Origin of the sequence: Cnuella takakiae, assembly GCF_001953305.1 — a bacterium.
Lineage (GTDB): Bacteria > Bacteroidota > Bacteroidia > Chitinophagales > Chitinophagaceae > Flavisolibacter > Flavisolibacter takakiae.
Genome location: NZ_MTFE01000010.1, coordinates 4,787,521 through 4,838,767 on the forward strand (window position 1 = coordinate 4,787,521; position 51,247 = coordinate 4,838,767).

Below are 51,247 nucleotides of genomic sequence, written 5' to 3' on the forward strand. Positions count from 1 at the left end.
CTTTAGGGGGACAGGGGGTATACTCTCTTCAGGGGGACAGGGGGTATGAACGGTTGTTAGAGATACTTTTTGATCTCCTCCATCAATTCCTTCTGGGTGATGGGCACGCCCATGATTTTGTTATAAGCCTGTGCATCGATCAAAAACTCGGAGCGGATGATCTTCACCAGCTGTCCGTTGTTGATCTCCGGAATCAGTACCGTTTTGTAATTGCGCAGCATGGCGCCCAGGTTGCGAGGAAAAGGACGCAGGTAGCGCAGTTGGGCATGTGCCACGCTGTGCCCTTCTGCCAGCAGTTCTTCAACGGTAGCCTTGATCACACCATAGGTAGAACCCCAGCCCAGCACCAGCACATCGCCCTGCTCGGGACCGTTGTCCAGCTGCTGCTCCGGAATGTATTGGGCGATCATGTCCACCTTTTGCTGGCGCAGCTTTACCATTACCTGGTGATTCTCGGGATCGTAGCTTACGTTGCCGGTAATATTGTCTTTTTCCAAACCACCTAAACGGTGCTCCAGTCCCGGTGTGCCGGGAATGGCCCAGGGGCGCACCCCTTTTTCATCGCGCTTGTATGGCTGGAACTTGGGCTCATCGTGGCCCAGCTCGGTTTTGAATTCCACGTGGATGGGTTGCAGGCTGTCCGAAGACGGGTATTGCCAGGGCTCGGCGCCGTTGGCGATATAGCCGTCGCTCAGGAAGATCACGGGGGTCATGTGCTCCACGGAAATACGGGTAGCTTCATAAACCGCTTCAAAACAATCGGAAGGGGTGGATGCCGAAACAACGGGCATGGGACACTCGCCGTTTCGGCCATAGTAGGCCTGTAAAAGGTCGCTCTGTTCGGTTTTGGTAGGCAGACCGGTGGAAGGACCGCCACGCTGTACGTTTACAATCACCAGGGGAATTTCCAGCATTACTGCCAGGCCCATGGCCTCAGTTTTCAATGCCATACCCGGACCCGATGTGGTGGTAACCCCCAGGTGACCGCCATAAGCGGCGCCGATGGCCGATGTGATACCGGCAATCTCGTCTTCGGCCTGGAAGGTTTTGATGCCAAAGTTTTTGTGCTTGCTCAGCTCGTGCAAGATGTCGGAAGCCGGCGTGATGGGATAAGTACCCAGGAACATGGGCAGGCCACTCTTTACAGAAGCTGCAATCAGGCCGTAGGCCAGTGCCTGGTTGCCCATGATGCTGCGGTAGGAGCCTGCAGGAATGCGGGCCTTGTCAACCTTGTATTGCGTGGTAAACGTTTCGGTGGTATCGCCGTAGTTGTAACCCGCACGGAGCGCCTTGATGTTGGAATCAAAGATCTCGGGTTTGCGGCCAAATTTATCTTCTAGGAACTGCTCGGTACTGGCCATATCGCGGCTGTACATCCAGTACAGGAAACCCAGCACAAACATGTTCTTGGCGCGGTCCTTCTCTTTGGTGCCCAGGCCCTGCACGTCTTTCAACGCCTCGCGGGTCATCTTGGTCACATCCATCTTAATTACCTCGTAGCCTTCCAGCGAACCATTTTCAATAGGGTTCACGCCATCGGGGTAATTGGCCAGGCGCAGGTTCTTGACGTCGAAACCATCGGTGTTGACGATCAGTTTACCACCTTTTTTCAGGCTCTTGAGGTTGGTTTTGAGCGCAGCGGCGTTCATGGCCACCAGCACATCCCACTGGTCGCCGGGTGTATGAATACTTTCAGAAGAAAAGCGTAATTGAAAACCACTCACGCCGGGAATGGTACCCTGCGGAGCGCGGATCTCGGCCGGAAAGTCGGGGAAGGTGGAAAGGTCGGCGCCCAGCAATGCGGTGTTCTGGGTAAACTGGGTACCCGTAAGCTGCATACCGTCACCGGAGTCGCCGGCGAACTTGATCACCACATCCTGAACTACTTCCTGTGTACGTGTCATAAGGAAAATTGTGGGTGCAAAGGTAAGTATTGTAAGGTCAAAGCAGGTGGACAAAGCGTTTCGGAAGCGTTAAACAAAAAAGGGCAGTTGATTGAGGAAAACACCCATAAGCTGCGGGAAATCGGGGTTAAAACACCACTTGTAATGCAGGCCTTATATATATAATTTACACTCAATAAGTACAAAAAGTTATCATCGCCGGCAGCGTACACCATTCCTTCTCTCTGAAAGCTGTTTCTATTGAGCTTCTGATTTATCCACGCCAAAAACAACTATCATGAGCGGCTTCCCAATCGTTGACCTGGTCATAGGCATGATCTTCCTGTATTTCCTGTTAAGCATCATTTGCAGTTCGATGGTCGAAATCATTCAGACCTTTCTGCAGGTACGCGGAAAGATATTGGGCCAGTGGCTTACCCGGATTTTCGACCAGCCGGTGCCCGGCTATGGCAATAAAGTTTTAGGGGAAGTGCTCATGGACCATTGCGCCACCATCGGCCTTTCCCCAAAAGGAGCATCGCCCAATTATATGGATGCCAGGAACTTTTCGGCAGCCCTGGTAGAAAAGCTTACCTACAATCCGGCTAACCCGCACCAAATAGCTGTTGATATGGTTTCGCTAAAGGCCACACTGACACAATCAACCCTCCTTTCGCCAGAAATAAAACGAACCCTGCTTGGCTTTGCCGCGGAAACTGAGGCCAATTACAACCTGATGGCCACCAAAACAACCAACGAAATGGAGTTGTTCCGAAGCAAGCTTGAGTTGTGGTACGACTCCACCATGGACCGGCTTGCCGGAACCCTTAAAAGAAAATACAGCCAGCCTTTCACCGGCATCGTTGTGGCACTGGTAGTTATTTGCATGAATGCCGATTCCATCAGCATTGCAAAATACCTGTACAACAACCCTACGGCAAGAGAAGAACTGGTAGCGCAGGCCAACCAGGTGGTTGCACATCCACAACGCATCAAGGATCCAATACAAACGGCAGCCATCACAGGACCGTCCATCAAAACACCAGATGAACTGCAGGCCACAACAGATTCCTTAATCCGGGAAATACGCACGGCGCGAACCATGCTTGCAGCAAACCTGCCACTGGGATGGGATCATGATCAGACGCAGGGAGGCATGTGGTTCACAAAAATCATCGGGCTGCTGGCAACCATGCTTGCAGCTTTCATGGGTGCGCCCTTTTGGTTTGATGTGCTGAATAAAATTGCCAACATACGCGGCACAGGCCCCAAACCGGGTTCTACTGCAACAGGTGATTTCAACAAACCATCCTGATGCCGTACAAGGTTGTAACCCTGGCACAGTGGAACAAATTTTTATAGGCAGCAATGACTTTGGTTCCCCGCAACGGACCTTAAGCAACATTGTGCGTATACGCTAGGTACTATCCACATTCAGGAGGGACGAATTCACTGTAAAACCTTTCCAATTGTACGCTAAACATTACCAAAATTCAACTTAAAACTATGGCAACGATCCAGGTACAGGCAACCATGCAATCAGGCTCGGGATTTGGCGTTTTTGTACGCATCGACAATCTGAACCTTTTCTTTGACCGCTCGGGTGTGCAGGAGGTGGAGTTGGAACCCAACTTCTACGTAGCTACCATTGGCGGTCACGAGCCCAGCAGCGCCACAGTTCAAATAGATTTTATACAGGAAACCATAACCATTGGCAGCCAAACCTATAATACCCCTACCTTCTTTGGCTTCATCCCTTTTACCGTAAGCTAATCACCATGAAAAGATTGATTCTGATATTCCTGCTTTCTTCAGTACTGTTTGTACCGGCAATGGCCCAGGACACCGCCGGCACAGGCAAGCTGCATATTGAAGCAAAAAGAAAACTGGACACCGCCCGCAATGAAAAGCTCACTTCCATAAAGACCAACCTGCTGGCCGAAGTACTTCAAGCCTCCATATCCAATGGCATACTTACATCTACGGGGAGTGATTTCACCCTGCGCTCTACCATTTATGGTTTGAAGAAAATGTTTGACAGCGATATTGCCATTGACACCAATTACGTAAGGCAAACCTTCAACCGCAACTTTGAAATAGGGCTTGGGTTTTCGCTCACCGATGCCGCTAAGATCAACGGCGTTAATTCAGCGCTCACCTATGCCTTGGTGAACAAAAGAGATATCAGTTTGCAGGATGAAGCCAACCTAGGCACCGCACTTGCGGAAAAGAAGCAAGCCATCAACCAAAAAGTTGGCGCCCTCGTTATCCAATTATCTGAAGTTGCCACCCGGGTACAAAATGCAGTGCGCAGCGGCAGGCTTTCCAATACCGACTCAATAGCAGTAATGCAAGCGCTGACAAATTTCGGAACAGACAAAGACCTGGAGGCATTACTGACAACCCTCAATAGTTTTGGCATTGCCGCACCCGAAGGGCTGCTACAGGCATTTACCGATGAAAGGGCTGCTATTGACAACATGGTACAGGACCTGGAAAGAAGCATCAGCAGCCGCTCGCTTTGGACCATTGGCGCTGTTACCAACTACCAGGATAATCGATGGGACAGTATTCTTGTAAAAACGGAATTCCTGAATGGTTTGGGCTGGGAACAAAATGCAGACAAACCCTGGGACCTTTATGCAGGCGCTTTCCTGAACTGGCGACAGGACACGCTGAACAAACAGGCATTGCAGCGCAGTGGTCTGACAGCAAAGTTGGGCCTTAACAAAGTACTGGCAGTAAAGACAGACGGCAGTTCTTTTATTGAAATTTTAGGTGCGGCCGAATACAACAATCTATTACGGGGCCGCTATCCCGGAGAAGAACGCAGCAACCTGATGGCAGCCTTCACGGTAACGGTTCGTATTTCTAATTCCCTCTTCCTGCCTTTCAATATCACCTATGACCCAAAAGGAGGAAACGTGCTCGGCTTTTTGAATGTGAAGTGGGATTTTTTGCGCACATCGCCTAAAGAGTAGCACTTGCCTACCCAATGAATAAACCAATCCAGGCCAGCCAGTTTACAGCGTGAGAAAAAGCGCATGAAATAGCAAAGCAACCAGAACAGGAAACGAAAAAATCAGGCAACTTCAACAGGCAAATTGGATTAGCAAAGGAGGCAAATACACCAAACCAAACGTATATGCCACTTAATATAAAAAAACCGGTTCTACGCCAGCTGCTGGTACTGCTTGCCTTTACCAGCCTGGTCGGGCTATTCTTTTTCCTCAACTTCTATCTATACATTCCCCGCCAGCAAAAAACATTCAACCAAAAGATCTTCCGGGTCCTTGAAGAAGTTGCCCGCGATTTTGCATCAACTCTGGAAGGCCAAATAGTAACAGCACTTAAAAACAACGCCAGCCAGGATACTATTGGCAGCATTAAACAATTAGGATCAGATACAAGTATCCATGCACTTACTGTAAATTCTTTTCGCAGGCTGGACACAACAGTAGACAAGAGCCAGGATTTTACTTACACTTACCAGTTCAAAAAAGACAGTGTCCGCATCCAGCTTTTCCATAAAACAGGTAGACAATCAGACTCCACATTCGCTATTCCACTGGGCAAGATCATCGGGCCCAATTATGCAAACCTGCACAAAGATCTTTTCGACCTCTTGCTGTTGGTAAAACGGGGTGAAGTAAAGGGCAAAGACCCTATCCGGCTCAAGGACAGTTTGCTTTACCGGATCGGCGACATTCCGAGCCGCTATGCATTTATCCATGACACCTTGTTCAAGGACAAAAACTACGGCCAGTTCAGCACCATCAACCCCATTACCATACAGGAGCAACAATACCTGGCTTTTTCCATTCCTTTTCAATTCAGGGACGAGGAACTAATACTCACCGGGCTGCTTTCGGAAGAAGAATACAAAGACGAAGCCGCAAGGTTTTCCCGATCGGCCCTGATCATTATCGCTGCACTATTGTCATTTGTAATCCTGAGTCTGCCTTTGCTCAAAATCAGGATCTCGGGACGGAGCGAAAGGATAAGCGTAAACGAGGTCCGAATCCTGATCATCGTTTTCCTGGTAGCGCCCTTCCTGGTAGTACTGGGCCTGGGCACCACGCTGATTTACCAGTATGCCGACAACGACTCGGACCGGACCCTCCAACTGGTTGAAAACATGGTGGAGGAAAACATGGAGCAAGAAGTGGGCCTTGCCCTGCAACAACTGAACTGGTATGGCCGGCTTACCGCAGACAAACAAAATATTCTTGACTCAAACGATAAAACAGGAACAATTGCTGGTACGGAAGCAAATAGAATAAGCATGCTGCACCAGCAATTAAGAAGGACCCGACAAGTTGATTCCGACTTACGCAACCTGATCTACTACCCTACACATTATTTTAACCTCGATGATATTTTCTGGGTAAACAATTCCGGTTACCAAATAGGCAAATGGTTTTTGCTGGATGAAAAGGTTTCCTACCTCGATGTCAGCTCCCGGAATTATTACCAGAAAATCAAAGAAGGCGAAGCCGGAAGCTTTCCACGAACAGGAGCGCCATTTTACATAGAACCAACTATATCCTGGGCTACCGGCGATTATTCGGTCAATGTGGTTACTGCAAGCAGGCAAAACCTGGCTGGCAGCACTTCAGCTAAAAACAGGAATGCCAAGGAAGATGCTGCGCGTAACCAGGCCATCCTGATCGGGCTGGCTGCAAGGCTGTACGCTGTTTACCAACCCGTAATTGCAAAAGGCTACCATTTTGCCATTGTTAAACGCGATGGAGCAATCCTGTTTCATTCCGAAACAGAGCGATGCTTACATGAAAATATCATTGACGAAACCAATGAGCACCCTGCCCTGGTCAATGCCATGGCACGCAATGATTCGATACTGATTCCAAACATCAAAATGTATGACCTGGATGTAAAAATGCGGGTAAAGCCATGGCGGCTGATGCCCGAGTTTTACCTGGTTACCTATTTCACCAAAAGGGAACAAAATCTATTTGTATTTCATATTGCAGCATTCACCCTATTGGCCGTATCAGCCCTGCTGCTGGCACTCCTCTTTTTTCACCTGTTCAAATCTTTACTAACCAACAGCAACCATAACACTTTTGTGCGGAGTTATCCTTCGCAATGGATGCGCCCCTCAAAAGCCCGCAACGAAATTTATTCCAATACACTGGTGTTTTTTGCAATCATCACCATCATCGCCGCACTGCTGCTACTGGTAGCAACAGCCTTCAACAGGCTGCGCACGGAAGCTTATCTTTTTCAGGCACTTTTCCTGTTGCCATTCCTGATCACCACTGGATATTTCTTTGTTGTACAGAATACAAAGCTGCCAGGAACAGAAAGGCCACTTTCGTTTTCAGCCTGGTTGCTTAAAGAACGCAAGTTGGTTTTGTTTTACTTCTTTTTCATCGCACTCACCAGCATCCTGATGGCCAGGCTGCTTCACGACTGCAGCAATTTTCACCTGGACAGTTTTCTTGCGCTGCTGCTTTCGCTTGCCGTTCCGCTATTGGGTTTCTTACACTACCGAAAGCCGCAGCTGTTTCATTTGAACAGACCCGATTACTTCAAAAACTACCTTTCGTTGCTAGGCGCCTGTATCCTGCTGGTAGCCATTGTGCCGGCGATAGGAATGATGTATTATGCTTTCCGCCAGGAATATGTAATGCGCATCAAAGCCGAACAACTGAAAGCAGCCAAGGACATCAGCGACAGGAGGCTGGCAATCAATAATGATTTAAAGCGCAACAAGGTGGACCTGTCGCTTACCCCTGCGGGGAGCGCCTTTATTCGAAACCTGAAGTTCCATCCCAGCTACGGCATCTACCTGCCCCACCAGCAGATAAATCGACAAGACCAAATGCAGTATGGCAATGGGGACTGCGCCCATCGCCCCGACCAGCCACCGGTATACCTAGGCGCCACCCGCTTCTTACTACTGCCCAATGACCACAATGATATTTTCCAAAACAACGCGCAACATCAGTGGCTGGACAGCAGTAAGATTATTTTACAGTCCGCCAATATTACCGACCGGCGCAACACGGATTCGCTGCTGCTTACTGCTACCCATGGTACGGCACCTGCACTGGGCGATGTGGTGCGCAACCCGGCAACCTATATCTGGCTGTTGCTGACGCTGATCTTTATTGTACTGCACCTGCTGGTCATGCGATCAACCGTTAAGAAAGTTTTCCTGCTCGATTACCTGGACGATGCCCTGCCCAAACAACAGGGTGCAACCTGGAGTGACAGCTACTACAAACTGGTGTTGGGCGATAAAGAAGAATGGCAAAGCTTTGGAATAAGTGGCCGGCCCAACAGGAGTAAGGATATTCAGGTGGCAGAAAGATTCATTGCGCAAAAGCAGAAAGGCAAAGGCCCATACTACCTCCAATTGCAGCAGTTGCTCAAACCGGCCCATGAGCTGATGTGGCAGCAGATACCACCCGAAGAACAACTGGTATTGTACGACTTTGCATTAGATGGGTTTACCAATTACCGCAATACGGACCTTATTTATAACCTGATGCAAAAAGGACTCATCATCCGCACCAGCGATGGCCACCTGGAAGTAATGACCCACAGCTTCCGCAACTACATGGTCAACAAAAATGCAACTGCAGAAGTAAAAGCACTTGAAGACAAGTTCAAAGTAAATACCAGTTGGAAAAGCCTCAAGAACCTGTTGCTTGGCCTATTACTGGCGGTTACCATCTTCCTGTTTGCCACCCAGCGCGACCTGACCGATAAAATGCTGGCCATTATTTCGGGCTTGGTAACCCTGGTACCGCTGGTGGTCAAGTTGTTCGATCGCCCGGCGGCGTCCAATAACAGCTCCGGCACTTGAAATGAAAGGCATTTATCATGGGCCGGTTCGCAGGGCGCACTGTATATTAGCTGCCAAACCACCACCAATGCAAACCATCCTCGGCGCCGGCGGCGCCATAGGTACCGAACTGGCAAAAGCCCTGGCCGCATTTACCACCGACATTCGACTGGTAAGCCGCAACCCTAAAAAAGTAAATGCCTCCGACAACCTCCTATCCGCCAACCTGCTCGACGCGGCTGCTGTAAGTAAGGCCGTGGCGGGTTCCGACATTGTTTATTTAGTTGCCGGCCTGGAATACAAGGCCAGGGTGTGGGAAGCACAATGGCCGGTAGTGATGCGCAACACCATTGATGCCTGCAAACAACACGGCGCCAAACTGGTATTCTTCGACATTATTTACATGTACGACCCTGCCTACCTGGGACATCTTACCGAGGAAACACCCATACGCCCTGTAAGCCGTAAAGGTGCCGTACGGGCAGCCATCGCACAAACCCTACTGGATGAAATAAAAGCCGGCAAGCTGCAGGCGATGATTGTAAGGGCCGCCGATTTTTTGGGCATGAAAAACAGCGTGCTTACCGACCTCGTAGGCCGCAATTTTGCCAAAGGGAAAAAAGCCAACTGGATCGGCAACCCCGACAAGCGGCATTCGTTTACCTATACCGTTGATGCCGGCCGGGCTACCGCGCTGCTGGGTAATACGCCGGACGCTTATGGACAGGTATGGCACCTGCCCACCGATAACACACCGCTTACCGGCAAACAGTGGATGGAAGCCTTTGCACAAACCTTCCAAACCCAACCGCGTTATAACCTTACTACCCGGGGCATGATGACCATACTGGGCCTGTTTATTCCCGTGCTGCGGGAAGTAAAGGAAATGGCTTACCAGTTTGAAGAAGATTATGGTTTCGACAGCAGCAAGTTCACCAACAGGTTCCACATCAAAGCCACACCTTATACCGAGTCGGTACAACAGGTAGCGGCTGCTATCAAAGCAGGCAAGTAGCCAATCCTTTGCCTTAGCTGTGCCTTGGCAGCCTTTTTGCACAGCTAAGGCAAACAACCGGTTATGGCTAGCCGAATAGAGCAAATCAGTCACCCGCTGGACCTGGACGAAAAATTAAACCTGCACCACAAAGGGTGGATCATCCAGCCTGTTGGCAAGGTATTGTTGGTAGGCCTGATGGTGATGGGCCTGCTGGGTCTTTTTGGTGAAGGCCTGCTCAGCCAGCAGCAGGTAAGGCAGGGCACTACCCAGCTTAGCTATGAAAAATTCTTCCGCCAATATGGCGAGATGGAACTCAAAGTGCAGCAGGCAGGCGTAAGCGGCCGCTCCGCCATCTCTTTTCCTTTGGATTATATCAACCACCTGCAGGTAACACAGGTACTGCCGCAACCCGAATCAACCTTTATCCGCGACGGGCAGCTATGGTATGTATTCCAGGCCGATCAAAACCTACAGGTCACTTTTTACATACGGCCCCAAACACGGGGCAACCTGCATGGATCGGTGTATGTAAACGAGGACAATATCCCTATTCATCACTTTTTCTATCCCTGATATGAACCCTGTTATCAGAGCCATAGTCATCTACCTGTTCCTGCTCATCGTCTTCCGCTTTATGGGCAAGCGCAGCCTTGCCTCTACCACCACTTTCGACTTTGTGGTGCTGCTCATTATTTCGGAGGTCATCCAAAATGCCCTGGTGGGTGAAGATTATAGCCTTACCAACGGGCTGCTGCTGATTGCCACCCTGATGGGAATGGATGTCATCCTGTCGTTGGTTAAATCCAAATTCAAAAAATTTGACCAGGTAGCTGAAGGTGTTCCCCTCATTATTGTAGAACAGGGCAAACCCCTTTATGAACGCATGCAAAAAACCGGTGTGGAGATAGACGATATAATGCAGGCTGCCCGTATGCTGCAAGGATTGGAACGGATGGACCAGATACGGTATGCAGTACTGGAAAAAGACGGCAGTATTTCCATCATTCCGCAGAACGGATAAAAAGCAGCAATGCAAAAACGGCTGGACACTAACCGGTGTTCAGCCGTTTTTATTTACAGCCGTTTACTTGTTTATATGGCCGTTTTCTTTTGCAGCAAGGCTTGTATTTTAAATAATAAACAACCATATTTAAATACCCGGTTACGCTCCTTTTCCAAATACTAACAAACACCGCGCACCCATTGAAAGCAGGACCGTCCCAGCTTATAAAAAAAGACAGCACAACAGCATCATTTATATGTAAAAACCGATAACCGGTTATCCTGCCCCAACCTAAACTTTAGTCAATTCAAATTGCAACCATATGGACCTGGCACAAATCATGGGTGCAGCCAATGCACCCCTCAAGGCAGCTCAAAAGTTTATGCCTTTTATTGTTGATACCTGCGATCGTTACCAGATCAACACGCCCATCCGGCAACTATGTTTCCTGGCACAGGTAGGGCATGAAAGCGGGGGATTATTTTATACGGAGGAACTGGCCAGCGGCAAGGCCTACGAAGGCCGCCCCGACCTGGGCAACACCGTGCCGGGCGACGGCGTACGGTTCAAGGGACGCGGCCTGATCCAAATTACCGGCCGCGCCAACTACGGAGCCCTGAGTACGGCACTCGGGGCAGACTTTATCGACAATCCTACCCTGCTGGGTGGCCGTAATGTAAACCTGTGCACCCCCGACCAGTTGAAATACGCGGCCCTCAGTGCCGGTTGGTATTGGAACAGCCGCAACCTGAATGCTGTTGCCGACAAAATTGACATCGGCCACTCCATTGATGATGGCGACAACCTGAGCCAGTTCAAGCTCATGACCCGCAGGATCAATGGCGGCCTCAATGGCATTGCCGACCGGCTGGATCGTTTTAAAAAGGGGGTACAATTCTTTGTTGGTATGCCTGCCTAGGAATAGGCTGCGCACAAAAAAGCGGAACCAGTGCTGTTGGTTCCGCTTTTTTATTGAAAGATTGCTTGCTACCAGCCATCGCCATCCAGCATATTGCCCAGGCCACCCAGCAGGCCGCCTTCTTCCTTGCGGGTAGTGGTGCCATACTGCAGGATGCGGCTGGCCAACCTGCTTACAGGCAGGGTTTGAATCCACACCCGGCCGGGGCCGCGCAGGGTGGCAAAAAACAGGCCTTCGCCACCAAAAAAAGTATTCTTGATACCGCCTACAAACTGGATATCATAATCCACCGAAGGCGTGAAAGCTACTAGGCAACCGGTATCCACTTTCAACAGCTCGCCGGGTTGCAGGTCGCGCTCCACGATGTGGCCACCGGCATGTACAAAAGCCAGGCCGTCGCCCTCCAGTTTTTGCATGATGAAACCTTCGCCACCAAACAGGCCGGTACCCAGCCTGCGCTGGAACTCGATGCCCACACTAACGCCTTTGGCTGCACAGAGAAAAGAGTCTTTCTGACAAATCATCTTACCACCCATCCGCATCAGGTCCATGGCAATGACCTTACCGGGGTAGGGCGAGGCAAAGGTCACTTTACGACGACCCTGGTTTACATTGGTAAAGGCGGTCATGAACAGGCTTTCACCGGTGAGCAGGCGTTTACCAGCACCCATCAGTTTTCCAAAAAGGCCTTTATTCTGGGTGGAGCCGTCGCCAAAAATGGTTTCCATCATGATGCCATCGTCCATCATCATAAAGGCGCCGCTTTCCGCAATCGCCGTTTCGTTGGGATCCAGCTCTATTTCCACGCACTGCATTTCCTTACCCAGTATTTTGTAGTCGATCTCGTGTGCTCTTTGTCCGTAAGGGGTCATAAACAAAAATTTGAACGGGGAAATTAAGTATGAAACAGGAAGTACAAAACAGGAAGTGTACAATGCGTGCAGAAAAGGATGAGCGGCAGCCACCCCCCATTCTAAAGAAACTGCTTACAACCGCCATTTAGCTCCAGGCTTAAAAAGCAATGCCCGGGGCAGCCTGTATCTTTGAGCCGTACATGACCGACATCCACGACATCCTGCATCAGTATTGGGGTTACGATGAGTTCCGGCCCTTGCAGCAACAGATCATCGAAGTGGTGCTGGAAGGCAGGGACACGCTGGCACTGCTGCCCACGGGTGGCGGCAAGAGCCTCTGCTACCAGGTGCCGGCAATGGCGCAGGAAGGTATCTGCATCGTGGTATCGCCACTCATTGCCCTGATGAAAGACCAGGTGGAAAACCTGAAACAGCGGGGCATACTGGCTGCGGCCATTTATACAGGCCAGTCGCGCAGGCAGATTGTGCAAACCCTGAAGAACGTAGCCTTTGGCCCCTACAAGCTGCTGTATGTGTCGCCCGAAAGGCTGGAAACAGACCTGTTCCAGGAGTTCCTGCCGGCAATGGATGTAAACCTGATTGCCGTGGATGAAGCACATTGTATCTCACAGTGGGGTTACGATTTCCGGCCAGCGTATACCCGCATTGCGCAGCTGCGCAAACAATTGCGGGGTGTGCCCGTGCTGGCCCTCACCGCCTCGGCAACCACCCAAGTACAGGAAGACATTTGCACCCAGCTGCAGTTCAAAACACCGCATATCCTGCGCCAGTCGTTTGAACGAAAAAATATCAGCTATAGCGCATTCAACGAGCCCGCCAAAATCAACAAGCTCCAACAAATACTGGCTAAGGTGCCCGGTACCGCCATTGTGTATTGCAAAAGCCGCAGGCGCACCGTGGAACTTGCCGAACTGCTTTCCCTGCAGGGCATGGATGCCAAAGCCTACCATGCGGGTTTGAGTAATGAGGAAAGGGCGGCCAGGCAGGAAGCATGGATCCAGAATAAAACAAGGGTGATGGTGTGCACCAATGCATTTGGCATGGGCATCGACAAACCCGATGTGCGGGTGGTGGTGCACTACGATGCACCCGACTGCCTGGAGAACTATTACCAGGAAGCAGGCCGCGCCGGCAGGGATGGCAAGAAATCCTATGCCGTGCTGCTATACGACAACAAAGACCTGGAAGAACTGGAAGCCTTACCACAGAAACGCTTCCCGGCATTCGACGAGATCAGGGAAGTGTTTCGTTCGCTGGTAAACTTTTTACAGATGCCCACCTATACCGGGCAGGACCAGGCCTTTGATTTCCGCTTCGATGTTTTTGTAAAAAACTTCAAGCTAGATAGCTATACGGCCTTGTATGCCTTGAAAGCACTGGAAAGCGATGGCTGGTTCGACTTCAACGAACGCAGCTTTGCACCGGCAACAGTGACCTTCCGGGCCACCAAGGATTTGCTGTACGAATTTTACCGGTCCTACCCACAGTATGAAGCCATTTGCACCACGCTGTTGCGTACCTATGGCGGCATCTTCGACTACCCTGCCAGTATTTCGGAGGCGCTGCTGGCCAAACTGATGCGGCTGAAAGAAGACGAAGTAAAACAGCTGCTGCGGGAAGTAATGGCCTTTCACATCATTGAATACAATGCTGCCAACGAAACACCCCAGGTCATCTGGCGCAAACACCGGGTGCCTGCAAAGGAACTGACCATGAACCACCGGGCTTATATCGAGCGGCGCGAAACCTTTGCTGCCCGGGTGCAAACCATGTTGCAGTATGTGCACACACCAAGCTGCCGCAGCCGGTTTATCAACCAGTACTTTGGCGATGCAGCTGCTGTTGATTGCGGCACCTGCGATACCTGTTTACAACGCAAAAAGAAAGCCCTCAACCCGGAGGAGTTTGCAGCCATCAGCAAAGCCTTGCAACAACAATTGCAATCGCCCAAAACGCTTGCAGAACTGTTGCAGGAACTAAACGCCACACACCGCGATAAAACCAAACAGGTGTTGCAGTTTTTGCAGGCGGAAGAAAAAGTGGTGGGAGATGAACTTGGGCGGCTGAAGTGGCGGTAAGCTGTTGGTGCAAAAGCGAACCTTAAACACCTCGGAGGTCTTGAAGACCTCCGAGGTGTTTAAGACCTCCAGCGCTTTGACACTTGAAGTCCTGTTAGTCTTTTACTATCTTAAAGACATATGACTGCTTTCAAAGACCCGCTCCTTCCCGGCGCGCTTTACCACATCTTCAACCGCGCCGTTGGCAGGGAGCAGTTATTTGTACAACCGGGGAATTACGACTTTTTCTTCAGCAAGTTGCAGCACCACATTGCACCCTGTGCGCAAATTCTGGCCTACAGCTTTCTACCCAACCACTTTCACCTGATGGTTCGGCTTAATAGTGAGCCTGAGTTATTGTTGCAGCTGCAGCAACACAAAAGAACGCTCAGCACTGCGAATCTTCCTACATGACTACTGCAGCAGTGGTCCAATTGCTTCAACGCCTATACAAAAGCGTTCAACAAGCAACAGCAACGCAGCGGCAAATTGTTCGAAGAGCCGTTTCGCAGACGGCAGATCACCCAACCGGATTACTACACGCGGCTAGTAGCTTATATCCATTGCAATGCGATCAAACACCGGCTTGCCGAAACAATCGACGGATGGCCACACAGTTCCTTCCATCAATACCTGCGACCTGAAGTTTGGCTGGGCAGGAACGAGGTAGCCAACTGGTTTGGCAGTCTGGAACACTTCTACCGCTTTCACCTGCAGTTGGGCCAGCATTATACAGCACAACAGGAAACCGCCAAACCTCGGAGGTCTTATAGACCTCCGAGGTTTGGACATCCTCAATAAGGCAATAAATACCTGCCTGCCTTCCTGCCCATCAGTCCCGGGTAGAAACGCAGGTAAACCTGCGCCCCAAGCGGATTTTGACCATACAGTGAAGCCAGGCGCTGGTCGGGGCTAAAAAAGGTAAGATGGCCGCCACCGGCTATGTTGATGTTGCCAACCGTAAACAACCGGTAGTTCAATCCCGCGGTGATAGCATGTACGCCAAAGAGCGCATCATGGCCATAGGCCTCTTCGTCCAGCACCAGTTCCTCGGTTGATTTCTGCACCCATTCGTAGCGGCTGTACACACCCAAGCGACGCACGGTATAGGCGCCTTCCACCAGTGCCGCATGTTCGCCTTTATGATTTTTGGTTTTATTCACGCCCCACAAGGCCGTAGCATTCCAATAGCTGTTGCCTTGGTTATACTTCGAGTAAATGACCGAAGCGGTAGTACGGCGCACATCTTCACCAGGGTGCAAAGGTTCCGGCTCTTTCAAAAACCCATGCGACACCTGCATGGCCCAGTTGGCAGAAGGGTTGTACGACAAGCGGCCACTCCAGGAGTCAAACCGGGGTTTGTCAAAGCCATAGCGGGCCTCATCGGGCTCACGGCCGGTAAAGGAAGATCCTTCCACCTTGAATTTACCATACCGCACACCCAGGGTAGCCACGCCAAAAGTGATGTGCGTAGCATCCGTCCAGTGATGGCTCAGGGTAGCATCGGGGTTGAGCAGTGCCGATGGGCGGTGCATAAAAGCAACCGGCCCGATTGCCGGCTCGCCCGGCAATCCCACATATGCATACACATCGGCCTTGGGAGAAAGGGCCAGGCTATATCCAACCGATAACTCTGATACCAGATCGTGCGGGTGTTGGCGATCCACAAGGGGCTTACCTTTCCATGATTCACCCGTTTGAAACAAAAGGGGGTAGCCTGCGCCTCCAGCAATTACGGGGTCAAGCGACAACATGCCGCTGAAGCGAAACAGGCCGTTCTTCCCAACCCGTCTTTGTCCCATCAGCATTACCCAATTGGGTGCGTCTACCTTGGCATCGCCACGGGTGCCGCGATCCAAAAGGTCTTGTTTGTTGTACCGGAGAAAGGCGTTATAGTGGAGCATATACATCCACTTCTTGCTATGGTACATCTGGCCATACATGGGCGATTCATCGGGCAGCCAACCGGTACCCGAACCATTCCGGTTCATGGGCAGGTTGAAGGAAAATGCGTGCGACATGGGTACCTCTGAGGGATGGTCATCGTGTTGGGCATGGCTGGCAGTGCTGTGGTCATGACCACCGGTATGGCTTTGTTGCCGGGGCTTAACAGTATCTGTTTTGGGGGTAGCATGATCGTGTTGGTGATGCTGGTGTTCCTGTGCCAGCAATGCCTGGGTTATCAACAGGCTCATTACAAATGCGGTCAGTTGTTTCATACCAAAGGTTTGGGTGTGTTGGGATAAGAAAGATTGGCCTGCCTGGGAAAAGTGCGCAGCAATCAGGCCAATCGTTTGGTTTACCTGGGTTGTGCGTTAAAGCCGGCCCTACCAACCAGTGACTGGATATCGGAAGTGTTCAGCTCTTCCGTTTCAATCGTCAGTGTCTTCTGCGGCTCCCCGGTGGCCACATGCCATTTTTGAATCCGGGACTCTTTGTCCAGCAAAGGCTTTACAGCAGCCACACAGCAGTTACAGTTGATGTTAGTAGTGAATTGAAGGGTTTTCATGTTGTTGGTTATAATGATAGATAAAGGAGGGAGGCTAAACCTCGGAGGTCTTAAAAACCTCCGAGGTTTAGCGCCATTTCAGCCTTAGGCTGTTGGCTACTACAGAAACCGAACTCAAAGCCATGGCGGCACCCGCAAGCATGGGATTGAGCAGGAACCCATTCACCGGGTATAATACACCTGCAGCCAACGGTATTCCAATGATGTTGTAGATAAAGGCCCAGAACAGGTTTTGCCTAATGGTGCTTACTGTTTTGCGCGAAAGCCTGATGGCCTTTGGAATATGCGCCAGGTCGGAAGAGATGAGCGTCATGCCCGCAACATCCATGGCGATATCGGTGCCCTGCCCCATGGCAATACTCACATCGGCCTGCGCCAGCGCATGACTGTCGTTGATGCCATCACCTACCATGGCTACTACCCTGCCGTTTTGCTGCAATGCTTGAACAAAGGCTGCTTTATCAGCTGGCTTCACTTCGGCCCGGAAATTCCGGATGCCTGTGCTGCGCGCTACGGCTGCGGCAGTCTCCTGGTTGTCGCCGGTGAGCATATACACTTCCACGCCCATGGCCTGCAATTGTGCTACAGCTGCAGTCGAAGAAGGCTTTACGGCATCGGCAAGGGCAATGGCAGCCAGGGCTTCCTTTTCATCAGCCAGCCAGATCACCGTTTGGGCGTCCTTTAGCCATTGGGCTGCCTGTGCTTCCATAGCGGTGCCGGCGATGATGCCTTTTTCTGCCAGCAGTTTTGGACTGCCTAAAAAGTAAGACCTGTCCTGGTAGGTTACCGAAACACCTGCGCCGGTGATGCTTTCAAAACTTTGCGGCGTTATAGGTGCGATTCCTTTTTCTTTACAATAACGCACTACTGCTTCTGCCAGCGGATGTTCGCTTTGCGCCTCGATGCCATGGAGCAGTGCGGAAAGCATTGCCTGGTCGGCACCGGCCTTCCAGATGATATCGCGGACGGCAGGCCGTCCTTCGGTGATGGTGCCTGTTTTATCCAGGATCAGGGCATTGATGTGGTGTGCCTTTTCCAGGCTTTCCGCATCTTTAATCAGGATTCCATTTTCGGCACCGCGGCCCACCCCTACCATGATGGCCGTAGGTGTTGCTAACCCCAAAGCACAGGGACAGGCAATGACCAAGACCGTTACCATGGCCAGTAAACCCTTTGTAACGCCATTGTCGCCCCCCAACGCCACCCATGCTACAAATGTGAGCAGGGCAATGGCTATCACCACCGGCACAAAGATGCCCGCAATCTTATCAACCAGTTTTTGTACCGGCGCCTTGCTGCCCTGGGCCTGTTGCACGGCCTGTATGATGTGGGCCAGCACCGTATCGCCGCCCACCTTCTCGGCACGAAACTGAAAACTGCCCTTCTGGTTGATGGTACCGGCAAAAACTGCAGCCCCTTTTGTTTTGGGCACGGCAATGGGTTCGCCTGAAATCATGCTCTCATCTACGTAAGAATTGCCTTCCGTTACAAGGCCGTCAACAGGCACCTTTTCGCCGGGTTTTACCACCAGGATGTTACCAACGGCAACCTGTCCGATGGGCAGTTCGGCTGTGGCACCATCGGCATGCACAATGGTTACCGTTTTGGGTTGGAGCCCCATCAGCTTTTTGATGGCCGAAGAGGTACTGGCCTTTGCCCTTTCCTCCAGCAACTTGCCCAGCAGGATAAAAGCAATTACTACCGCAGCGGCTTCAAAGTATACATGTGGGTGCAAGCCACGGCTATGCCAGAACTGCGGGTTGAGCGTATTGAACACGCTAAACACATAGGCGATGCCGGTGCTCAGCGCCACCAGTGTATCCATGTTGGCGCTTCGGTGTTTTGCCTGTTTCCAGGCGTTTACAAAAAACTGTTTTCCAAACACCAGCACCACAGGTGTGGCCAGGGCCCACATGATGTAGTTGGCAAAAGGCATGTTCATATAAAACATCCCGATCACGACCAGCGGCATGGAAAAAAGCAGGGACAGCAAGGTTTTTCGCCGCAGGGAACGATAGTGTTCCTGCTGGATGGCTGCTACAGAACTGGCAGCGGCTTCGGCATCAGCAATAATCAGGTCGTACCCGATTGCCTGAATGGATTGTTTGAAATGGGCAGGATCGGCCTGGCCGGGAATGTATTCTACCGAGGCTGTGGCATTGGCAAAGTTTACCGAAGCGCCCACCACGCCGGGCTCATTGTTGAGCGTGCTTTCCACGCTTACGGCACAGGAGGCACAGCTGAGACCTGTAACCGGAAAGGACTGTTTTATGGTGGTTACATCATAACCCAGGCTGCGGATGGCGGCAACAGCTTCGCTTACGGTTCCTGGTTCATTGGTCTCAATAAAAGCCTGGCTATTATTCAGCTCCACATGGTGTGCCTTGATGCCCGGCACTTTGTCCAGGCCTTTGTCCACAATCAGGGCACAATGCTCGCTATGTACGCCTTCCAATGGCAGCGCTACCCGATCTTTTGTTGTGTTCATCGTATGATCGTTTTGTTAGCACAAAGGTCCAAACCCCTGTGGCAGCCATGTTATAGCATTCTGTGTAAGTATTACATGATTTTGCTTTGGCCGACTTACGATGAACAGGTATAGGTGAAGCTAAAAGTTTGGAAGGTTACCGGAGGGATCGGTTAGGTTATCCAATGGTTTGCGGGGCTTGTGCTGCAGTGCCTTGAATTGGGAAGGTGTAAGACCGGTAGTCTTTTTAAACTGGGCTGACAGGTGTGCCGTGCTGCTATAGCCCATGTCGAAAGCAATCTGGCCCAGGGAGCGCTCATCGTACACCAGCAGTTCTTTAACACGTTCTATTTTTTGCAGGATGCTGAATTGTTCAATGGTAATGCCTTCCACCTCGGCGAAAAGGCGGCTCAGGTAAGGATAGTCGTAGTGCAGGGAAGAGGCAATGAGCTCGCTTAATTTATGACGGGAGGGCTCGCTGGTATGGTGCACCTGTTGGATGACGATGTTCTTGATGCTTTCTATCAGGCGGCTTTTGCGGTCATCGATTAATTCAAACCCAACCGCCTGCAAGGCTTCCGATACCGATTGGCGCTGGGCCTGGCTCAGCTGGTCACCGGCAAGGCGCACCGTACCCAGCTCCACAACCATTGGTTGCAGGTCCAGCTTTTCCAGCTCGGCCTGAACTACCATTTTGCAACGGTGGCAAACCATATTCTTGATGTGCAGGGTGAAGGGCATGAACCGGTGACTTATAAAATTTTAAAAGAAATAATATAGGACTGGTACCTGCAGGACTTTTTAAAATGAACAAGCAAAGGTTTATACCGGTGGATCAATACTTAAAAGCCGATTGGTTTTAAAAAAAAGAGCACAGCTCAACAGCATTGTTCCCGCCTGCAAAACCTAAATGTTACGCCCTGCCCACTAAGGCAAACCACATCCATATTCAGGTACAAACTAATCCTATTTATCATTTACCAAAACCTGCAAATCATCCGTTACAGGTCTTCCTCTCTTTCCAACATCAGGATGGCGCTTTGTGGTACAATGAAGAGCTTTTCGCCTTCGTACTGGATCTCTGTGGCGCCACTTACCAGATAGATAGCGATGTCGCCTTCACGTGCCTGCAGGGGCAGGTATTTCACCTGGTCTTCGGCGGCTTTCCAGGGTTCATCCTCCAGGGGCGAGGGTATAGCGTAACCCGGCCCGGTTTTTATTATGGTACCCTGCTGTACGCGTTCCTTCTCGCCTACGCCGGGTGGCAGAAACAATCCACTGTCGGTACGGTCGCTGGCACGGGAGGGGCGCACCAATACGCGGTCGCCAATGATGATGAGTTTCTTGAGCTTATTATCGGGAGTGATCAGCATAACAAATTTTTAACGGGAAAGGATAAGCGCTGCCATGGCGGCTGCGGCGCAAAATTAAGCTAAAGCCGCTGGAAAGAGATTTGTGGAGGTTCCCTGTGTTGAACCAAAACCATTATTTTTAAGCTACTTTAAACCAATCGTTATGGACGGAAAGAAACCCAAGATCCTTTTGTGCGAAGATGATACCAACCTTGGCTCTGTACTGAAGAATTACCTGGAACTAAACGATTACGATGTTACCCTGGAACGCGACGGCCGCCTGGGCCTGGCAGCTTTTCAAAGGGAAAAATTCGACCTCTGCCTGCTGGATGTGATGATGCCCAATATGGACGGCTTTACCCTGGCCGAAGAGATCCGTGATGTGGATCCCGATATTCCCCTGTTCTTCCTCAGCGCCAAAACCATGAAGGAAGACATCATCCAGGGTTACAAGCTGGGTGCCGACGACTATATCACCAAGCCCTTCGACTCCGAAGTGCTGTTGCATAAAATCAAAGCCATCCTTAAACGTAACGAAGAGCTGAACAAGGAAAGTGAGAACCGCGAGTTCGACCTGGCCTCCTATCATTTCAACCCTAAGTTGCGCCAGTTGTCGCACGATGGCAAGACCCAGACCCTTTCGCCCAAGGAAAACGAGCTGCTGAAAATGCTGGCCGAGCACCTCAACGACCTGCTGCCCCGCGAGCAGGCCCTGAAGAAAATCTGGGGTTCAGATACCTACTTCAATGGCCGCTCCATGGACGTGTACATCGCCAAGCTGCGCAAATACCTGAAAGACGATCCCAAGATCGAGATCGTGAATATTCATGGTAATGGGTTTAGGCTGGTGGTGCAGTAATACCCTGTCCGCACCCCCTGTCCCCCTGAAGGGGGAACTTAGGTCATACAACCCTATCAACAACAACGCCCCTCTTCTTTGAGGGGCATTGTTGTTTTATGAAATCATAACCTAAAAGAAGTACCAATAGATGCGGACACTCCGGCCTAAGTTCCCCCTTTAGGGGGACAGGGGGTGTTTTAGGTCAACCCAAACAGCGTCCCCGTCATTCCATGCATCGGGGGTGTTTTACCCAAGTGCGCATAGGCTTTCTCTGTAACTTCGCGGCCACGCGGCGTACGTTTGATAAAACCTTCCTGGATCAGGAATGGCTCATATACTTCTTCCAAAGTACCGGGCTCCTCACCTACCGAAGTGGCGATGGTAGTAATACCCACGGGACCGCCTTTGAACTTCTCAATGATGGCAGACAAAATGCGGTTATCCATTTCATCCAAACCATGTTCGTCAACATTCAGGGCTTTCAGCGAATGCTGCGTGATGCCCAGGTCAATTTGGCCGTCGTTGAGCACTTGTGCAAAGTCGCGCACCCGGCGCAAGAGGCCGTTGGCAATACGGGGTGTACCACGGCTGCGCCGGGCGATTTCGCCGGCAGCTTCGGTTGTGATGGGCACCTTGAGGATTTCGGCAGAGCGCAGCATGATGCGCTTCAAGGTTTCCGCATTGTAATACTCCAGGCGGCTCTTGATGGCAAAACGCGACAGGAGTGGCGCTGTCAGCAAACCGCTACGGGTAGTGGCGCCTACCAGCGTAAAAGGATTGAGGTTGATCTGGATGCTTCGGGCAGAAGGACCGCTGTCGATCATGATATCGATCCGGTAGTCTTCCATGGCCGAATAGAGGTACTCTTCTACCACCGTACTCAGACGGTGAATTTCATCAATGAACAATACATCACGCGGACCCAGGCTGGTAAGCAGGCCTGCCAGGTCGCCGGGCTTTTCAATTACGGGCCCGGAAGTTTCCTTGATGCTTACACCCAGTTCGTTGGCCACAATCCGCGACAGGGTGGTTTTACCCAGTCCGGGAGGGCCATGAAACAACACGTGGTCGAGCGCCTCGCCCCGCAGCTTGGCGGCACGGATAAAAATGACCAGGTTTTCGATGAGCTGGGCCTGCCCTGTAAACTCGTCGATGCCCGCAGGCCTGATATTATTTTCAAACTCCTTGTCGGCGGAAGTCATTGTGTCCTTCCCGGAGTTGAGGTTTGGATTTGCCATCGCTTGCAAGTTACAATTGTGCTTTTTACCGTTGCAAAAAGCTGGTTAATCGCTTCAAAACGAAGTGCGTGAAGGTAGGCTTTTTCCTAAAATTTTTAGCAGGAAAACTGTTAACAAAATGCATGAAAGGAAGAATAAACAAGCAACAATATTCCGATTCCTGAAAATTATATTTGCATATACAAACAAAACTCTTTTATCTTTGTTCCAGGTATGAAAACATCAGGCAGCAGGTTTGGCAAATGTTTGTACTTCACCAGCAATGCGCTGGCCCGGAAGGTGGAGAAACTGGCGCAGGAATGCTGGAAGCCTTTGGGGCTTTCACCCAGCCATGCCTACCTATTGATGGCCGTACTCGAAGAACCTGGCCTGCAACCCACCCAGCTTGCCGGCGAACTGCAGTTACAACCCAGCACCATAACACGTTTGATAGAAAAACTGGAAGAACAAAAGCTGGTACAGCGCACCACCGAAGGCAAGCTCACCAATGTGTATCCGACCCCTAAGGCAAAACAGCTGTTTCCCAAAATGCAGGCCTGCCAGCAGGATTTTTATACCCGCTACGTTGCTATTGTTGGCCAGGACATCAGCACCCAGTTGGTACAGGACATGAGCCAGGTGGCAGACAAACTCTAATTTTTTTACTCATTCATTTGTATATACAAACATTAAAACCACAAACCATGAAGTACGTAATCACCGGTGGCGCGGGCCACATCTCCAAACCGCTTGTTGAACGCCTGCTTGCCGAAGGCAAAGACGTAACCGTTATTGGCCGCAACGCCGAAAACCTGAAGCCCCTAACCTACAAAGGCGCCAAGGCTGCCATCGGCTCGGTAGATGATGCCGCATTTTTGAAAGAGGCATTTGCCGGCGCCGATGCCGTATACACCATGGTGCCGCCCAACTTTGCCGCACAGGACTGGAAAGGCTACATCGCACAGGTAGGCCACAACTATGCCGAGGCCATCAAAGCGGGCGGTGTACAATATGTGGTAAACCTAAGCTCAATTGGCGCCCACCGTCCCGATGGCTGCGGTCCTGTGAGCGGGCTGTACCGGGTGGAGCAGGAACTGAATACGCTTGAAGGTGTGCAGGTACGGCACCTGCGTCCCGGCTTTTTCTACCAGAACTTTTTTGCCAATATCGACATGATCAAACACCTAAACTTTATTGGCGGCAATTATGGCGACAACAGCACCGTTATGACCCTGGCTCATACCGATGATATCGCCGCAGCGGCAGCCGAAGAACTGCTGGCACTCAATTTTACCGGCAAGACCGTTTGCTACATCGTATCGGACGAGCGCTCCACAGGCGAGATCGCACAAACACTAGGCAAGGCCATCGGCAACCCCGAGCTCCCCTGGGTAAGCTTTTCCGACGAACAAAACCTGCAGGGCATGCAACAGGCCGGTCTGCCCAATGAAATTGCCAGCAACTATACCGAGATGGGTGCGTCCATCCGTACCGGCATCATGGCGGAAGACTATTTGCAAAACAAACCCGCAACACTGGCGCCCACTAAACTGGAAATCTTTGCCGGACAGTTTGCACAGGCATACGGAGGTTAAATAATTTTAAAGTTCACTGAAAGCAGCAGGCTCCCTCCTGCTGCTTTTTTGTGTACTTATAACAGAGGCAAAACCATTTGCAGCGACCCGGTTTCAAAAACAGGAACCTTTTGTTACCTTGATGCCATACCACCATCCGCTGCCATGTCTTTTCCTTTTTCGGTACACATAGGATCGCTTCAATTGCCGCTGCATGGCATTTTTGAATTGCTGGCCTATTCAGGAGGTTTCCGCTACTACCTATACCTGCGCAACAAGCAGGGCGATGTGTTTGACACCCAGACCCGGATGGTGTTGCTTGCTGCCGCCATCTTCGGTGCACTGGCAGGTTCAAGAATCATCGGCATACTGGAAAGACCCGGCGAATGGCAAGAGGTAAGTAATTTCTGGATTTACCTGTTTAGCAATAAAACCATTTTAGGCGGGCTGTTGGGCGGACTAGCCGGTGTAGAGTTGGTGAAATGGAGGCTGCACGAGCAGCGTTCGTCCGGCGACCTGCTGGTGTACCCTTTGCTACTGGGCATGATCATCGGCAGGATCGGTTGTTTTACCATGGGTGTGTACGAGCCTGCTTATGGTTTACTCACCAACACTATTTGGGGCATGAACCTGGGCGATGGCATCAACAGGCACCCGGTCACCCTTTATGAAATATTTTTCCTGCTTATGCTTTGGGGTGCATTGCAACAAACACAAAAGCGCTTGCCGCTTGCACCAGGTGCGCTGTTTAAACTCTTCATGATCGCATACCTGTTCTTTCGGTTCTTCATTGAATATTTCAAACCTCATTATCCCTATCCTTATGTCGGCCTGTCGGCTATACAGTTAACCGCGATTATGGGATTGGTTTATTACCTGCCCTATTTATATCACCCGCGCAAACTACTCCTTCCTGCTTATGCCCGAACGTAACTATACCTACTACGATTTTACTGTTTCGCTTTGCCCGCACTGCCTCAAGCGCATCGATGCCAAGATCGTGTTTGAAGATGGATGTGTATTTCAAATGAAGCGCTGCCCCGAACATGGGTTTATGAAAGTGTTGCTGGCAAACGATATTGCTTATTATAAAAACATCCGCAACTACAACAAGCCTTCCGAAATGCCTTTGCGGTTTAACACGCAAACACATTATGGCTGCCCTTACGATTGCGGCCTTTGCACCGATCATGAGCAGCATGGCTGCCTGAGCATTGTGGAAATTACCGACCGCTGCAACCTCTCTTGTCCTACCTGCTATGCCGAAAGCAGCCCGCACCATGGCCGCCACCGTACAGTGGCCGAAGTGGAGGCAATGCTCGATGCCATTGTTGCCAACGAAGGCGAGCCCGACGTGGTGCAGATCAGTGGCGGCGAGCCCACCGTGCATCCCGATTTCTGGGAGATCATGCACATAGCCCGGCGCAAACCCATCAAGCACCTGATGCTGAACACCAATGGTATCCGCATTGCCAAAGACTTCCGTTTTGCAGAAAAGCTGGCGGCACTGATGCCCGATTTTGAAGTATACCTGCAGTTCGATTCGTTTAAGCCAGATGCGCTCCGCGCCCTGCGCGGCGAAGATCTGACCGCCACCAGGATGAAGGCACTGGAACACCTCAACCAACTCAATGTATCCACTACCCTGGTGGTTACTTTACAGAAAGGTTTAAACGATGACGAGATCGGGCAAATCATCGAGTTTGCCCTGCAACAACGCTGTGTGCGCGGGGTTACTTTTCAACCCACACAGGCCGCTGGCAGAACAGACAATTTCAATGCAGCCACAGATAGGATAACGCTCACCGAAGTGCGGCAAAAGATACTGGAGCAGGCGCCCCTGTTTCAGCCTTCCGACATCATCCCGGTGCCGTGCAATCCCGATGCATTGGCCATGGGCTATGCACTGAAACTAAACAACCAGGTAGTACCGCTCACCCGTTATGTAGATCCGGCACACCTGCTCAACAACAGCCGCAACACCATTGTGTACGAACAGGATAAAGACCTGCACCAGCAGATGCTCGGCATCTTCAGTACGGGCATTTCGGTGGCCCGGGTGGAAGCCAACATCAACCAGCTATTGTGTTGCCTGCCGCAGGTGCATGCACCGGGGCTTACCTACAACAACCTGTTCCGCATCATCATCATGCGCTTTATGGATGCCTGGGATTTTGATGTACGGGCCGTGAAGAAAAGCTGCGTACACATCGTGCACAAAGACGGCAGGCTGATCCCGTTTGAAACCATGAACCTGTTTTACCGCGACGAAAAAGAACAGTACCTGCATGCCCTCAGGGGCAACACCACCGTTAAAAATGTATACCAATGAACCGTTGGAAAAACCCGCTCCGGATGAATGGTGCTATCCTTGCAGGTATTGCATTTCTTTTCCTGATACCGGGCAATGTAAATGGCACCGACTTACTATTTCTATTGGGCACCATGATGCTCTTGCTGGCACCTGTGAACCTGGTAGTGGGCATGGTGCGCAACCGCAACAAAAGACCCGATGGGATGGCATTTATAATCAGTGCAGGCCTTTTGCTTTTACTTGGATTTGGCACCTGCGGTATTGGCTTTTCTTCGGGCAATTTCAACTTTCATTAATTGGGAACTGCTTCAGTACAACAATGCTTTAAAAGCAAAGGCAAAAGTGAAAAACCAAAATCGGCTGTCCGGTTCAGGTACCCCATTTGACTTTTGACTTAATACCAACTATAGGTACTGGTTCATGTTCAGGATCATGTCGGGATCGATACAGTTTTCCAGCCATTTATCGCGTTCCGAAAAAGCACACACCCCGGGATAATCGCCTTTCCAGCCCTGCATATCTGCCATTACCTGGAAGTGGAGATGAGGCGGCCACCAGCCATTGTCCTGCGGAATGCCAAACTCGGCAAACACATCTCCAGCCGCAATACGCTGCCCTTCAAACATATTCTTGATCGAGCCCAGCGAAAGGTGCCCATACAGGGTGAAAAAACTTTGCCTATCCAGCTGGTGCGACAGGATGATCACCGCACCATAATCGCCCAGGGTGGGATGCAAACCGAAAGAATGCACGAACCCATCCAGCGGCGCCATCACCGCCGTGTGCGGCTTGCCCCAGATATCCGTGCCCAGGTGCAGTCGTCGGGGTTCCGTTCCGCTTGCGTTATCGAAAACCGTACTTCGGCTGTAAATAGTGCGGTGCTCGTTGTAACCGCCAATGCCATAGCGGGCGCCTGCTTCAGACAACCGCCTGTTTATATAGGCTGAAAACAGCGCGTTATCATTCAAAATTTCATCGGTGAGGGCCAGGTTGGCAGCCGTGAAATCAAGCGGCAGTAGCTGATCGCTACCAGGGTTGAAGGGTACGACAGGTGCAAACTGACCTTTGTGGCTTTTCAGGGCTGCTAATAGTGGAGCGACGTGTTCCATAGGGAGCTTTTGATACAGGATCAAAAATAAGTGCCCAGGTTTATCATACAGCAGTTAATACAAAGGCCGCTGCAGGTTTGCAACGGCCTTTGAAATATTTAGATCTCACTTTGTAAAATAACGCCTGTTGGTGTACAGTTTTATTATGCAGCCACAGAGCGCACTACAGAACCGGACATATTGAGCATCAGTTCGGGGTCGGGTGAATTGGCCATCCATGCATCCCGTTCGTCAAAAGCACAAACACCGGGATAATCGCCATGCCAGCCAGCCATATCCTGGATAATTTGGAAATGAAGGTGTGGCGGACAGCCGCCATTGTCGCGGGGCATTCCGAACTCGGCAAACACATCCCCTTGCTCAATGTATTGTCCTTCCCGCAAGTTCATGATGGAGCCATATGACAAATGCCCGTAGAGCGTATAAAATGACATTCCTTCCAGGCGGTGCACCAAGATAATGACCGCACCGTAGTGCCCCGGCTCGTGGTGAAAACCAAAAGAGTGCACAATACCATCAAGGGGTGCCATTACATGGGTATGCAAAGGCCCCCAAATATCAACACCGAGGTGCAGCCGGCGAACGGGTGATTCATGTTCATTTGCAGCGCCAAAAGTCCCGGTGCGTTCTTCCTGTACCAGTACATCGGTTTGGATATAACTATCCGAGTATCCCTGTTTCAAATTGGGCTGTACTGCCTGCAGGTGGCCGGTATTGTACAATTCGGTTCGATCGTAAATAGTACGGTGTTCGCCATAAGGGCTGATGCCATACCGGGCACCTGCCAATTCCAGTTGCTGGTTGATATAGGTGCCAAATGTGGTCGTATTACTGAGCGTCTCTGCCGATATGCCCCTATTATTGGCGGTTAGGTCCAACTGCACCAGCTGATCGCGGGAGGGATTGAAGGGCACCACAGGATGAAAGGCAGCATGATTGCTTAAAACCTGGTTTAATTGCATACTCATTATAACAATTTAGCATACCAATTGCCACGCACCAAAGAAGATGGACAATAAATAATAATTTAATATATAAATTGACAGGAGCTATGGTTTTAAAACACCTACTTACCTGTTGGGTAAAAACCAACAGTTTTCAAACAGCTTTCAACTCCATCCGCTACATGGATGATTTAACCGAACGGTAGCGAAAATTTATTATGAATAATAAACAGCAGCTACCTCCTTAAACATACTAGCAGGCTGCGCTATTCGTTTAGATGCAAATCCACATTTTGCTTTTACGTCTTTTCCTCACGCTTAGTATATTCTTTCCAGTTGCAGGCACCCTGATGGCCCAGCAACTTACCGGCATTTACCGCGGGCAGGTGGGCAAACAAAGGGCAGAAATTAAGTTTATCGTTCAGGGCGATAGCATCTGGGGCACCTCCTATTACCATGGGTTGGGCAGTGGCTACCGCAGGTACAGCATCAAAGGTTACCGCGATCCCTATACCAATGCTATTGTTTGGTGGGACGATCAACTATTGGAAACAAAAGGTGGACTGATGCCCGGCAATCCCGGTAAAATACCACAGGCTTCCGAGGCCGATTTCAACTGCCCGGGTGGCGGTGTGGCCCTGCTGGATGGCAAAAGCAGCCCGGTGGATGAACCTACGGATGCCACAAGCCTGCACCTGCGGCAGGTGAGCCGCACCCAGTTTCCGGACGAATGGGACTGGGTAATTGACAATTTCCGGGTAGGCGCCAATCACCCCTATATTATTGACAGTGTTTCCAAGATAGCTATGGGACCCAAGAGTAGTCCGATCCCGGCGGCTGCGCCGCCTGTTGCCATGGGCCGGCAGCCTAAAAAAGGAATGGTAACCATCCCTCCCCCTCCGTTCCCTAAAGAGGAAATTCCAGCTCCAACGGTTCCAACCAAGGCCGTGCCCATCACCATAGAAGAAAAATTTGTCGCCCGCACACCCAAATGGGTAATGGATATTCCTTTGCGCGGCGACTCCATTGAACTGCGTTTTTACGACAATGCCGAAATCGACGGCGATTCTATTTCCTTGTTTTTAAATAAAGAACTGATCTTCCGGCATGTGCGGCTCACAGCAAAAGCGCACGTGGTAAAACTGGCCGTAAGCAGCCTGCAGCCAAGCAATGAACTGGTGATGGTTGCCGAAAACCTGGGCCGCATACCGCCCAATACTTCTTTTATGGTTGCCCTGGTAGATGACCGGCGCTATGAAGCCAACCTGCAAAGCACGGAAGAAAGCAGTGCGTTGATTAAGCTGGTGAAACCTTAATAAATTTTTCCTAATACACCTGTACACGCTGAATGTTAGCCTTTTCACTTTTACAAGGCATTACAAAATTGCTGGAGGCTTGTCCTGCTGAACTCTTTTCAACATCCCCCTCTTTATCCGGAGTTTATTAGATCAGCAGGAGATGCCGAAACAAGTTCGGCATGACAGACCTAAAAGAACAAGGCCTTCAAACCTATTCGGTTATCATCTCATAGATATGGAAGATCTAAAACACCACCGTTGCAAACACCGGGAAATGATCTGAAGCAAACCGCCCCTGCCAGCTTTGCGACAGCGTAGCATGTTGCAGCACCTCAACCCCGTTGCGGATAAAAATATAATCGATCGGATCGTTGTCGCGCTCTTTAGGGCCAAAGCCGGTAAAAGTACCCGTTGGACCATAGTGCGGCTGGCGTGATAAAGGCTTTGTATCCTTTACCTGGATCAGGGCAGTGGCGTCGGTCAACACCTGTATGGGTTCATCGCTGGGTATGGCATTGAAATCACCGGTTAGCACCACGGGCATGGTACCCGCCATCTGGTGAATACGGTTCAGCAGCAGGCGGGCGCTTTCCCTTCGCGCCTCTTTTCCAATATGATCGAAGTGGGTATTGAAGGCAAAAAACTCTTTATTGTTTACCCGGTCGCGGAAGCGGGCCCAGGTAACAATCCGGGTGATGGCCGCATCCCAGCTTTTGGAGCCCGCCACTTCGGGCGTTTGCGACAGCCAGAAGGTACCCGACTGCAAGGGCTGTAACCGCACCGTGTCGTAAAAAATAGCCGAATACTCACCCGCCTGTTTACCATCATCGCGGCCAACGCCCAGGAATTTATGACGGGGCAGCCGCTGCTGCAAATCTACCATCTGATCGTGCAGCGCCTCCTGCACACCCAGCAGGTGGGTGCCATGGAAAAGAATTTGTGAAGCCACCTTATCCTTCCGGTAAGGCCAGGCATTGAGGCTATCGGCAGGGGTGTTCAGCCGGATGTTGAAGGTCATCACATGGAGGGGCTGCTGGGCACCGGCTGCAGAAAACAGTACAAGTAAAACAAACAAAAAAGCGGTACGCATTCCGTTAGGGGTTAGTCAACGAAAGGTACCGCGGAAATAGTTTCAAAGTGCAAAGCCAAAGGTGCAAGTTTACCAACCCAATCAGGATCAGGCAAACACGGGCACGGCTTCTTCGGGCTTGGGAATTTCGATATAGTTCAGCAGCCTTTCTTCCAGCCAGGCCGCATAGGTTTCAAAATATACAACCACATCTTCCCGCACATTCTTTTTCAACCAGCGGAAACCGCCGGGAAGGCGCTGCAGCACTTCTTTATTATTGAGGTACTCGAGGTGGTGGATATCGGGCGGGGTAAGGCCGATGGCTTCCAACCGCGAAATCAGCATATAGGCAGGCGCATTGGTAACGCCGCAGTATTCTTCGGCAATCTCGGTCCACTCGCCAATACCGGTATGGGCGTGCTTCAAAATTTCTTCCTTACTGAGGTGGGTAACGGTTTGCAACACATGGCCGCAGTTGCACGAACCATGGTGGCCCCAGGCATAATGTGCGCCTTCGCGCAGGTTCTGGGCCGCCTGGCGCAAGGCGCCGATCAGGGTTAAATTGGGATGAGCCATAACATCGAATTGTGGGTGTATAACAGCAAAAGGTGTGCTTTTGTTGTTTCAAATTACGGCCATTCTGTAGATTGACAACTGTTTAAGAATCACTTACTTGGTTTTGTGCAACACATATTCGTTACGCGTAAAAAACGTTGAACGTTCGGGGTAGCGCACCTCGTTTTTACTACGGATTTCAGCTGCACCAAACGCATACGAAACCCGGAGGGTCGCCTGTTTTTCGTTGTCCAAACCCGCTGTTTCTTTTTGCCATACCAACTTGCCGTCGGCACTCGATTGTTCCGGCCCGCTGTAGACAAGGGTATCCGTAAAATCGTGGCCTGCCTCGCCTGGAAACCGCACTGCCATCAGCGCAGCCCCGCTCTTTCCAAGCAGGGGCTTTACTTGCAACGTCATCGGAATGGATACCTGCTGTTCGGTTCTATAGTCGAGATAAGTAAGGGTACCCGTCCACTGCCCGGCATAGCGGTCAAACAAATTGGCTTCCTTTGTTTCCGCCCTGGATTGGGCTTGTACGCCCAGGCTGCCCAACAGCAGCAGCACACTCGCCGCAGCAGGCATGGCCAACTGCACCAGGCGCTCGCTGCGCCCAAGCAGCCAATGGTCCAGTGCATACCAGCCCGAACCCGCCGATGCAATCAGCACAAAGGCCCAGAAGATCAGCTGCTGGTAATACATACCCACAATAGGTGCGGGCTCTTTGTACCAGACAAAGGCCACGATGAAAAACTGGAAAGCCAGTTGTATAGCCGAAAAGCGGGTGAGCAATCCCAAGGCGATACACACACCACCGATAAATTCGCCCCAGGAAGCTACCGTGGCCCAGAAAGCCGGCGATGGATATAAAAAACCTATTTCCGCTACCTGCTGTACAAACCAGTCGGGCGCCATACCGCCCTCCATTTTGGGCCAACCAGCACCGAGGGCCATGGAAATACCCGCATAAAAGCGGAAGGCGGCGTACACAACATTGAGTTGGGTATTGTGCGGAAGCGCATTACCCAGAAAAAGGGATTGAACAAACTTTTTCATATTACATGTTTAAGGAGTGAAGAAGTGGATAGTTAGGGCAGCAGGGGCACTACGGCGCCGGCATCTTTTGCCGATACCACCAGCAGGGGCTTGTCGCGGAGTTGGACGCCGCTCATTACCACCGCCACCTGTTTGCTGGAGGCGTTGTACACGCGGGTACCCACAGTCAGCTGCATGCTTTTGCGCATACCGGGAGCAAGGATTAAAGAAGTAGCATCGTTGCCGTCCGCGCCGGGTTTGTAAGTAACAAGGGTAAACTTGCGGAAGAGCCAGCTGTTGTTGCGGAAGCTTAGCCGTACCAGATCGGAAGCGGGTGCGTCCGGAAGCTGGGCGGCACTTTCTTTTGCCGGCACCAGCTGCAGGAACAGCGCCATGAGTAGTAAGATGGATTTCATGTGGGGTTTATTTGCAATCGAAATTGGCCAATTCACCTCCCTCAGTCGCCTCAAAACAGGATTTGAGTCCTATTAAAAATGCGTTTTTAAGCCCGGGAGCTTTTTTGATACCTTTTAAAAACATCAATCCACCGAAGAAATCATTTCAATCATTGCGGACTTGCCCTCGGCATCGGTAACATACTGCAACGACAGGTAGCGGAATCCCAACAGGCCGCCGGCATTGAACTGCTGGCTTTTGCCACCGGGCAAAAACAGCTCACCATTGGCAACCAGGATGCGCTTTTTACCGGCAATACCTACGAAGCTGCGGCCAATCTTCAGGGTACTGAAACGTAGGGTGACGCCTTCGGCCGCCAGGAAATTGCAGGCCTGGATTACATCCTGAGCCGTTGTGTTTTTGTCGAGCTGCACTACGGTGCGGATCAGCGAGCGGTTGTTTTGGGTAAACTGGGAGCGGGTAATACTTTTTGGTAAATGATCTTCGGGAGGAGTAGCCCGGAGCAGGGTGGGCGAAAAAGCTAAAAACAGGAGGACCAGCAGTTGTTGCAAGGGATGACGCATATCGTAGGTTTTGAACAAAATTGCCACCCACGAAGGCGCTAGTCGCCTCAAAACAGGATTTGAGACTCATTTTTATGGTTGCCGGTAGCCGGTAGCCCATTTTGGTGAGCGTTTAAAAAAGGTTCAAATCATTATGATCAGGAAAGCTGCTGGATATAAGCCTTTGGACTCAGCCCCGTTGCTTTCAGAAAAGCGCGGTTGAACGTGGCTTTTGAATTGAACCCGCAATCGAAGGCGATTCCCAAAAGGGTTTGCTTTTTGTGTTCGCCGCTGGCGATCATGGCTTTTACCGCCGCTACCCGGTAGCCGTTTACAAAGTCGTTGAAGTTGGTTCCAAAACCGGAATTGATGATCCGCGACAGCTGTCCGGCGGGTATGGCCAACTTGCGGGCAAGTGCCGTCAGGCTCAGTTCGGGGTCGGTGTACATCTTTTCCTTTTCCATAGCGGCCCTGATCTGCACCTGCCAGCCATCCCACTGCGGGTCGGGCCGGGCATCCGGAGCAGCTGTTTCAATTTCCAGCACCTCGGCCTCCACCGTATCGAGGGTGGCGGCGGGCAGGTACAGTTGTACCCTGTTTTCAAGCAGCAGCGACCTGAAACCAACTTTCACCTCCACGGTATTGCCATAGCCGGTGATGGCGATGAAATAATAGATGAGCGCAAAAGTCAGGAAGTACCACCAGCTGTTGCTGTAATCGTCGGTGATAACGAAGGAAGCCCCGAACAACAGCACCCTCGCCAGCAGCATCAACAGGAATGCACCCAGGAAGCGCTCAATCCAGGGAAAACGAACCGAATCAGCATAACTCACCACCTGTACCATCAACTTGCGAAACAAGCGGTAGTAGCGCAGCGACAGCAACAGGTACACCGACATAGACAGAAAGCCCAGCGATTGGTACCAGCTCTCAAAATCAGGATCTTGTTGCGAGGCAAGGAAAAAGTACCGGTCCAACACCCACTTATCAGTTACCACCATCACACCACTATATATAAGGTAGAGCGCGGCAGGCAACAGGTGCAAAGCATTTTTCCAGCTAAACCGGAAGGACGGGTTGAGCAGGCTTTGTACATAAAAAAACACCACGGGCCCGATCAATAATAGTTGCTGAAAAGGGGTGTAAAAAAGAATATCCCGGTAGGGCTGGTTGTCGTACCAGCCGGCAAAGCCCACCATCCAGGGAGTGATGTACAAAATGCACAGGAAAAGAAAAGCAGCCAGCCACTTGTCCGATCCCCGGTCTTGTTGTACGCCCCGCCGCAGCAGCAACAGGGCATACACCAGCCCGTGCACAAAAAAGATGAGCAGCAGGGAACTGTACCGGTTGAACTGGAAAAGCATCGCATGAAGATAATGGGATGCGGCTTATCTCCGCATCAGGCGGCCACTGTACGGGTGGCCCTTGGAGCCGCTGCCTGTTTGCGGTACTTCCGGATGGTGATCCCGATACAGGTACTGCCAATTACCGTTGGCGCCAGCCACACCAGCACCGGCGGCAGGAAGTGAATATTGGTTACCAAAAATGCCGTCCAGGTGGCAATATACCCGCCGCCCATACCGGCAATGTGCACATACAGCCAGTGTTGCTTTGAAGATGGTCCATTAAGGAAGAGCCGCACATCTTTTATGGCAAAGCTGATAGCGAGGGCACCAAAAACAAAAGGAACCGGGTTGAAACCACCAAGCCCATGTACCAGGCTGGAAATGACTAGGGCTGCGCCAAAATGAATGGCCGTAATGGCGATGGCCCAATCAAGCGGGGCGGCCTTTTGTCCGGCACCCAGTTTTTTCAGGTACAAAATCCGGTAGCCACGCACTACCATATAATAACTGAAAAAGCCCACCATAAAGAGGAACCAGTTTTCCTTGAGTATGCCTAAGGAAATGGCCGTTATAAAAACGATGGTCATACCCCAGAAATAAATCTTTCCGGTTTTCCGGTGCGCAGGGCCGCCCTTTTGGGTGATTGCGGCAATAAAGCCACTGATCAGCGCGGTAAATCCACCCGCGATGTGGATGATGAGGAGCAATGTGATAAGGAGTGCCATAGTCGTTGTTTTGCCCAAAACAACAACAGCAGCCACCCCATTCCAAACCGGGGGGACGGACGGCAGCCTTTTGGGGCCAAACGCATAAATTGGGGCCAACAGCACTGATTATCAGGCCTGTTGGGGCGAATGGGAAAGGTGCGCCAGGCGTTCGCGGATGGGTTGGGTAAGGCTGCGGCTCACCGGAACGCTCTCTTCAGCGCCCTCGATATGCAGGCGCAGACCCTGGGCATTGCCGCTGACGGCGCTTACCAGTTCCAGGTTAACGAGGTACATCCGGTGGCAGCGAAACAGTTGGGGGTAAGGAGCTACCTGCTGTTCGATACTTTTCAGCGAAGCCCGGAGCAACTGGCTGCGCACCTGCCCGCCCAACCGGAAGTGGACCCGCACATAATTGTCGGCGGAAGCGATCCAAAGCAAACCAGCCAGCGGCAGTGTCAGCCGGTCTTTTTGACCATCACCCACCAGTTCAATTGCAGCAACCGGAACGTTTGCGGGAACAATGTCCGGCGCTGCAGTTGGCGCCTCCAGGGTTTGATTTACCGCCAGGGCCGCCGCCGCATACCTGCGGTACAACAACATTTGCTTGAAAAATACCACCGCCACCACCGGGAAAATGCCCACCTGCACCGTCATCAGCAATACCTGCCCAAAACCCCGGTACATATTTGTTTGCGGGTACAGCCAAAACATCAACCCGTAGTTGCCCGCACTGATACAAAGCAGCACCAAGAGCAGCAGCACGATTTCCTTCCAACTTTTCCAGTGTTCTTCGGCAAACAATGCCGGCAACATACGCGGCAGCCCGGCCTGTATCAAACCGCTCACCACAAAAGTGACCAGCCCAAAGCAGGCGGCATGGAGCCAAAGGGTAGCTGCAGGCAGCTCATCCATTCCAAAAGGCTGGAACAAGCCGAGGAACAAGGTGACGAACAACCCAATAATTGCGCATACGGATAACTTCCGTTGTGTGGAGTGGCCAAATGGATATGGCTGTAGGAGAAAGCTGCGCATTCCCAAATGTATCAATTGATGGGAACACGGATGGAACGGATGAAACGTATTTATGTTTCACGCAGAGGGCGCAGAGGAGCAGGGAGCGCAGAGCTTTCAAAATCCGTTCTTACCCGTTTCATCCGTCCAATCCGTGTTCCTATTCCCAAAATAAAAAATCCGCCACCTTAAACTGAGATGACGGATACATTATTAATCTTCTAAAAGACGGCAGGTGTTACACCACCAAGTTCACCATCTTTCCTTTCACAAAAATCACCTTTTTGGGCTGCTTGCCTTCCAGCCATTTCTGCACCACTTCGTTTTGCAGCACCAGCGCCTCTACTTCGGGCTGGGCAGCATCGAGTGCGATGTTCATGGTGGTACGGAGCTTGCCGTTTACAGAGATGGGATACTCCTTGGTGCTTTCCGCTACGTGCTGTGCTTCAAACTTGGGGAAGGGCGCATTCAGTACCGAACCTTCATTACCCAGTTGATGCCAGAGTTCTTCGGCAACGTGGGGCGCAAAAGGGGTGAGCAATACCAACAGTTGTTCCAGCACCGCTTTTTTGTGGCACTTCAGGTCGCTCAGTTCATTTACGCATACCATGAAACCCGAAACACAGGTATTAAAGGAAAAACGCTCGATATCGTCCTCGATCTTCTTGATGGTTTTGTGGAGCACCTTCAGTTCCGCTGCGGTAGGCGCATCAGTCGTAACGATCAGACCTTTTTCTTCCGACACAAACAAACGCCACAGCTTTTTGATAAAGCGGTGTACGCCCTCGATGCCCTTGGTTTCCCAAGGCTTGCTCATTTCAACGGGGCCAAGGAACATCTCGTACATCCGGAAGGTGTCAGCGCCATATTGGGCCACGATATTGTCGGGGTTGACGGTGTTGAATTTCGACTTCGACATTTTCTCTACTTCGTTGTCGCAGATATACTTGCCGTCTTCCAGGATAAATTCAGCGGTATTATAATCGGGCTTCCAGGTTTTGAAAGCTTCGGTGTCCAGTTCTGTTCCGTCAACAATGTTCACATCCACGTGGAGCTTATCCACCAGTTTGCCTTCGTATTTGCCTTCAGCATCCAGCAGTCCTTTGGAAACAAAGGTGTTGGTGCCGTTGATCCGGAAGACAAAACGGGAAGAACCCTGGATCATTCCCTGGTTCAACAACTTCTTGAACGGCTCGTCAAAGGAGATATGACCAAGATCGTACAGGGCCTTGGTCCACATGCGGCTGTAGAGCAGGTGACCTACGGCGTGCTCGGTACCACCCACATACAGGTCAACCTGGCGCCAGTAGTCGGAAGCCTTGCGGTCGCAGAAAGCGCCTTCGTTGTGCGGGTCCATATAGCGGAGGAAGTACCAGGAGGAACCGGCATAGCCAGGCATCGTATTGGTTTCCAGGTGCTGGCTCGTCCATTCGGGAATATTTGAGAGGGGTCCTTCCCCTTCGGGGCCAGGGCCGTAGCTGTCCACGTGGGGCAGTTCCAGGGGCAACTCGCTTTCGCTGAGCGGGTAAGCCACGCCATCGATCCATTTTACAGGAAAGGGCTCGCCCCAGTAGCGCTGGCGGCTGAAGGCAGCGTCGCGCATCCGGAAGTTGACCTTGCGTTTGCCGATGCCCATTTCTTCCAGTCTGGCAGCTACCACTTCAATAGCGTCGCGCATCACCATGCCGTCGAGGAAACCGCTGTTGGTGAGTTTCGCATCCTTGGTATTATTGGCTTCTTCGCCGTTGTAGGCATCGCCAATAATATTGGTGATGGGTATGTTGAAATGCTGGGCAAACTTGTGGTCGCGCTCATCGCCGCAGGGTACGGCCATGATGGCGCCGGTGCCATAACCGGCCAGCACGTATTCGGAAATCCAGATGGGAATCTCCCTTCCATCGAAAGGGTTCACGGCATAGGCGCCAGTGAACACACCCGAGATTTTCTTCTCGGCCATGCGCTCCCTTTCGGAGCGGCTTTTTACATAAGCCACGTATTCATCCACCGCACCTTCCTGCCCGTTGCCCTTGATCTCGTGTACCAGGTCCAGTTCGGGGGCAATTACCATAAAGTCCACACCAAAGATGGTATCGGGACGGGTGGTGTACACCCGCAACTTTTTGTCGGAGCCCTTGATGGCAAAATCAATCTCCGCACCGGTGCTCTTACCGATCCAGTTCGATTGCATCTCCTTCATGGCGTCGGAGAAGTCAACGGTTTGCAGGCCTTGGAGCAGGCGGTCGGCGTACTCGGTAATGCGCAGGTACCATTGGCGGAGGCGTTTCTTTTCTACCGGGAAACCGCCGCGTTCGCTTACGCCGTTCACCACCTCGTCGTTGGCCAGCACGGTGCCAAGGGCCTCGCACCAGTTCACCTCGCCATAGCCGCAATAGGATACGCGGTACTCCATCAGGATGGTTTGGCGGGTCTTTTCATCGAAAGAAGCCCATTCTTCCGCTGTGAAGGTGTTCCCATATTCCGTTTCACGTTTCACGTTTGCCGGAAACTGGAACCCGGAATTCGGTATGGGATGGTTCCTGTTGCCTTCTTTTTCCAAAAAGGCAATCAAGCTTTCGATGGGCTCGGTTTTATTGCTTTGGCGGTTGTACCAGCTGTTGAAGAGCTGGAGGAAGATCCACTGCGTCCATTTATAATAACCGGGCTGCGACGTGTTCACTTCCCGGCTCCAGTCGAAGCAAAAGCCGATCTTATCCAGTTGCTTGCGGAAGGTGTCGATGTTTTTGGCGGTGCTCACGGCCGGGTGCACGCCGTGTTCGATGGCGTACTGCTCGGCGGGCAGGCCAAAAGCATCGTAACCCATGGGGTGGAGCACGTTGAAGCCCCGGTTGCGTTTGTAGCGGGCAAAGATGTCGGAGGCAATATAACCCAGGGGGTGTCCTACGTGAAGGCCTGCGCCACTGGGGTAAGGAAACATATCCAGTACATAGTACTTGGGTTTGTCACTTTCATTGGGCACCTGGTAGGCCTTGGAAGCTTCCCACTGTGCCTGCCATTTCTGTTCGATTGCGCTGAAGTTGTATTCCATGGAGGAGGTCGATCATTTATCGTGAATGGGGAATGGTGAATGAGCAATACTGCCGGTCTATTGGTGTATTCAATATTCACAATTCACCATTGACCATTCACCGTCCGGCAATATCCGCCGGCCCCTGCCGTTAAAGGTTGGCAAAAATAACTGATTGATCCTGTAATACATGGCCTTTCGCCGAGGGTCTTCCCCCTTTCTGACCCTGATCCTTTATTTTTGCCCCACTTCAAAAACAACTGAACCGATGTCGCAATTTGGCAAAGCCGCTTCCAAACGTGGAAAACCGTCCTACTTCATGTCGATCCTGGGTGTAACCCTGGTGCTTTTTCTGTTGGGCATCGTGGGTTGGATCACCATCAACTCGCAAAAACTGATCGAATATTTCAAGGAGAGTGTGGAAGTACAGGTGTTCCTCAAACCCAATATCCAGGACACCGCCCGCCAAAGCCTGCAAAACTATATTGCCGCCCAGCCTTATACCAAGGCGGTGCGCTATACCGATAAGGAATCAGCCAAAAAAGAATGGATGAAAACCGGTGGCGAAGATTTTACCGAGTTCCTCGACAACGCACTGCTGCCTACTTCCATCGATTTTACCCTCAAGGCCGACTTCGTGGATTCGGTGCGCCTCAACCAGATCAAGACCACCATCGGCAGCAACCCCAACGTGGATGAAGTAAAATACCCCACCGCCGTGGTAGGCAAGATGCAGCGCAACTTCAACCTGATCAGCCTGGTGCTGGCAGGCGTGGCCATCCTCATCGCCGTGCTGGTAATTGTGCTGATCGACAATACCATCCGCCTGGCGATGTTTTCGAACCGCTTTATCATCAAAACCATGCAGATGGTGGGTGCTACGCGCTGGTTTATTGCCAAGCCGCTGAACATCAGGGCTATTGTAAACGGCGCTGTATCGGCACTGATTGCCATTGCACTGGTGTATGGCGTCATCACCGTTGCCGAGCGCTTCCTGCCCGACCTGCAGGCCCTCCGCGACAACGGCCTGCTGCTCCTTTTGTTCCTGGCACTCATCATCATCGGCATCACCATCACCCTTTTCAGCACCCACCGCAGCGTGGTGAAGTATTTGCGGATGAAGCTGGATGAACTGTATTAATCAGCTAATTAGCCAATGGGCTAATTAGCTAAAATATCTACAGCTAGTTGCCTTCATTAGCACATTAGCATATTATCACATTAGCTCATTGTCCTTTTTCCTTTTCTTTGCCCCACTTAAGTTTGATTCATGGAAACAAAAACAAAAAGAACGGCCCTCGATACAGAAACCGCTTCCGGTGCCGGCCGCGTTTCTTTTTTTGATAAAAGCAATTACACCTGGATGCTGATTGGCGCCGCGGTAATGATTGTGGGCTTTCTGCTGATGGCCGGCGGCCGCAGCGAAGACCCCAACGTGTTCAAACCCGAAGAAGTGTACAGCACTACCCGCATCACCATTGCGCCCATCCTCATCCTGGCAGGCCTGGTGATCGAGATCTATGCCATCTTTCGTAATCCCAAAGCCTGACCCGCTCATATTTCAATAATCCATGAGCATTCTTGAAGCCGTTATCGTGGCCATAATTGAAGGCCTGACCGAGTTTTTGCCCGTGTCTTCCACCGGGCATATGATCATCGCCTCCTCACTATTGGGCGTAGCCGAAAACGACTTCACCAAGGTATTTGAAGTTTCTATTCAGCTGGGCGCCATCCTGGCCGTAGTGCTGGTATACTGGCGCAAGTTTTTCCAGTTCAACAACCCCATTTTTTACGCCAAGCTCATTGCCGGCGTTGTGCCCGCCCTGCTGGCAGGCCTGTTTTTCAACGATGCCATCGAGGCCCTGTTGGGCAGCGAACTGGTGGTAGCCATCGCCCTGCTGCTGGGTGGCTTTATCCTTTTGTACATCGACCGCCTTTTTCCACAGCCTGTTCACTCCGACCTGCTGGCTACCGAAACTACCCGTAGCGAATTGATTGAAGCCGACGAGCAACTGACTTTTAAAAAAGCGTTTGTTGTGGGTTGCTGGCAGCTCCTGGCCATGATCCCGGGTGTGAGCCGCAGTGCTTCCTCCATCATTGGTGGCATGCAGCAAAAGTTGAGTCGCAACTTCGCTGCAGAATTCTCTTTCTTCCTGGCCGTACCCACCATGGTGGCGGCAACCGGTTATTCCCTTTTCCTGAAAGACTGGGGTACAGAAGAAGCCAAGGGCTTTGAACTGATCCTGGCATCGCAGCAAAACATCATTGCCTTTGTGGTTGGCAACATGGTGGCCTTTGTGGTGGCGCTACTGGCTATCCGCTTCTTTATTTCCTATTTAAAAAAATACGGTTTCCGCATCTTCGGCATCTACCGCATCATTGTTGGCACCATCCTGATTGTGTTGTACTGGATGGGACTGCTCGGGTGATTGATGATTATTGATTATTCAAGTCAACCTACTGTGGCAACTGGTCCCAAACCAGGAAAACGCCAATAATTAGTAATGAATAATCAATAATCACTCACTAAGACAGCCAGCTGCAATCAAGGGCACAAATGCCTATTTTCACAGCCTTACAATTCCACCAATGCAGCAAACCGCCTCCAAAAAAGTGGTGAATGCCTGGGCCATGTACGACTGGGCCAACAGTGCGTACAACCTGGTGATCACCACCACCATATTTCCCGAATACTTTGCCGCCATTACCGGCGATGATAACCCGGCAACCTTGGACACGGTCCAGTTCCTCGGCCGCACCTTCCGGAGCGATTCGCTGTATAGCTACTCCTTATCCTTTGCATTCCTGATTGTAGCACTGGCATCTCCCCTGCTTTCTTCCATTGCTGATACCAGGGGTAATAAGAAGCACTTCCTGGCCTTCTTCATGACCATGGGCAGCATCGCCTGTTGTTCGCTGTACTTTTTTACCAGTGAACGACTGGGGCTGGGCATCTTTTGCATGATTATCGCCTGTATCGGCTATTGGTCGAGCCTGGTGTTTTACAACTCCTACCTTCCCGAGATTGCCGCACCACAGGACCGCGACCGCATTTCGGCAAAAGGTTTTGCCTTTGGTTATATCGGCAGCGTGCTGCTGCAGTTGATCTGTTTCCTGTTTGTGCTCAAGCACGACTGGTTTGGTTTTGCCGATACAGGAGCAGGTTCACGCTTTTCGTTCCTGGCAACGGGCATCTGGTGGTTCCTGTTTGCACTGGTGCCCCTGTACCGCCTGCCCCGTTATAGCATGACGCTTATTGATCCCAACCGGAGCGCGGTGTTCAATGGCTATGTAGAACTGCGCAAAGTATGGCAGCAACTAAAACAACTACCACCCCTGCGCCGCTTCCTGGGTGCCTATTTCTTTTACAATATGGGCGTGCAAACGGTGATGCTGGCGGCAACGCTGTATGCTAAATCGGAACTGCAGATACCAACGGCCAACCTGATCATAGCCTTGGTTTTGATCCAGTTGATTGCCGTACCCGGCGCTTTTGCCATTTCCAAACTTTCAGAAAAAGTGGGCAATATCCGTGCATTGATGATCGTGGTAGCTATTTGGATAGGTCTTTGCGTAGCTGGATACCTGGCACCTGTTGGTGGCGTGGTATATTTCTACCTGCTTGCAGCAGCCATAGGCTTTGTGATGGGCGGTATTCAATCGCTTAGCCGCAGCACCTATGCCAAGCTGATGCCCGATACTAAGGATACCACTTCATTCTTTTCCTTTTTTGATGTAACTGAAAAGATTGCCAACGTGGTGGGGCTTTTTGCCTTTGGCTATATCAGCGAGCTAACCGGTACGCAGCGCAACTCGGTACTTGCGCTGGTGGTTTATTTTATCATTGGTTTGCTGAACCTCTTTTATACTTTGCGCACCAAACCCAAAACCGATTATCCCGCAACAGCATGAAACTATATACCATCGATACCGAGTTGTTCAAACTGGATGGCGGCGCCATGTTTGGCGTGGTGCCCAAGGTGCTTTGGAACAAGATCAACCCGGCCGACGAAAACAACCTCTGTACCTGGGCCATGCGCCTGCTGCTGATTGAAGATGCTGGCCGGCTGATACTGGTAGACACCGGCATCGGCAATAAGCAGGACGAGAAGTTCTTTGGGCATTACTACCTCCATGGCAATGCCACATTGAACAACTCGCTGGCAAAGCATGGTTTTCATCGGGATGACATTACTGATGTGATCCTCACCCACCTGCATTTCGATCATTGCGGCGGTGCCATTGTACGCAACGGCGAAAGACTGGAGCCGGCCTTTAAGAATGCCCGCTACTGGAGCAACGCACAACACTGGGACTGGGCCGTTCATCCCAACGACCGCGAAAAAGCATCATTCCTGAAGGATAATATATTACCCATCCAGCAAAGCGGCCAACTGAACTTTATCACCATGCCACAAGGCGGTGGCGACCAACTAGCTACTGCATCTTTTGCACAGGATATTTCCCTGCGTTTTGTAAGCGGCCACACCAATAGCATGATGCTGCCGCAGATCAACTACAAGGGCCGCACCTTGGTGTACATGGCCGACCTGCTGCCTTCTGCAGGGCATATTCCCCTGCCTTATGTGATGGCTTATGATATGTTCCCACTCACAACCTTGCAGGAAAAGAAAAGCTTTCTGACGGAAGCTGTGGAAAATGATTACGTGCTTTTCTTTGAGCACGATCCGCAACTGGAGTGCTGCACCTTGCAGCAAACGGAGAAGGGAATAAGAATGAAGGAAAGCTTTAAGCTGGCGGAGTTATAGGAAAGCGTATTTGCAATTATTCCTTCATTTAGTAAGGTCGGAAATACTTAGCGTTTGTCATGCCGAACTTGTTTCGGCATCTCCTTTTAATATCAAAACCTCGGACAGCAGCGGGGGATGCCGAAACAAGTTCGGCATGACAGCCACAAACATGCATTGACTATCCTTGCTACCTTAGAAAGTTTGTTCCAAACTCCAAACTCCAAACTCCAAACTCCAAACTCCAAACAAGAAACGAAAAACCAAAAACCAGAAAACGTTCATTTCCGCAATTTCACCAACGCCTTCATCGGGTACCGCAATCCCCTATATCCCATCATATCCACTTTCACCGATCCTACTACGATCGGGCTTTCAATACGCACCGGCATGCGGTTGGCATCGTTGGTAACCCAAACGGTCATCTTTTCACCGCCTTCGAAGATGGTACCTTTTATCAGCAGCGGGCTGAACTTGATGGCCCGGAACGTACCATAACGGGTCTTCACTTCTTCCACGCCCAAGAAGCGCACATAGAGGTTGTGCAACTCTTCGTCTAAAAACATGGAGAAGGGTATTTTATCACCGGGCTTATACCGCGCATAGTTGATGTTGCGGGCATAATAAATGGCACTGAGCACATCCTGTACACAGGCCGGAACTTTGTACACGCCTTTGCTGGTGATGGCTGTATTGGCAGCTTTGTTGAACGTAACGTTCTCTAACTTTTTATCACCGCCCTCATATACGTTGCGGATAAACTTCAGCGGCAGCATGGAAGCCGTATCCACAAAGGTTTCGTACCGGTCGCGCACCTTGTAGATCCAGTCGTAGGAGTTATGGGTGCGCCCCTCGCCAACAATATGGTAGGTAGGGCGGCCATTGGTAGCAACAAGGGTTGTGGTAAAAGACGCTTCACCCGCATTGACATACACACCGGCAAGATTGTAAAACACGTTGAACCGGATTTGCTCACCGGCACTGAACGAGGTATTGCGGATCCCGCAAAACTCATCATGTTGCGGAGCCTGCAACGCCAACATCGGAAACAACAGCAACAAAAAAAGCAGTAAACGCATCCGAATGATTTGAACTACAAGATAAGACAGGCTGCAAAGGCCCGGTGTTAATTCCGTTAAGCAACAATTATCTGGACTGCAATGATCAGGAAGCTGTTAAAAAAATGTCTTGACCTGCATCATTCATTGGCCTGCAACAGCACAGAAACGAACATTCAACGGCTGTCTGTTCCTTTCAGCCGAACAGGCGAAAGCCCGTTGCGGGATATTTGGTTAGCTTTGCTGCCTGACCCAAGCGGGTCCACTCATTCACCAGCAATACCCCCGTCCTTGCAAAAACCAGAGAAGATCATATTAGGCGTTGACCCCGGCACCCTCGTTATGGGGTATGGATTGATTGCCGCCAGTGGCGATACCATCAAGGTCATTAGCATTGATGCCCTGAAACTATCGGCTAAAAAAGACAACTACGAACGCCTGCGGCTGATTTACCAAAAGATTGCGGAAATAGTACAGCTATACAAACCCACCGAGTTTGCTATTGAAGCACCTTTCTTTGGCAAGAACGTACAGAGTATGATGAAACTGGGAAGGGCGCAGGGTGTGGCCATCGCCGCTGCCATGGCCGGCAATATTCCCGTTACCGAATACTCGCCCAAAAAAGTAAAGCAGGCCATCACCGGCAATGGTAACGCCGACAAGGAACAGGTATGGCAGATGCTCCAACGCATTACGGGCCTGGAAGACCGCCCTGCCGTATTCGATGCTTCCGATGCCCTTGCCGTAGCCATTTGCCACCACTTCTCTGCCCAGCGTCCCTACGCCGCCAGCGCCACACCCAACAAAAGAGGCCGCAGCAAGGCTGGATGGGATGCTTTTTTGCAGCAGAACCCGGAAAGAATTGGGTGAGGGAAGGGGAAAATGGGAAGGACGAAGTGGGAAGTTAGAAGCGGGACGGAGATCAGTAAAGACGAAAAAGATCATAATTAAATTGAAGAGCCCTTTAGGATTGCAGCGGATGCGCAATTCTAAAGGGCTCTTTTATTCAACAGAAACGTCTTTGTGGACATTACTGACTTATGTCTTTTCAAACTTCGTACTTCCCACTTCGTACTTCCCACTTCGTACTTCTCACTTTTTCCCCACTTCCATCGCCTTCAATATCTTTTCCTGCACTTCCTTCAGGGCAGCATCATCGGCCTTGGCTTTGGGCTGGGCAAAGTTCAGATCGTTGGCAGTGCTGATGGGCATGAGGTGCAGGTGGGCATGGGGCACTTCCAGTCCAATTACCGAAATACCGCATCGGCGGCAGGGAATGGCTTTTTCGATGGCCTTTGCAATTGGTTGTGCAAACACCAGGATTTCCGACAGGTAGTCGGCTTCCAGGTCGAAGAACTTATCTATTTCCACTTTGGGTATGACCAGCACATGGCCGGTACGCAAGGGATACACATCCAGGAATGCATAAAACTTATCGTTCTCGGCAATCTTAAACGAAGGGATTTCGCCGGCAATGATCTTTGAAAAAAGAGTCATGATAATATGGTAATGTGATAATGTGATAATTAGCTAATGTGCTAATGGAACAGCCGGCTGCCCTTTTTAGCACATTAGCTAATTAGCCAATTAGCTAATTAAATAGAGATTTCTTCCACTTTAAATTTGATTACACCAGCGGGGGCCACCACTTCGGCTATATCACCCACCACCTTACCCAACAGGCCCTTGCCTATGGGCGAGGAAAAAGAGATTTTACCCAGTTTCAGGTCGGCTTCTTTTTCACTTACAATCTGGTAGGTTACTTCTTTCTTGGTGTTCAGGTTGGTTACCCGCACTTTGGTGAGGATGGACACTTTGGAAGTATCGATGGTAGATTCATCCACAATACGGGCAGTAGCGATCTGGCCTTCCAGCACGGCAATACGTGCTTCCAGCAGGCCCTGGGCCTCTTTGGCCGCATCGTATTCGGCGTTCTCACGCAGGTCGCCTTTTTCGCGGGCTTCAGCAATGGCACGCGAAGCCGCAGGGCGGTCAACGGTGCGCATCTTTTGCAGCTCGGCCCTCATTTGCTCTAAAGTTTCCTTGGTCACGTACTGAACACTGCTCATACAAAAATCGCTTTTGGTAAAAGAGTAAAAAAAACCGGTGAGGGTGTTCAGCACCTCCACCGACATACAAAAAAGCCCTCCCAAAGGCACCGGCCTTGGGGTAGGACGAAAAAAATAGCAACGCCCCAGCGGTAACTGAAGCGTTGCATAGTGGGGTAAAGATAAAAATATTTTGAATGAAACAAGAGGGAGGGAAAATGAGCTAATTAGCTAATGTGATAATGAGCTAAGAGAACAGCCTCGATCCTTTTAGCACATTGGCTAATTAGCTCATTAGCCAATTACCTCACAGTTTTCCTGCTGCTTCCAGTTTCTCCAACAGCACTTCCGACATGCGGCGGTAAGCTTCGTGGCTGTAGCCGGCAATATGTGGGGTGACGATCACATTCTTTTGGACTTTCAGGAAGTCCAGTTGTTCCTGCTGCCCGGGCGTATAGGTTGCAAACTTTTCGTTTTCCAAAACATCCAGTGCGGCACCGGCGATCTTGCCGTTTTTCAAAGCTTCGATCAGGGCGGCGGTATTGGTAACCTTGCCCCTGCATGTGCTCATGAAGTAAGGCTTGCGTTGCAGGCTGTTGAAAAACTGTGTGCCCGCCAGGTGATAGGTTTCATCGGTCAGCGGTACATGGAAAGAAACAACATCGGCTTCGGCGGCAATCTGCTCCAGGGTGGCTTCGTGAACATAATCGTTTGCAAAACCCTGCTTGTACTTATCGCAAGCCAGCACCTTTACGCCAAAACATTGCAGCAGGCGGCCAAAGGCTGCACCATTGTTGCCATAACCTACAATGCCTACCGTGCGGCCGCTCAGTTCCGTCCCCCGGTTTTCGTTGCGCAACCAAAGTCCCTGTTTTACTTCCTCGTAGGAGCAGGAAATGCGGTTCATGAGGTTGAGGAGCAGGCCAAGGGCATGCTCCGCCACAGCATTGCGGTTGCCTTCAGGCGTGGACATGCAGAAGATGCCTTTAGTTTCGGCATAGGCTTCGTCAATCAATTCCATGCCACTGCCCAGCCGGCCAATCCAATGTAGTTGGGGCGCAGCATCCAATACGCGTTTATCAATTTTCAGGCGGGTGGTTACTACCAACCCATTCATAAATGGGATACGCTCCAGCAGCTCCTCATAAGTGATCTTGGGTGCGTATTCTACAGTATAGCCTTTTTCTTCAAAGGCTTCAATCAGCATATCGTGAACCGGTGCGGTAATGAGGATGCGGGTTTGTTCGGTGGCCATGAATTATGAATAATGAGGGATGAGTGGTGAAGAGTGAATAAAAAGGGATGAATAATGAGGTATGAGTAGTGAATGATGAATGGTGAGTGATGAATAGTAGCAATAAATTATTATGCTCCTGGAATAAGCCAGTATGCGTAACCAGCCAGTTACTTATAATTCATCCCTCATCATTGATTATTGATCACTCATCACGCCTCATTGCATGCGAAACGTAAGTGCGGCAAAATCAGCAACGTTCAATTGCTCGGGGCGTTTATTGAAAATTTCGTCCTGCAGGGTAGCAGCGTCAAACAGGCCCTTGCAGGCATTGCGCAGTGTTTTGCGGCGCTGCTGAAAAGCGGTTTTTACAAGGTTGAACAAACGCTTTTCACTGTGCATGGGCACGGGTTCTTTTCGGGGCAACAGCCTGATGACCGCACTCTTTACTTTAGGCGGCGGGTTAAAGGCATCTTCATCCACCTGGAAGAGGTACTCGGTATCAAACCAGGCTTGCGTCAGTACGGAAGTTACCCCGTACACTTTGCTGCCATGCCTGGCCACAATACGTTCGGCCACTTCTTTTTGAAACATACCTACCATGCATTCCACGGCACCTTTCCATTCCATGATCTTGAATACGATCTGTGTGGAAATATTATAGGGGAAGTTGCCCACAACAGTGAAGGGTTCCGCAAAAGGCGGCTCTATGTCGAGGAAACTTTTATGAATGATTTTATCGGCAAGCTGGGGATAGGTTTTAGAAAGATATTTAACCTTTTCATCATCAATCTCCACGGCTTTGAAATCAACTGCTTTCAATTCCAGCAGGTACTTGGTGAGGGCGCCACCACCGGGACCCACTTCCACCAGCCGCTGAAAAGGCTGCTTTTGCAGTTCCGCCACAATACGCTGACACACACTTTCATCTTTCAGAAAGTGCTGCCCAAGCGATTTCTTGAGTGTGTACATGGGGCAAAGGTCGGGAATAAGGGATTTCGGATTTGAGATTTCGGATGTCGGTATTTGTCACTGTAGCAAAGGGCAATACTGTAGTACACGGTCCGAAATCTCAAATCCCAAATCCTCAATCTCTTTCCGGCTTACCTTTAGGCCCCTAATTTTTTGCACAATGACCAAACCTATCATAGGCATATCCTGTGGCGACATCAATGGCATCGGGCCGGAGGTGATCATCAAGGCCTTGGCCGACAACCGTATCCTGGAGCAGTGTACCCCCGTAATTTTCGGATCGCAGAAGCTGGTCAATTTTTACAAAAAAGCTGCTGGCGACCAGCCATTCAATTTCCAGGTGATCAAGGATTTCACCCGCATCAACCACAAGCAGGTGAATGTATTTGCCTGCTGGGAAGAAGACGTGGCCATTACCCCCGGACAGCTGAACGAAACCGGCGGCAAATACGCAGTAATGTCCTTGCTTGCTGCTGCCGATGCCCTCAAGGCCGGGCATATCCACGGACTGGTAACCGCTCCTATTCATAAGAAAAATGTTCAGGGTGAAGGGTTTGCCTACACCGGCCATACCCCCTGGCTGAAAGAAGTAGCCGGCGCCGACGATGTGCTGATGCTGTTGTACACCGATGCACTGCGGGTGGCGCTGCTCACCGAGCATGTGCCGGTAAAAGACGTAGCCCAATACGTTACCCGGGGCAATATCATTTCCAAGCTGCGCCTGCTCCACAACAGCCTGCGTAAGGATTTTGGTATCGATAAACCCAAGATCGCGGTGCTGGGCCTGAACCCGCACGCAGGCGACGAAGGCCTGATTGGTGAAGAAGAAGAAAACATCATTAAACCCACCCTGCGCGAAGCCCGCCAGCACATGCTGGTGTTTGGTCCTTACAGCGCAGATGCTTTTTTTGCCCGCCACAGCTACCAGGAGTTTGATGCAGTGCTGGCGCTCTACCACGACCAAGGCCTGATTCCGTTTAAAACCATCGCAGGTGGTGAAGGCGTGAACTTTTCCGCGGGCCTGCCTTTTGTACGCACCTCTCCCGACCACGGTACCGGCTTCGACATAGCGGGTAAAAATGTTGCGGATGCCACTTCTTTCCTGACTGCACTTTTTGGCTGCCTCGACATCATCAACAGCCGGGCGGGTTATGAAGAGCGTACCCGCAACCCACTGCGCAAGATCACGGCACAGGTGCTGAAGAATATGGAGGATGAAAAAATTGAGGAAGCTTAAGCGCCTGATATAATTTATACACCTAACAGGTTTTTAAAACCGGTTAGGTGTTCCCTTTTTCGAAAGC

General features: G+C 51.0%; 48 protein-coding genes. 24 read left to right on the forward strand and 24 right to left on the reverse strand.

The genetic code is table 11. The annotated features are described in order from the left end of the window. Positions 1 to 56: 56 nt before the first annotated feature. Positions 57 to 1,904, reverse strand: a complete 1,848-nt coding sequence (locus BUE76_RS20505) for a 2-oxoacid:acceptor oxidoreductase subunit alpha (protein WP_073044394.1) — start codon at positions 1,902 to 1,904, stop codon at positions 57 to 59. 277 nt (positions 1,905 to 2,181) lie between these two features. On the opposite strand from BUE76_RS20505, the gene BUE76_RS20510 reads away from it, so the two are divergent. The 8 genes from BUE76_RS20510 (at position 2,182) to BUE76_RS20545 (ending at position 11,619) form a co-directional block, all read left to right on the forward strand. Next, positions 2,182 to 3,198, forward strand: a complete 1,017-nt coding sequence (locus BUE76_RS20510) for a hypothetical protein (RefSeq protein ID WP_073044392.1) — start codon at positions 2,182 to 2,184, stop codon at positions 3,196 to 3,198. A 191-nt stretch (positions 3,199 to 3,389) separates the two neighbouring features. Further along, positions 3,390 to 3,656 carry a hypothetical protein gene (locus tag BUE76_RS20515; RefSeq protein ID WP_073044389.1) on the forward strand — a complete coding sequence of 89 codons (267 nt, stop codon included), beginning with the start codon at positions 3,390 to 3,392 and terminating at the stop codon, positions 3,654 to 3,656. 5 nt (positions 3,657 to 3,661) lie between these two features. Further along, positions 3,662 to 4,864 carry a hypothetical protein gene (locus BUE76_RS20520; protein ID WP_143157334.1) on the forward strand — a complete coding sequence of 401 codons (1,203 nt, stop codon included), beginning with the start codon at positions 3,662 to 3,664 and terminating at the stop codon, positions 4,862 to 4,864. Positions 4,865 to 5,028: 164 nt separating this feature from the next. After that, a complete protein-coding gene (locus tag BUE76_RS20525) occupies positions 5,029 to 8,721 on the forward strand; it encodes a cache domain-containing protein (protein WP_073044385.1) in 3,693 nt (1,230 codons plus the stop codon). Between the two features lie 67 nt (positions 8,722 to 8,788). After that, positions 8,789 to 9,715, forward strand: coding sequence for an NAD-dependent epimerase/dehydratase family protein (locus BUE76_RS20530; RefSeq protein WP_073044383.1), 927 nt, complete (start codon positions 8,789 to 8,791; stop codon positions 9,713 to 9,715). Positions 9,716 to 9,778: 63 nt separating this feature from the next. Next, positions 9,779 to 10,270 (forward strand): hypothetical protein, encoded by a 492-nt coding sequence (locus BUE76_RS20535; protein WP_073044382.1) that lies wholly within the window; start codon positions 9,779 to 9,781, stop codon positions 10,268 to 10,270. Position 10,271: 1 nt separating this feature from the next. Continuing rightward, on the forward strand, positions 10,272 to 10,718 hold the full coding sequence (locus BUE76_RS20540) for a DUF421 domain-containing protein (RefSeq protein ID WP_073044380.1): 447 nt from the start codon (positions 10,272 to 10,274) through the stop codon (positions 10,716 to 10,718). Between the two features lie 304 nt (positions 10,719 to 11,022). Continuing rightward, entirely contained in the window at positions 11,023 to 11,619 is a 597-nt protein-coding gene (locus BUE76_RS20545) for a glycoside hydrolase family 19 protein (protein WP_073044378.1), read from the forward strand. Positions 11,620 to 11,687: 68 nt separating this feature from the next. Here BUE76_RS20545 and BUE76_RS20550 read toward each other — a convergent pair whose 3' ends face one another. Beyond that, positions 11,688 to 12,491 carry a TIGR00266 family protein gene (locus tag BUE76_RS20550; protein ID WP_073044376.1) on the reverse strand — a complete coding sequence of 268 codons (804 nt, stop codon included), beginning with the start codon at positions 12,489 to 12,491 and terminating at the stop codon, positions 11,688 to 11,690. A 182-nt stretch (positions 12,492 to 12,673) separates the two neighbouring features. On the opposite strand from BUE76_RS20550, the gene BUE76_RS20555 reads away from it, so the two are divergent. Then, positions 12,674 to 14,572, forward strand: a complete 1,899-nt coding sequence (locus BUE76_RS20555; RefSeq protein WP_073044464.1) for a RecQ family ATP-dependent DNA helicase — start codon at positions 12,674 to 12,676, stop codon at positions 14,570 to 14,572. A 120-nt stretch (positions 14,573 to 14,692) separates the two neighbouring features. After that, the gene (locus tag BUE76_RS20560) at positions 14,693 to 14,965 is read left to right on the forward strand and encodes a hypothetical protein (RefSeq protein ID WP_073044375.1); all 273 of its coding nucleotides are present in this window, start codon (positions 14,693 to 14,695) and stop codon (positions 14,963 to 14,965) included. Between the two features lie 380 nt (positions 14,966 to 15,345). Here BUE76_RS20560 and BUE76_RS20570 read toward each other — a convergent pair whose 3' ends face one another. The 5 genes from BUE76_RS20570 to BUE76_RS20590 form a co-directional block, all read right to left on the reverse strand. Further along, complete coding sequence (locus BUE76_RS20570) at positions 15,346 to 16,770, reverse strand: hypothetical protein (protein ID WP_073044371.1); 1,425 nt, start codon at positions 16,768 to 16,770, stop codon at positions 15,346 to 15,348. An 80-nt stretch (positions 16,771 to 16,850) separates the two neighbouring features. Continuing rightward, positions 16,851 to 17,060 carry a hypothetical protein gene (locus BUE76_RS20575; RefSeq protein WP_073044369.1) on the reverse strand — a complete coding sequence of 70 codons (210 nt, stop codon included), beginning with the start codon at positions 17,058 to 17,060 and terminating at the stop codon, positions 16,851 to 16,853. A gap of 67 nt (positions 17,061 to 17,127) precedes the next feature. Beyond that, on the reverse strand, positions 17,128 to 19,548 hold the full coding sequence (locus BUE76_RS20580; RefSeq protein WP_073044368.1) for a heavy metal translocating P-type ATPase: 2,421 nt from the start codon (positions 19,546 to 19,548) through the stop codon (positions 17,128 to 17,130). A 120-nt stretch (positions 19,549 to 19,668) separates the two neighbouring features. Next, the gene (locus BUE76_RS20585; protein ID WP_073044366.1) at positions 19,669 to 20,268 is read right to left on the reverse strand and encodes a helix-turn-helix domain-containing protein; all 600 of its coding nucleotides are present in this window, start codon (positions 20,266 to 20,268) and stop codon (positions 19,669 to 19,671) included. 260 nt (positions 20,269 to 20,528) lie between these two features. After that, the gene (locus BUE76_RS20590) at positions 20,529 to 20,900 is read right to left on the reverse strand and encodes a co-chaperone GroES (RefSeq protein WP_073044364.1); all 372 of its coding nucleotides are present in this window, start codon (positions 20,898 to 20,900) and stop codon (positions 20,529 to 20,531) included. Positions 20,901 to 21,042: 142 nt separating this feature from the next. On the opposite strand from BUE76_RS20590, the gene BUE76_RS20595 reads away from it, so the two are divergent. Then, on the forward strand, positions 21,043 to 21,738 hold the full coding sequence (locus BUE76_RS20595) for a response regulator transcription factor (RefSeq protein WP_073044362.1): 696 nt from the start codon (positions 21,043 to 21,045) through the stop codon (positions 21,736 to 21,738). A gap of 179 nt (positions 21,739 to 21,917) precedes the next feature. Here BUE76_RS20595 and ruvB read toward each other — a convergent pair whose 3' ends face one another. Further along, positions 21,918 to 22,958 carry a Holliday junction branch migration DNA helicase RuvB gene (gene ruvB / locus BUE76_RS20600; RefSeq protein WP_073044360.1) on the reverse strand — a complete coding sequence of 347 codons (1,041 nt, stop codon included), beginning with the start codon at positions 22,956 to 22,958 and terminating at the stop codon, positions 21,918 to 21,920. Positions 22,959 to 23,171: 213 nt separating this feature from the next. Between ruvB and BUE76_RS20605 the strand changes: the two genes are divergently transcribed. The 5 genes from BUE76_RS20605 (at position 23,172) to BUE76_RS20625 (ending at position 27,121) form a co-directional block, all read left to right on the forward strand. Next, positions 23,172 to 23,594, forward strand: coding sequence for a MarR family winged helix-turn-helix transcriptional regulator (locus BUE76_RS20605; RefSeq protein WP_073044358.1), 423 nt, complete (start codon positions 23,172 to 23,174; stop codon positions 23,592 to 23,594). Positions 23,595 to 23,641: 47 nt separating this feature from the next. Further along, positions 23,642 to 24,532, forward strand: a complete 891-nt coding sequence (locus BUE76_RS20610) for an NAD(P)H-binding protein (protein WP_073044356.1) — start codon at positions 23,642 to 23,644, stop codon at positions 24,530 to 24,532. Between the two features lie 144 nt (positions 24,533 to 24,676). Continuing rightward, positions 24,677 to 25,444, forward strand: coding sequence for a prolipoprotein diacylglyceryl transferase (locus BUE76_RS20615; protein WP_073044354.1), 768 nt, complete (start codon positions 24,677 to 24,679; stop codon positions 25,442 to 25,444). Beyond that, a complete protein-coding gene (locus BUE76_RS20620; RefSeq protein ID WP_073044352.1) occupies positions 25,431 to 26,843 on the forward strand; it encodes a radical SAM protein in 1,413 nt (470 codons plus the stop codon). Before BUE76_RS20615 ends, BUE76_RS20620 begins: the two co-directional genes overlap by 14 nt. Further along, a complete protein-coding gene (locus BUE76_RS20625; RefSeq protein ID WP_073044350.1) occupies positions 26,840 to 27,121 on the forward strand; it encodes a hypothetical protein in 282 nt (93 codons plus the stop codon). Before BUE76_RS20620 ends, BUE76_RS20625 begins: the two co-directional genes overlap by 4 nt. A gap of 108 nt (positions 27,122 to 27,229) precedes the next feature. Here BUE76_RS20625 and BUE76_RS20630 read toward each other — a convergent pair whose 3' ends face one another. After that, complete coding sequence (locus BUE76_RS20630) at positions 27,230 to 27,934, reverse strand: peptidoglycan DD-metalloendopeptidase family protein (protein WP_073044348.1); 705 nt, start codon at positions 27,932 to 27,934, stop codon at positions 27,230 to 27,232. 143 nt (positions 27,935 to 28,077) lie between these two features. Then, entirely contained in the window at positions 28,078 to 28,902 is an 825-nt protein-coding gene (locus BUE76_RS20635) for a peptidoglycan DD-metalloendopeptidase family protein (RefSeq protein WP_073044347.1), read from the reverse strand. 269 nt (positions 28,903 to 29,171) lie between these two features. On the opposite strand from BUE76_RS20635, the gene BUE76_RS20640 reads away from it, so the two are divergent. Continuing rightward, the gene (locus BUE76_RS20640; protein WP_143157333.1) at positions 29,172 to 30,194 is read left to right on the forward strand and encodes a hypothetical protein; all 1,023 of its coding nucleotides are present in this window, start codon (positions 29,172 to 29,174) and stop codon (positions 30,192 to 30,194) included. Between the two features lie 226 nt (positions 30,195 to 30,420). Here the strand turns inward: BUE76_RS20640 and BUE76_RS20645 are convergent, their stop codons facing one another. From BUE76_RS20645 to leuS, 9 genes are all read right to left on the reverse strand, one after another. Beyond that, positions 30,421 to 31,266, reverse strand: coding sequence for an endonuclease/exonuclease/phosphatase family protein (locus BUE76_RS20645; RefSeq protein ID WP_073044343.1), 846 nt, complete (start codon positions 31,264 to 31,266; stop codon positions 30,421 to 30,423). Between the two features lie 87 nt (positions 31,267 to 31,353). Then, positions 31,354 to 31,821 (reverse strand): hypothetical protein, encoded by a 468-nt coding sequence (locus BUE76_RS20650; RefSeq protein ID WP_073044341.1) that lies wholly within the window; start codon positions 31,819 to 31,821, stop codon positions 31,354 to 31,356. Positions 31,822 to 31,914: 93 nt separating this feature from the next. Beyond that, positions 31,915 to 32,856: a DoxX family protein gene (locus tag BUE76_RS20655; protein ID WP_073044339.1), complete on the reverse strand. Its 942-nt coding sequence runs from the start codon at positions 32,854 to 32,856 to the stop codon at positions 31,915 to 31,917. A 32-nt stretch (positions 32,857 to 32,888) separates the two neighbouring features. Further along, the gene (locus BUE76_RS20660) at positions 32,889 to 33,251 is read right to left on the reverse strand and encodes a hypothetical protein (RefSeq protein WP_143157332.1); all 363 of its coding nucleotides are present in this window, start codon (positions 33,249 to 33,251) and stop codon (positions 32,889 to 32,891) included. A gap of 123 nt (positions 33,252 to 33,374) precedes the next feature. Next, positions 33,375 to 33,815, reverse strand: a complete 441-nt coding sequence (locus tag BUE76_RS20665; RefSeq protein ID WP_073044336.1) for a hypothetical protein — start codon at positions 33,813 to 33,815, stop codon at positions 33,375 to 33,377. Positions 33,816 to 33,952: 137 nt separating this feature from the next. Continuing rightward, positions 33,953 to 35,158 (reverse strand): helix-turn-helix domain-containing protein, encoded by a 1,206-nt coding sequence (locus BUE76_RS20670; RefSeq protein WP_073044334.1) that lies wholly within the window; start codon positions 35,156 to 35,158, stop codon positions 33,953 to 33,955. A 35-nt stretch (positions 35,159 to 35,193) separates the two neighbouring features. Next, positions 35,194 to 35,865, reverse strand: a complete 672-nt coding sequence (locus BUE76_RS20675) for a hypothetical protein (protein ID WP_073044332.1) — start codon at positions 35,863 to 35,865, stop codon at positions 35,194 to 35,196. A 111-nt stretch (positions 35,866 to 35,976) separates the two neighbouring features. Then, on the reverse strand, positions 35,977 to 36,759 hold the full coding sequence (locus BUE76_RS20680) for a LytTR family DNA-binding domain-containing protein (RefSeq protein ID WP_073044329.1): 783 nt from the start codon (positions 36,757 to 36,759) through the stop codon (positions 35,977 to 35,979). Positions 36,760 to 37,096: 337 nt separating this feature from the next. Then, positions 37,097 to 39,904: a leucine--tRNA ligase gene (gene leuS, locus BUE76_RS20685; protein WP_073044327.1), complete on the reverse strand. Its 2,808-nt coding sequence runs from the start codon at positions 39,902 to 39,904 to the stop codon at positions 37,097 to 37,099. Between the two features lie 247 nt (positions 39,905 to 40,151). Between leuS and BUE76_RS20690 the strand changes: the two genes are divergently transcribed. From BUE76_RS20690 to BUE76_RS20710, 5 genes are all read left to right on the forward strand, one after another. Next, a complete protein-coding gene (locus BUE76_RS20690) occupies positions 40,152 to 41,024 on the forward strand; it encodes a cell division protein FtsX (protein WP_073044325.1) in 873 nt (290 codons plus the stop codon). Positions 41,025 to 41,153: 129 nt separating this feature from the next. Then, the gene (locus BUE76_RS20695; RefSeq protein ID WP_073044323.1) at positions 41,154 to 41,432 is read left to right on the forward strand and encodes a DUF3098 domain-containing protein; all 279 of its coding nucleotides are present in this window, start codon (positions 41,154 to 41,156) and stop codon (positions 41,430 to 41,432) included. Between the two features lie 22 nt (positions 41,433 to 41,454). Beyond that, entirely contained in the window at positions 41,455 to 42,312 is an 858-nt protein-coding gene (locus BUE76_RS20700; RefSeq protein WP_073044321.1) for an undecaprenyl-diphosphate phosphatase, read from the forward strand. Positions 42,313 to 42,472: 160 nt separating this feature from the next. Then, positions 42,473 to 43,795 carry an MFS transporter gene (locus BUE76_RS20705; protein WP_073044319.1) on the forward strand — a complete coding sequence of 441 codons (1,323 nt, stop codon included), beginning with the start codon at positions 42,473 to 42,475 and terminating at the stop codon, positions 43,793 to 43,795. After that, a complete protein-coding gene (locus tag BUE76_RS20710; protein WP_073044317.1) occupies positions 43,792 to 44,652 on the forward strand; it encodes an MBL fold metallo-hydrolase in 861 nt (286 codons plus the stop codon). Before BUE76_RS20705 ends, BUE76_RS20710 begins: the two co-directional genes overlap by 4 nt. Before the next feature lie 260 nt (positions 44,653 to 44,912). Here BUE76_RS20710 and BUE76_RS20715 read toward each other — a convergent pair whose 3' ends face one another. Continuing rightward, positions 44,913 to 45,710: a DUF3108 domain-containing protein gene (locus BUE76_RS20715; RefSeq protein WP_073044316.1), complete on the reverse strand. Its 798-nt coding sequence runs from the start codon at positions 45,708 to 45,710 to the stop codon at positions 44,913 to 44,915. A gap of 270 nt (positions 45,711 to 45,980) precedes the next feature. Between BUE76_RS20715 and ruvC the strand changes: the two genes are divergently transcribed. Continuing rightward, a complete protein-coding gene (gene ruvC / locus BUE76_RS20720; protein ID WP_073044314.1) occupies positions 45,981 to 46,559 on the forward strand; it encodes a crossover junction endodeoxyribonuclease RuvC in 579 nt (192 codons plus the stop codon). 222 nt (positions 46,560 to 46,781) lie between these two features. Here the strand turns inward: ruvC and BUE76_RS20725 are convergent, their stop codons facing one another. From BUE76_RS20725 to rsmA, 4 genes are all read right to left on the reverse strand, one after another. Further along, positions 46,782 to 47,186: an HIT family protein gene (locus BUE76_RS20725; RefSeq protein WP_073044311.1), complete on the reverse strand. Its 405-nt coding sequence runs from the start codon at positions 47,184 to 47,186 to the stop codon at positions 46,782 to 46,784. Positions 47,187 to 47,284: 98 nt separating this feature from the next. Then, positions 47,285 to 47,758: a transcription elongation factor GreA gene (greA, locus tag BUE76_RS20730; RefSeq protein ID WP_073044462.1), complete on the reverse strand. Its 474-nt coding sequence runs from the start codon at positions 47,756 to 47,758 to the stop codon at positions 47,285 to 47,287. Positions 47,759 to 48,044: 286 nt separating this feature from the next. Continuing rightward, positions 48,045 to 48,992, reverse strand: a complete 948-nt coding sequence (locus BUE76_RS20735) for an NAD(P)-dependent oxidoreductase (protein WP_073044309.1) — start codon at positions 48,990 to 48,992, stop codon at positions 48,045 to 48,047. A gap of 198 nt (positions 48,993 to 49,190) precedes the next feature. Further along, positions 49,191 to 49,943, reverse strand: coding sequence for a 16S rRNA (adenine(1518)-N(6)/adenine(1519)-N(6))-dimethyltransferase RsmA (rsmA, locus tag BUE76_RS20740; RefSeq protein ID WP_073044307.1), 753 nt, complete (start codon positions 49,941 to 49,943; stop codon positions 49,191 to 49,193). 160 nt (positions 49,944 to 50,103) lie between these two features. Between rsmA and pdxA the strand changes: the two genes are divergently transcribed. Continuing rightward, entirely contained in the window at positions 50,104 to 51,180 is a 1,077-nt protein-coding gene (pdxA, locus tag BUE76_RS20745; protein ID WP_073044305.1) for a 4-hydroxythreonine-4-phosphate dehydrogenase PdxA, read from the forward strand. Positions 51,181 to 51,247: the final 67 nt, after the last annotated feature.

Excerpts from the sequence above, each read along its gene's own strand:
- BUE76_RS20575 (WP_073044369.1), bottom strand. The coding sequence starts at position 17,060 with ATGAAAACCCTTCAATTCACTACTAACATCAACTGTAACTGCTGTGTG.
- BUE76_RS20595 (WP_073044362.1), top strand. The coding sequence starts at position 21,043 with ATGGACGGAAAGAAACCCAAGATCCTTTTGTGCGAAGATGATACCAAC.
- BUE76_RS20650 (WP_073044341.1), bottom strand. The coding sequence starts at position 31,821 with ATGGCTCATCCCAATTTAACCCTGATCGGCGCCTTGCGCCAGGCGGCC.
- BUE76_RS20675 (WP_073044332.1), bottom strand. The coding sequence starts at position 35,865 with ATGGCACTCCTTATCACATTGCTCCTCATCATCCACATCGCGGGTGGA.
- BUE76_RS20605 (WP_073044358.1), top strand. The coding sequence starts at position 23,172 with ATGAAAACATCAGGCAGCAGGTTTGGCAAATGTTTGTACTTCACCAGC.
- leuS (WP_073044327.1), bottom strand. The coding sequence starts at position 39,904 with ATGGAATACAACTTCAGCGCAATCGAACAGAAATGGCAGGCACAGTGG.
- BUE76_RS20505 (WP_073044394.1), bottom strand. The coding sequence starts at position 1,904 with ATGACACGTACACAGGAAGTAGTTCAGGATGTGGTGATCAAGTTCGCC.
- BUE76_RS20660 (WP_143157332.1), bottom strand. The coding sequence starts at position 33,251 with ATGAAATCCATCTTACTACTCATGGCGCTGTTCCTGCAGCTGGTGCCG.
- BUE76_RS20585 (WP_073044366.1), bottom strand. The coding sequence starts at position 20,268 with ATGCCCTTCACCCTGCACATCAAGAATATGGTTTGCCACCGTTGCAAA.
- BUE76_RS20695 (WP_073044323.1), top strand. The coding sequence starts at position 41,154 with ATGGAAACAAAAACAAAAAGAACGGCCCTCGATACAGAAACCGCTTCC.
- BUE76_RS20655 (WP_073044339.1), bottom strand. The coding sequence starts at position 32,856 with ATGAAAAAGTTTGTTCAATCCCTTTTTCTGGGTAATGCGCTTCCGCAC.
- greA (WP_073044462.1), bottom strand. The coding sequence starts at position 47,758 with ATGAGCAGTGTTCAGTACGTGACCAAGGAAACTTTAGAGCAAATGAGG.
- BUE76_RS20625 (WP_073044350.1), top strand. The coding sequence starts at position 26,840 with ATGAACCGTTGGAAAAACCCGCTCCGGATGAATGGTGCTATCCTTGCA.
- BUE76_RS20545 (WP_073044378.1), top strand. The coding sequence starts at position 11,023 with ATGGACCTGGCACAAATCATGGGTGCAGCCAATGCACCCCTCAAGGCA.
- BUE76_RS20735 (WP_073044309.1), bottom strand. The coding sequence starts at position 48,992 with ATGGCCACCGAACAAACCCGCATCCTCATTACCGCACCGGTTCACGAT.
- BUE76_RS20510 (WP_073044392.1), top strand. The coding sequence starts at position 2,182 with ATGAGCGGCTTCCCAATCGTTGACCTGGTCATAGGCATGATCTTCCTG.
- BUE76_RS20665 (WP_073044336.1), bottom strand. The coding sequence starts at position 33,815 with ATGCGTCATCCCTTGCAACAACTGCTGGTCCTCCTGTTTTTAGCTTTT.
- BUE76_RS20630 (WP_073044348.1), bottom strand. The coding sequence starts at position 27,934 with ATGGAACACGTCGCTCCACTATTAGCAGCCCTGAAAAGCCACAAAGGT.
- ruvB (WP_073044360.1), bottom strand. The coding sequence starts at position 22,958 with ATGGCAAATCCAAACCTCAACTCCGGGAAGGACACAATGACTTCCGCC.
- BUE76_RS20525 (WP_073044385.1), top strand. The coding sequence starts at position 5,029 with ATGCCACTTAATATAAAAAAACCGGTTCTACGCCAGCTGCTGGTACTG.
- BUE76_RS20670 (WP_073044334.1), bottom strand. The coding sequence starts at position 35,158 with ATGCTTTTCCAGTTCAACCGGTACAGTTCCCTGCTGCTCATCTTTTTT.
- BUE76_RS20710 (WP_073044317.1), top strand. The coding sequence starts at position 43,792 with ATGAAACTATATACCATCGATACCGAGTTGTTCAAACTGGATGGCGGC.
- BUE76_RS20610 (WP_073044356.1), top strand. The coding sequence starts at position 23,642 with ATGAAGTACGTAATCACCGGTGGCGCGGGCCACATCTCCAAACCGCTT.
- BUE76_RS20705 (WP_073044319.1), top strand. The coding sequence starts at position 42,473 with ATGCAGCAAACCGCCTCCAAAAAAGTGGTGAATGCCTGGGCCATGTAC.
- BUE76_RS20715 (WP_073044316.1), bottom strand. The coding sequence starts at position 45,710 with ATGCGTTTACTGCTTTTTTTGTTGCTGTTGTTTCCGATGTTGGCGTTG.
- BUE76_RS20615 (WP_073044354.1), top strand. The coding sequence starts at position 24,677 with ATGTCTTTTCCTTTTTCGGTACACATAGGATCGCTTCAATTGCCGCTG.
- BUE76_RS20635 (WP_073044347.1), bottom strand. The coding sequence starts at position 28,902 with ATGAGTATGCAATTAAACCAGGTTTTAAGCAATCATGCTGCCTTTCAT.
- BUE76_RS20515 (WP_073044389.1), top strand. The coding sequence starts at position 3,390 with ATGGCAACGATCCAGGTACAGGCAACCATGCAATCAGGCTCGGGATTT.
- BUE76_RS20680 (WP_073044329.1), bottom strand. The coding sequence starts at position 36,759 with ATGGATGAGCTGCCTGCAGCTACCCTTTGGCTCCATGCCGCCTGCTTT.
- BUE76_RS20700 (WP_073044321.1), top strand. The coding sequence starts at position 41,455 with ATGAGCATTCTTGAAGCCGTTATCGTGGCCATAATTGAAGGCCTGACC.
- BUE76_RS20580 (WP_073044368.1), bottom strand. The coding sequence starts at position 19,548 with ATGAACACAACAAAAGATCGGGTAGCGCTGCCATTGGAAGGCGTACAT.
- BUE76_RS20690 (WP_073044325.1), top strand. The coding sequence starts at position 40,152 with ATGTCGCAATTTGGCAAAGCCGCTTCCAAACGTGGAAAACCGTCCTAC.
- BUE76_RS20570 (WP_073044371.1), bottom strand. The coding sequence starts at position 16,770 with ATGAAACAACTGACCGCATTTGTAATGAGCCTGTTGATAACCCAGGCA.
- BUE76_RS20645 (WP_073044343.1), bottom strand. The coding sequence starts at position 31,266 with ATGCGTACCGCTTTTTTGTTTGTTTTACTTGTACTGTTTTCTGCAGCC.
- BUE76_RS20590 (WP_073044364.1), bottom strand. The coding sequence starts at position 20,900 with ATGCTGATCACTCCCGATAATAAGCTCAAGAAACTCATCATCATTGGC.
- pdxA (WP_073044305.1), top strand. The coding sequence starts at position 50,104 with ATGACCAAACCTATCATAGGCATATCCTGTGGCGACATCAATGGCATC.
- BUE76_RS20535 (WP_073044382.1), top strand. The coding sequence starts at position 9,779 with ATGGCTAGCCGAATAGAGCAAATCAGTCACCCGCTGGACCTGGACGAA.
- BUE76_RS20725 (WP_073044311.1), bottom strand. The coding sequence starts at position 47,186 with ATGACTCTTTTTTCAAAGATCATTGCCGGCGAAATCCCTTCGTTTAAG.
- BUE76_RS20560 (WP_073044375.1), top strand. The coding sequence starts at position 14,693 with ATGACTGCTTTCAAAGACCCGCTCCTTCCCGGCGCGCTTTACCACATC.
- BUE76_RS20530 (WP_073044383.1), top strand. The coding sequence starts at position 8,789 with ATGCAAACCATCCTCGGCGCCGGCGGCGCCATAGGTACCGAACTGGCA.
- BUE76_RS20555 (WP_073044464.1), top strand. The coding sequence starts at position 12,674 with ATGACCGACATCCACGACATCCTGCATCAGTATTGGGGTTACGATGAG.
- BUE76_RS20540 (WP_073044380.1), top strand. The coding sequence starts at position 10,272 with ATGAACCCTGTTATCAGAGCCATAGTCATCTACCTGTTCCTGCTCATC.
- BUE76_RS20520 (WP_143157334.1), top strand. The coding sequence starts at position 3,662 with ATGAAAAGATTGATTCTGATATTCCTGCTTTCTTCAGTACTGTTTGTA.
- BUE76_RS20620 (WP_073044352.1), top strand. The coding sequence starts at position 25,431 with ATGCCCGAACGTAACTATACCTACTACGATTTTACTGTTTCGCTTTGC.
- rsmA (WP_073044307.1), bottom strand. The coding sequence starts at position 49,943 with ATGTACACACTCAAGAAATCGCTTGGGCAGCACTTTCTGAAAGATGAA.
- BUE76_RS20550 (WP_073044376.1), bottom strand. The coding sequence starts at position 12,491 with ATGACCCCTTACGGACAAAGAGCACACGAGATCGACTACAAAATACTG.